General features: G+C 65.9%; 49 protein-coding genes (1 of these 49 running past the window's edge). 24 read left to right on the plus strand and 25 right to left on the minus strand.

The annotated features are described in order from the left end of the window. The 3 genes from LDO27_RS23515 to LDO27_RS23525 all read right to left on the minus strand — a co-directional run. Positions 1-136, minus strand: the 5' end (the start) of a protein-coding gene (locus LDO27_RS23515; protein ID WP_224044259.1) for a restriction endonuclease subunit S. It extends 1,145 nt beyond the left edge of the window; 136 of the gene's 1,281 nt are visible here — the first part of the coding sequence; the start codon lies at positions 134-136; the stop codon falls past the left edge of the window. 23 nt (positions 137-159) lie between these two features. After that, positions 160-2,211, minus strand: coding sequence for a type I restriction-modification system subunit M (locus tag LDO27_RS23520; protein ID WP_253074091.1), 2,052 nt, complete (start codon positions 2,209-2,211; stop codon positions 160-162). A 777-nt stretch (positions 2,212-2,988) separates the two neighbouring features. After that, entirely contained in the window at positions 2,989-3,594 is a 606-nt protein-coding gene (locus tag LDO27_RS23525; RefSeq protein WP_224044261.1) for a DarT ssDNA thymidine ADP-ribosyltransferase family protein, read from the minus strand. Between the two features lie 215 nt (positions 3,595-3,809). Here LDO27_RS23525 and LDO27_RS23530 point away from each other — a divergent pair, with 215 nt between their 5' ends. The 6 genes from LDO27_RS23530 (at position 3,810) to LDO27_RS23555 (ending at position 14,538) form a co-directional block, all read left to right on the plus strand. Next, the gene (locus tag LDO27_RS23530) at positions 3,810-3,989 is read left to right on the plus strand and encodes a hypothetical protein (protein ID WP_224044263.1); all 180 of its coding nucleotides are present in this window, start codon (positions 3,810-3,812) and stop codon (positions 3,987-3,989) included. 865 nt (positions 3,990-4,854) lie between these two features. Then, positions 4,855-7,368, plus strand: a complete 2,514-nt coding sequence (gene mzaA, locus LDO27_RS23535; protein ID WP_224044265.1) for an MZA anti-phage system associated sigma-70 family RNA polymerase sigma factor MzaA — start codon at positions 4,855-4,857, stop codon at positions 7,366-7,368. A gap of 106 nt (positions 7,369-7,474) precedes the next feature. Then, positions 7,475-8,914 (plus strand): MZA anti-phage system associated ATPase MzaB, encoded by a 1,440-nt coding sequence (gene mzaB, locus LDO27_RS23540; protein ID WP_224044266.1) that lies wholly within the window; start codon positions 7,475-7,477, stop codon positions 8,912-8,914. 21 nt (positions 8,915-8,935) lie between these two features. Then, positions 8,936-11,761 (plus strand): Z1 domain-containing protein, encoded by a 2,826-nt coding sequence (locus LDO27_RS23545; protein ID WP_224044268.1) that lies wholly within the window; start codon positions 8,936-8,938, stop codon positions 11,759-11,761. Next, a complete protein-coding gene (locus tag LDO27_RS23550) occupies positions 11,745-12,752 on the plus strand; it encodes a PD-(D/E)XK motif protein (RefSeq protein ID WP_224044269.1) in 1,008 nt (335 codons plus the stop codon). The genes LDO27_RS23545 and LDO27_RS23550 overlap by 17 nt, the downstream gene beginning before the upstream one ends. A 1-nt stretch (position 12,753) precedes the next feature. Beyond that, on the plus strand, positions 12,754-14,538 hold the full coding sequence (locus LDO27_RS23555; protein ID WP_224044271.1) for an AIPR family protein: 1,785 nt from the start codon (positions 12,754-12,756) through the stop codon (positions 14,536-14,538). A gap of 112 nt (positions 14,539-14,650) precedes the next feature. On the opposite strand, the gene LDO27_RS23560 is transcribed toward LDO27_RS23555, so the two are convergent. Continuing rightward, on the minus strand, positions 14,651-16,093 hold the full coding sequence (locus tag LDO27_RS23560) for a DNA cytosine methyltransferase (RefSeq protein ID WP_224044273.1): 1,443 nt from the start codon (positions 16,091-16,093) through the stop codon (positions 14,651-14,653). Between the two features lie 288 nt (positions 16,094-16,381). On the opposite strand from LDO27_RS23560, the gene LDO27_RS23565 reads away from it, so the two are divergent. Further along, positions 16,382-16,834, plus strand: a complete 453-nt coding sequence (locus LDO27_RS23565) for a very short patch repair endonuclease (RefSeq protein ID WP_224044344.1) — start codon at positions 16,382-16,384, stop codon at positions 16,832-16,834. A 363-nt stretch (positions 16,835-17,197) separates the two neighbouring features. Here LDO27_RS23565 and LDO27_RS23570 read toward each other — a convergent pair whose 3' ends face one another. Next, entirely contained in the window at positions 17,198-17,710 is a 513-nt protein-coding gene (locus tag LDO27_RS23570; protein WP_224044354.1) for a M48 metallopeptidase family protein, read from the minus strand. A 107-nt stretch (positions 17,711-17,817) separates the two neighbouring features. Next, on the minus strand, positions 17,818-18,042 hold the full coding sequence (locus tag LDO27_RS23575; RefSeq protein ID WP_224044275.1) for a hypothetical protein: 225 nt from the start codon (positions 18,040-18,042) through the stop codon (positions 17,818-17,820). 163 nt (positions 18,043-18,205) lie between these two features. Between LDO27_RS23575 and ettA the strand changes: the two genes are divergently transcribed. Beyond that, positions 18,206-19,873 carry an energy-dependent translational throttle protein EttA gene (gene ettA / locus LDO27_RS23580; RefSeq protein ID WP_222209519.1) on the plus strand — a complete coding sequence of 556 codons (1,668 nt, stop codon included), beginning with the start codon at positions 18,206-18,208 and terminating at the stop codon, positions 19,871-19,873. Between the two features lie 61 nt (positions 19,874-19,934). Here the strand turns inward: ettA and LDO27_RS23585 are convergent, their stop codons facing one another. The 3 genes from LDO27_RS23585 to LDO27_RS23595 all read right to left on the minus strand — a co-directional run bounded on the left by LDO27_RS23585 (position 19,935) and on the right by LDO27_RS23595 (position 23,180). After that, a complete protein-coding gene (locus tag LDO27_RS23585; RefSeq protein ID WP_224044276.1) occupies positions 19,935-21,074 on the minus strand; it encodes a metallophosphoesterase in 1,140 nt (379 codons plus the stop codon). 122 nt (positions 21,075-21,196) lie between these two features. Then, positions 21,197-22,678: an MATE family efflux transporter gene (locus LDO27_RS23590; protein ID WP_224044278.1), complete on the minus strand. Its 1,482-nt coding sequence runs from the start codon at positions 22,676-22,678 to the stop codon at positions 21,197-21,199. Beyond that, complete coding sequence (locus LDO27_RS23595) at positions 22,671-23,180, minus strand: winged helix-turn-helix transcriptional regulator (RefSeq protein ID WP_222209515.1); 510 nt, start codon at positions 23,178-23,180, stop codon at positions 22,671-22,673. The genes LDO27_RS23590 and LDO27_RS23595 overlap by 8 nt, the downstream gene beginning before the upstream one ends. A gap of 201 nt (positions 23,181-23,381) precedes the next feature. On the opposite strand from LDO27_RS23595, the gene LDO27_RS23600 reads away from it, so the two are divergent. From LDO27_RS23600 to LDO27_RS23615, 4 genes are all read left to right on the plus strand, one after another. Then, positions 23,382-24,890 carry an acyl-CoA synthetase gene (locus LDO27_RS23600; protein WP_224044280.1) on the plus strand — a complete coding sequence of 503 codons (1,509 nt, stop codon included), beginning with the start codon at positions 23,382-23,384 and terminating at the stop codon, positions 24,888-24,890. 77 nt (positions 24,891-24,967) lie between these two features. Further along, entirely contained in the window at positions 24,968-25,945 is a 978-nt protein-coding gene (locus LDO27_RS23605; RefSeq protein ID WP_222209510.1) for a Bug family tripartite tricarboxylate transporter substrate binding protein, read from the plus strand. Positions 25,946-26,136: 191 nt separating this feature from the next. Next, positions 26,137-27,705, plus strand: a complete 1,569-nt coding sequence (locus tag LDO27_RS23610; protein WP_224044281.1) for a chloride channel protein — start codon at positions 26,137-26,139, stop codon at positions 27,703-27,705. 91 nt (positions 27,706-27,796) lie between these two features. Next, positions 27,797-28,561, plus strand: a complete 765-nt coding sequence (locus LDO27_RS23615) for a hypothetical protein (RefSeq protein ID WP_224044283.1) — start codon at positions 27,797-27,799, stop codon at positions 28,559-28,561. Positions 28,562-28,597: 36 nt separating this feature from the next. On the opposite strand, the gene dapB is transcribed toward LDO27_RS23615, so the two are convergent. Both dapB and LDO27_RS23625 read right to left on the minus strand, forming a co-directional pair. Next, positions 28,598-29,407 carry a 4-hydroxy-tetrahydrodipicolinate reductase gene (dapB, locus tag LDO27_RS23620; protein WP_224044285.1) on the minus strand — a complete coding sequence of 270 codons (810 nt, stop codon included), beginning with the start codon at positions 29,405-29,407 and terminating at the stop codon, positions 28,598-28,600. A gap of 26 nt (positions 29,408-29,433) precedes the next feature. After that, on the minus strand, positions 29,434-29,883 hold the full coding sequence (locus LDO27_RS23625) for an Lrp/AsnC family transcriptional regulator (protein WP_222209502.1): 450 nt from the start codon (positions 29,881-29,883) through the stop codon (positions 29,434-29,436). Between the two features lie 144 nt (positions 29,884-30,027). On the opposite strand from LDO27_RS23625, the gene LDO27_RS23630 reads away from it, so the two are divergent. Then, a complete protein-coding gene (locus LDO27_RS23630; RefSeq protein ID WP_224044286.1) occupies positions 30,028-31,197 on the plus strand; it encodes a saccharopine dehydrogenase family protein in 1,170 nt (389 codons plus the stop codon). A gap of 47 nt (positions 31,198-31,244) precedes the next feature. Continuing rightward, positions 31,245-32,729 carry an L-piperidine-6-carboxylate dehydrogenase gene (amaB, locus tag LDO27_RS23635; protein ID WP_224044356.1) on the plus strand — a complete coding sequence of 495 codons (1,485 nt, stop codon included), beginning with the start codon at positions 31,245-31,247 and terminating at the stop codon, positions 32,727-32,729. Between the two features lie 420 nt (positions 32,730-33,149). Here the strand turns inward: amaB and LDO27_RS23640 are convergent, their stop codons facing one another. The 6 genes from LDO27_RS23640 to hemA form a co-directional block, all read right to left on the minus strand. Beyond that, positions 33,150-33,749 carry a UbiX family flavin prenyltransferase gene (locus tag LDO27_RS23640; RefSeq protein WP_222209496.1) on the minus strand — a complete coding sequence of 200 codons (600 nt, stop codon included), beginning with the start codon at positions 33,747-33,749 and terminating at the stop codon, positions 33,150-33,152. Between the two features lie 8 nt (positions 33,750-33,757). After that, a complete protein-coding gene (grxD, locus tag LDO27_RS23645) occupies positions 33,758-34,069 on the minus strand; it encodes a Grx4 family monothiol glutaredoxin (protein ID WP_222209494.1) in 312 nt (103 codons plus the stop codon). A gap of 123 nt (positions 34,070-34,192) precedes the next feature. Then, positions 34,193-35,065, minus strand: a complete 873-nt coding sequence (gene prmC / locus LDO27_RS23650; protein WP_224044288.1) for a peptide chain release factor N(5)-glutamine methyltransferase — start codon at positions 35,063-35,065, stop codon at positions 34,193-34,195. 137 nt (positions 35,066-35,202) lie between these two features. Then, complete coding sequence (locus LDO27_RS23655; RefSeq protein ID WP_222209490.1) at positions 35,203-35,526, minus strand: hypothetical protein; 324 nt, start codon at positions 35,524-35,526, stop codon at positions 35,203-35,205. 179 nt (positions 35,527-35,705) lie between these two features. Beyond that, complete coding sequence (gene prfA / locus LDO27_RS23660; protein WP_224044290.1) at positions 35,706-36,788, minus strand: peptide chain release factor 1; 1,083 nt, start codon at positions 36,786-36,788, stop codon at positions 35,706-35,708. A gap of 116 nt (positions 36,789-36,904) precedes the next feature. Further along, a complete protein-coding gene (gene hemA / locus LDO27_RS23665; protein ID WP_222209485.1) occupies positions 36,905-38,209 on the minus strand; it encodes a glutamyl-tRNA reductase in 1,305 nt (434 codons plus the stop codon). Positions 38,210-38,444: 235 nt separating this feature from the next. On the opposite strand from hemA, the gene LDO27_RS23670 reads away from it, so the two are divergent. Beyond that, the gene (locus tag LDO27_RS23670; RefSeq protein ID WP_224044292.1) at positions 38,445-38,690 is read left to right on the plus strand and encodes a hypothetical protein; all 246 of its coding nucleotides are present in this window, start codon (positions 38,445-38,447) and stop codon (positions 38,688-38,690) included. Between the two features lie 9 nt (positions 38,691-38,699). On the opposite strand, the gene LDO27_RS23675 is transcribed toward LDO27_RS23670, so the two are convergent. Continuing rightward, positions 38,700-39,467 (minus strand): 5'-methylthioadenosine/adenosylhomocysteine nucleosidase, encoded by a 768-nt coding sequence (locus LDO27_RS23675; RefSeq protein WP_224044357.1) that lies wholly within the window; start codon positions 39,465-39,467, stop codon positions 38,700-38,702. A gap of 113 nt (positions 39,468-39,580) precedes the next feature. On the opposite strand from LDO27_RS23675, the gene LDO27_RS23680 reads away from it, so the two are divergent. Genes LDO27_RS23680 through LDO27_RS23690 form a run of 3 tightly spaced genes read left to right on the plus strand, consistent with a single transcriptional unit; the run spans position 39,581 to position 42,230 of the window. Continuing rightward, positions 39,581-40,606 carry a DUF2157 domain-containing protein gene (locus LDO27_RS23680; RefSeq protein WP_224044294.1) on the plus strand — a complete coding sequence of 342 codons (1,026 nt, stop codon included), beginning with the start codon at positions 39,581-39,583 and terminating at the stop codon, positions 40,604-40,606. Further along, the gene (locus LDO27_RS23685) at positions 40,603-41,727 is read left to right on the plus strand and encodes a DUF4401 domain-containing protein (protein ID WP_224044296.1); all 1,125 of its coding nucleotides are present in this window, start codon (positions 40,603-40,605) and stop codon (positions 41,725-41,727) included. The genes LDO27_RS23680 and LDO27_RS23685 overlap by 4 nt, the downstream gene beginning before the upstream one ends. Beyond that, positions 41,724-42,230: a GDYXXLXY domain-containing protein gene (locus LDO27_RS23690; protein ID WP_224044297.1), complete on the plus strand. Its 507-nt coding sequence runs from the start codon at positions 41,724-41,726 to the stop codon at positions 42,228-42,230. Before LDO27_RS23685 ends, LDO27_RS23690 begins: the two co-directional genes overlap by 4 nt. Before the next feature lie 66 nt (positions 42,231-42,296). Here LDO27_RS23690 and ychF read toward each other — a convergent pair whose 3' ends face one another. Further along, the gene (gene ychF / locus LDO27_RS23695) at positions 42,297-43,388 is read right to left on the minus strand and encodes a redox-regulated ATPase YchF (protein ID WP_224044303.1); all 1,092 of its coding nucleotides are present in this window, start codon (positions 43,386-43,388) and stop codon (positions 42,297-42,299) included. A gap of 130 nt (positions 43,389-43,518) precedes the next feature. Here ychF and LDO27_RS23700 point away from each other — a divergent pair, with 130 nt between their 5' ends. From LDO27_RS23700 to LDO27_RS23725, 6 genes are all read left to right on the plus strand, one after another. Further along, on the plus strand, positions 43,519-44,799 hold the full coding sequence (locus LDO27_RS23700) for a UbiH/UbiF family hydroxylase (RefSeq protein ID WP_224044305.1): 1,281 nt from the start codon (positions 43,519-43,521) through the stop codon (positions 44,797-44,799). A gap of 97 nt (positions 44,800-44,896) precedes the next feature. Then, positions 44,897-45,646: a DsbC family protein gene (locus LDO27_RS23705; protein ID WP_224044307.1), complete on the plus strand. Its 750-nt coding sequence runs from the start codon at positions 44,897-44,899 to the stop codon at positions 45,644-45,646. A 76-nt stretch (positions 45,647-45,722) separates the two neighbouring features. Continuing rightward, on the plus strand, positions 45,723-46,712 hold the full coding sequence (gene acuI / locus LDO27_RS23710; RefSeq protein ID WP_224044308.1) for an acrylyl-CoA reductase (NADPH): 990 nt from the start codon (positions 45,723-45,725) through the stop codon (positions 46,710-46,712). 65 nt (positions 46,713-46,777) lie between these two features. Beyond that, on the plus strand, positions 46,778-48,592 hold the full coding sequence (locus LDO27_RS23715; RefSeq protein ID WP_224044310.1) for a M61 family metallopeptidase: 1,815 nt from the start codon (positions 46,778-46,780) through the stop codon (positions 48,590-48,592). A gap of 36 nt (positions 48,593-48,628) precedes the next feature. Beyond that, entirely contained in the window at positions 48,629-50,980 is a 2,352-nt protein-coding gene (locus tag LDO27_RS23720) for an FUSC family protein (protein WP_224044312.1), read from the plus strand. 85 nt (positions 50,981-51,065) lie between these two features. Then, positions 51,066-51,338 carry an acylphosphatase gene (locus LDO27_RS23725; RefSeq protein WP_222209438.1) on the plus strand — a complete coding sequence of 91 codons (273 nt, stop codon included), beginning with the start codon at positions 51,066-51,068 and terminating at the stop codon, positions 51,336-51,338. 25 nt (positions 51,339-51,363) lie between these two features. Here LDO27_RS23725 and LDO27_RS23730 read toward each other — a convergent pair whose 3' ends face one another. The 6 genes from LDO27_RS23730 to trpE all read right to left on the minus strand — a co-directional run bounded on the left by LDO27_RS23730 (position 51,364) and on the right by trpE (position 56,900). Beyond that, on the minus strand, positions 51,364-52,173 hold the full coding sequence (locus tag LDO27_RS23730) for a uracil-DNA glycosylase (protein ID WP_224044314.1): 810 nt from the start codon (positions 52,171-52,173) through the stop codon (positions 51,364-51,366). Then, a complete protein-coding gene (locus LDO27_RS23735) occupies positions 52,173-52,817 on the minus strand; it encodes a CYTH domain-containing protein (RefSeq protein ID WP_224044316.1) in 645 nt (214 codons plus the stop codon). Before LDO27_RS23735 ends, LDO27_RS23730 begins: the two co-directional genes overlap by 1 nt. Positions 52,818-52,841: 24 nt before the next feature. Next, positions 52,842-53,645, minus strand: a complete 804-nt coding sequence (trpC, locus tag LDO27_RS23740; RefSeq protein WP_224044317.1) for an indole-3-glycerol phosphate synthase TrpC — start codon at positions 53,643-53,645, stop codon at positions 52,842-52,844. Positions 53,646-53,665: 20 nt separating this feature from the next. Continuing rightward, a complete protein-coding gene (trpD, locus tag LDO27_RS23745) occupies positions 53,666-54,694 on the minus strand; it encodes an anthranilate phosphoribosyltransferase (protein WP_222209631.1) in 1,029 nt (342 codons plus the stop codon). Between the two features lie 92 nt (positions 54,695-54,786). Beyond that, entirely contained in the window at positions 54,787-55,356 is a 570-nt protein-coding gene (locus LDO27_RS23750; RefSeq protein ID WP_222209430.1) for an aminodeoxychorismate/anthranilate synthase component II, read from the minus strand. 32 nt (positions 55,357-55,388) lie between these two features. Next, on the minus strand, positions 55,389-56,900 hold the full coding sequence (gene trpE, locus LDO27_RS23755; RefSeq protein WP_224044318.1) for an anthranilate synthase component I: 1,512 nt from the start codon (positions 56,898-56,900) through the stop codon (positions 55,389-55,391). Positions 56,901-57,142: the final 242 nt, after the last annotated feature.

Genomic DNA, 57,142 nt, shown 5'->3' on the forward strand with positions numbered 1-57,142 from the left:
CGTAGCTCAACGACAGCAGATTGCGCTCCTTCATGCCGGCATTCGGATGATCGACCTCTTCCGCAAACGAGTAGAAAGGCTGCGTCGACCAGTGAGCGGGAATTTCTCCTACCCACTCAATGCCGGAGTACTTCATAGGATGATTACTTTGCGCTGGTGTCATTTCGCCACCTCATCCAATAGCGCTGCAATTTCCGCTTCTACCGCCTTGAGCTCAGCATCGATCTCGTGGAGGTCGCGTGGCGGCACATACTTGTAGAAGTAGCGGTTGAAATTGATCTCGTAGCCGACCTTGCCGACCTTGCCATCGCGTTCGTCGGTGTAATTGGTATCCACCCAGGCATCCGGAACATGAGGAAGCACTTCGGCCGCCATGTAGGCGTCGATAGCCTGGCCAAGCGGCACGCTCTCGAAGTCCTCCAGCTCCTTGTCCGCCATTTGCTTGCCATCAACTTCCACGATAGGCGCGTCCGGGTCGCGCACGCAGAGTGCATTTTCCAGAGCGGTTGCCAGCGGCTTGGCGACCTTGCCCAGGCCGGCCTTCTTGGCGGCGGCTGGGAGAGAGTCCAGCCAGGTATAGGGGTAACTTTCGCCCAAGTGTTGGCGCAACAGGGCCAGCCAACCCGCCTGCTCCGCTTCATCCAGCTTTGCAAAGGCCTTGGCGGACTGCAAGGCGGTCAAGGTGTCTTCGGTGACGTGGACAGCGAGGCGCAGCGGGCGCTGGACCTTGATGCGGCGGTAGCCGAAATCGCGGTAGTCCACGATGCGGATGTTCTCGCCTGTCTCGAAGTCGGCGTAGAGGCGGGCAATGACTTGGATCTGATCATCGCTGATGAAGCGGCGTTTGTTGCCCTCGGACTTGCGCATCGGGCTGTGGAGGCCAGTGGCGTCGATCAGTTGGACCTTGCCCTTGCGCGCATCCGGCTTCTTGTTGGTCAGCAGCCAAATATAGGTGCCGATACCCGTGCGGAAAAAGATATCGGTGGGCAGGGCGACGATGGCCTCGATGTAGTCGTTCTCGAGTAGCCAGCGGCGGATCTCGCTCTCACCCTGGCCGGCGTTGCCGGTGAACAGCGGCGATCCGGACAGAATAATGGCCGCGCGCCCGCCGCCTTTGGCGGGGCGTTCAAGCTTGTCGACTAGGTGTTGGACGAAGAGCATCGAGCCATCCGACACTCGCGGCGTGCCGGCGCCGAAACGGCCCTCGAAGCCCTTCTCCTTGGCCTCGCGCTCGACAAACGCCTGATCCTTCTCCCACTTCTTGCCGAAAGGTGGATTGGAGAGGCAATAGTGAAAGTGCTTGCCGGAGAAGGCGTCCTGGGAAAGCGTGGACTTGGGACCAGCGATATTGGCTGACAGATCGCGGGAGGGCTCGGTTTCCAGGCGGCGCAGCAGCATATTCGCCAGTGCAACGGCGTGGGTCTCCGGTTCCAACTCTTGGCCGAAAGGAATCAGCACAGGCGGGGCCTTACCTTGGGCACTGAACCCGTCGACGTGGTTCATCGCGTCGGTCAGAAAGCCTCCGGTACCACATGTTGGGTCGTAGAGGGTACGGATCAGGCCAGGGTTGTTGCGGAATAGCTCGTCGTCCGGATCCAGAAGCAGGGTGGTGGCTAGGTGGACGACGTCGCGCGGGGTCATAAAGTCTTCGGCCGCCTCGTTGACCTCGGCACCGAAGCGGCGGATCAGGTGTTCGTAGATGTTGGACATCACCCGGTCCGGAACAACATCCGGATGCAGGTCGGTGTTGGCGAAGTTCTGGCAGATTTTGAACAGGATGTCCGCGCGGGCTAAGCGGGCGATCGTGTCCGAAAAGTTGAACTGCTCGAAGATGACGCGGGCGTTGTCCGAGAAGCCAGCGACATAGGCCTCAAGGTTGGCCTTGGTTTTGGTAGCGCCCAAGGTGTTCAGCGCGTACAGCGACGTGTTGTAGAACGGCAGCTTTGCCGTCTGGCGCAGGATGAGGTCGATATCGAGGCCCTTGTCCTTGAACTTCTCGTGGGCTTGGCGGACCGCGTCGCGAGTGGGCTCGAGTACGCACTCCAGGCGGCGAAGCAGCGTGAACGGAAGGATGATCTTGCCAAAATCAATGTGCTTAAAGTCGCCCCACAAGTCCTCAGCGTTCTTCCAGATGAATGCGGACAGAGTGGTGTCGGAGGCCTTCGTGGTCTCCATGGAGGGGGCTGAGTTGATAGCTTGCTGATCGTTCATGTCGCCTTTTTGATGCGCGGAATTAGTCTTCGCTGAGCGGGATTGGCCAAGTTGGTTCACCTTCTGCAACGGCGTATCCCGATTGAGCAAGGAACTTGCTCAAGGTGCGCCGTTCGGGTAGTGCATTTTAATTCACTTGCAACCTTATTGATGACTCCGCGAAAAGGCGGAATTTTAATGCCTGAGAGACTTACATAGTGGGCCGCAACATAAACACGCACGACGCCAAGCGTTCGGTGAGTCAAGCGCTTGATAGCAGCCGCTCGGTCGCAAGTCTTCTTTGTCCGGTAAGGGTCGGTAGTCGCCTCTGACGCAGGCAAGTCTCCCGCGCAGACGATCCGAGGACCGAGACCGACTAGAAGCGGTCGGCCGACACGGTCCCTAAGTGGAGGCAGAGTCGTTCCTCTGGGGTGGGGGCCGGACACCTGCTTCAGAGGTTTCCCCTTCGGTGACGCTGTGGGGGTGCGCAAGCATCCGGTGTTCGATCCTGGGGTGCCAGATACGCTTATTTCCATTGGCGTTGAGCAATGACGTAGAAGCCTTACGGAAGTAGTAGTCTTCCCCAGTAACCCGAATCAGTTCTACGTAAGGCTTGAAATACGGCGCAACGGTAACGATGGTGTCGTCCGGAGAAATCATTGCCTTTGTGCGTTTAAGGGATCGGCTGCGTGGGGAACCACGCCTCCTATGGCGCACGGCGGCACTGCCGATCGAGATGCCCGCGATACCACCGAGATTTTCGCGGTGCTGCGAATGGCGGAAGGTGTCAGGAAGAGGCTAATCGAACGGGTGTACTTCAACCGTCCGCTGCGGGCCGGGTATCGCGTTGAGAAGATCCTGAACGGGCTCAACCCACTTCTGACCGCCGACAATGGCCGAGACAATGTAGGTTGGCGCGATGCTTTCCAGCACCTGAACCTCGGCTTCCGGATCCGTGGGCCAGCTTGCGGCCATGCCACCTCTCTCTGCGTCGCTTCCTGCAAACATCTCACCAAATGCCCAAGGACCGCCGCGAAACCCGCGGCAATCCTTGATCTCTTTGGTGGCGGCATTCGTCCAGCAAAACAGGCAGTCGCGTTCCCACAGGATCGCCGATGACAGAACCAGGACCACCCAGTCCGAGTGTCCACTCGCGTGACGCTTCAGTCTGAAAAGCGCCTCGCTCACCCGGGACACAGAAACAGAGATCGCGCCGTACTTTTCGTCAAGCCGATCTTCCGCGCTTACGTAAGCGGCGTGCTGATCAGCCACTAGTTGCAACCTGGATTTGAGTCCGTGGTTGACGATCCCAGGAAGGTTTGTAAGCTGCGTGAAGTGACCGAGATACTGCACTCCGCGCTCGAGCGCGATGGCTCTAATTCTGTTCCGGTAGTTTGTTGCCACAAACGCATTCCTTGCTTTCTTAAAGCCGAAGATGGGCGCGTGGGAACACCCTGCCGTAGGCATTCAACTCGATACCGAATGTCCGGGGTCGACGTGCAAATTCGCGCCTGCACGGTGCTTCTTTGACCCTACGGGCGATTACACACAACTCGCGCGCCGTCTACAACCCGCCGAACGGGTGGACCTTCAGCGTAGAGGGGAAGCCTGATTCAGGCGTGACGGTACAGAAGAGCTTGGCTTGCAAGAATGGAAGCGACGGCGACGGCGACGGCGACGGCGACGGCGACGGCGACGGCGACGGCGACGGCGACGACGACGGCGACGACGACGACGACGACGATCGCGGTGACTCTATGGGGCGGAAGCGACAACGAAACGCATCAGTCCACCACTGATCGCGGCACGGTCGCTTCGGGTCGGGAAGAGACGATTGAGAAGCGGCAAACCAAGCTCTGGTGCGCACTGCGCCTTGCTGCACCCATAGGGGCCGGCGAAAACAAGGCCTCGCGGGAAGCCCGCTACCCCTTCCGGTTCGATCCACTGGAAGCTCTGGACCCGCGGATCGTGCTTCCCAGCTCGGCGCTCAATACCGATCATGTAATACGATGAACCAGGTCCGGCTAGTCCCGCCGTCTCGGTATCGCAATCTCATCGGCAGCGAGCTCCACTAATTCATTTCCCGACACCAAAGATGGCCGTGGCAAGCGGCCCTGGGACGATCACGCGTTGCCGAAGGGAAGCGTAGCCGGCCCGATCCGAGCTGGTCTGTCGGAGGATCTTCGGTACGCTTGCGGTACACCGATGCGTTTTTTCTGCTTACATTCAATTACGCTAAGTTATTGAAGTTAAAGTGTTTTGTATTGCGGAACGTTATTGCCAATTTCCTTTGCGTATCAGTAACTTAGTGATTTACAAGGGAATTTGTAATCATCAGGTGGCGGGTTCGAGTCCTGCAGCCGGCACCAGATTCCCTTCCAACGCTTCCGAGCGTTGCCTAGAAAACCCCGCGCAGCCTTGCTCCGCGGGGTTTTTGTTTGCAACGTAGCCAAGCCATGTCGCATCGCACAAAGTCACCAAGCGCAGAAGTGGGTGATTTCCCAAGTTGTAACTTATCGTAACTTGTGATGGAATCGAAAGATCGCTCTTCTGTCGGCCCTTGAGCAGCAACGGTCAGGGGCGGAATAGCGCCGGTAGGGGACAGTGTTCTGTCGAATAGCGGTAACCCGTCCGCCGGGACGTCATAGATTATGTAGAAGACAGATGAGCACTTGGGAGCCGGCAAAGCTGCATCCAATGCTGAAGCTTGCGCTGAAAAGCGGCGTGACAGCCGCCGTGGCGTTCCAGCTTCGCAGGTCCGATTGCGCTAACGCGCGTGACGCAAATGGTGACACGCCGCTAATGATCGCCGCAGCCAACGGCCATCTGGATGTCTGCAAGCTGCTTGTCGAAAACGGTGCGGATCCGTTAGCCACCGACCAGATGGGCGCGACCGCCTACTCCAAAGCGCTAGCTTCCAAGAAATTGGACGTGGTCGAGTTACTCGCATCCATCGTGCAACAGTCGACGCCCGTGCCGGCACCCATGATCGTTCGCGGGGCGGAAAACCTATCCTGCGTTTCCGATTTCCCAAAAATTCCCTCGGCCGGGTATGTCGATATCCGTCCCAGTCTCGCTACGGAAGCCATCGCTCAGAGCATTGACGAGGGGGCAACGCAAGTTGGTTCGGCCACTTCCAACTTGATTGCTGATGAAGGGGAATTGTTCGGATGGGCCCCCGAGGAAATCTCTGCGATCCCTTCAAACGACGCTGTTTGTCGAGCGGTAGCGGAAGAGGAGCAGAAAGCGATCAGCCGGCATAAGCCGCAAGATAGCGATGCGGATTGGACGGACGTGTCCTTTGACTTGCCCGAAGGGCAGGGTGTCTTCGTCCCCCAATCGGGCGATCTGTCACTCATCGCTGACCTCATCCATGAAGGTTTGGCCGTCGGGAGGTTGTCTTCTTCTTCAATCGCTGCTGCGTGCGATTCGCAATTTGGAGATGCAGGGAAAGATGTTGTTCCCCTGCTTATCGCCATCCTGCTTGATCTGCCCATCATCATTGACGCGGAAGACCTTTCGCCGAGACACGGAACTCCTGAGCCAAATGCTTTTGATGCAGACCTCGCCGCGGCCGCGCTTGCACGCCTGCAGGAGAGACTCAATAGCACCGCGGACCGCGTCGGTGCGTTGTACTTCCGTGATATCGGTGCGGTCGATCTGCTAACGCGCCAAGAGGAAGTTGCGACAGCTAAACGCATCGAAGCGGGGCTCAGGGACACAGTCCTTGCCTTATGTGATTGTCCATCGATCATTGCAGATTTACTAGCCGCAGCCGAACGCGTCGCCAATGACGAAGCTCGCATCGATGAGCTCATTGATGGCCTGATCGATCTGGATGTCGGCGATGAGATATCTATTAGCGATGAGAATTACTTTCCGTCGGGCGTAACGCGCGCAATTGACGACGAACGTGTCGATGAAGACGACGACTCCGCCGATGACTCTTCGTCGCAAGAACTCGTGGTGCTCAAGCAGAACGCGTTGGAAATATTTCGTGCAATCGCGCCGCACTTCGAAGCAATGGAACAGGCGCTGGAGAACGATGGATATGGATCCGCTCCATACGACCGCGCGCGCGACGCCATTCGCACGGAGTTGGGCAAGATTCGCATTGCGAATCGCGCCGTGGCGCAACTGTGCGACACGTTGCATGGATGTGTCGTCCGGTGCAGCGAGCTGGAAAGCGAGATCCGTCGCATTGCAGTGGATAAATGCGGCATCCCAGCCGCCGTCTTCGAGATGCATTTTGTCGGGAACGAGATCGGTCTCGACTGGTTTTCGAAGGCCAGTGCTGCGGGCGTACCGGACCAGCAACTGCTCAAGCGCCAAGCCCCTGCTTTGCTGGAACTACGGCAACAACTTGTTGCTTTGCAGTCCAAGGTGAGACTGCCACTAAGGGAGCTCAAGAACGTTCACGCCAGGGTGCAGGCGAGCGAATCGCGCACGCTACGAGCAAAGCATGAGATGACAAACGCCAACTTGCGGCTTGTCGTCTCGATTGCAAAGAAGTATTCGACCTCCGGCCTCGATTTCCTTGATGTTGTTCAGGAGGGGAATATTGGTTTGATGAAAGCCGTGGACAAGTTCGAGTATCGACGCGGCTTCAAGTTCTCTACTTACGCCACCTGGTGGATCCGGCAAGCAATCACGCGCGCAATTTCGGATCAGGCTCGGACGATTCGCGTTCCAGTGCACATGATGGAGTCGATCAACCGCTTGAATCGCATCTCCCGACAGATCGAGCAGCGTACGGGTTCCTTGCCCAATGTGACGACTCTTGCCAGAGAGCTGGATGCTTCCGAGGATAAGGTCCAGCAGTACCTCCGGATTGCTGGGGGGGAGCCTACGTCTCTGGACATTAGTTCGGATGGCGCAATTGAGGAGAGCATTGGCGATGGCTTGATGGACCCTTCTCCCACTCCCGAACAATCCCTGTTCAAAGCCCAGATGGCTCAAGCGATCGACTACGCCCTCTCCAACCTGCCGCCGCGATCGGCGAAAGTCTTGAAGCTGCGATTCGGACTCGAGACGAAGACCGATTTCACCTTGGAGGAGGTTGGGAGATTGTTCGATGTCACGCGCGAGCGCATTCGGCAGATAGAGAGCAAGGCGCTACGCACATTGAAGCATCCCAATCGGTCCACCGCCTTAGCCGCTTTTCTGGACGCAGATTGAGTGCGGCGTCTTGATAGATAGAAAGAGCCAACACTAAAAGATGGAAACATCGACGAAGTCTGCCCCGCCTCCGTTCTCCCGCCATGCTCCACCGAAGGCGGCGGCCATGATTGAAGCGCTCCGCGGGTTAGGTTACAGCACGGCAACTGCTTTGGCGGATATCGTCGATAACAGCATTGCCGCCGATGCGACTCACGTCGCAATCCGGTTCGAATGGGCCGGCGGCGAAAGTCGGGTTTCCATTCAGGACGACGGTAGCGGTATGAATGCCGAGGCGATCGACAAGGCCATGCGCCTAGGAGAGCGCAATCCGCTTGAGGAGCGTGCGGCGGCTGATCTCGGCCGATTCGGGCTTGGCCTGAAAACCGCATCGTTCTCCCAATGCCGACGGCTGACCGTCGCATCTTGTGGACAGGATGGTTTTCACTGTCTGCGGTGGGATCTCGATGTGTTGGCAAAATCCACTGGCGACGGATGGTACTTGCTTGAGGGGCCATCACCAGGATCGGAGCCTTGGTTAGAGCCTGTCAAAGAAGCACGGCACGGCACACTCGTGCTATGGGAAAGTCTCGATCGAATCGTGACGGACGGCTTCAAAGAACAGGACTTCCTCGAACTCATCGATCGCGTAGAGCTGCACCTGTCGATGGTTTTCCATCGCTACCTCGAAGGCACGCGTCCATCTCTGAAAATCACTATCAACGGCAAGCGACTGGTGCCTTGGGACCCGTTCCTCGCTGGCCATCCTGCCAAAGCATGGGAATCGCCCCTTTCGCGCTCACCACACGGGAACGGCGTCGAGGCGAAGTGCCATGTGCTGCCGCACAAGGACAGGCTGAGTCCCAAGGAATATGAAGATGCGCAGGGACCCGATGGCTGGACGTCGCAGCAGGGCTTCTACGTCTATCGGAATCGGCGCCTGTTGGTGGCCGGGAGCTGGCTCGGACTTGGCCAGGGGCGCTCATGGACGAAGGATGAAGCGCATCGACTTGCCCGTATCCGGCTGGACATTCCGAACTCTGCTGATGCAGATTGGAAGATCGATATCCGCAAGTCAACGGCTCGCCCACCCGTGGCGCTGCGGGCTTGGTTGATCCAACTCGCCGAGAACACACGCTCGCGTGCGCGTCGGGCCTTCGTGCATCGGGGTATGGGGCCTCGTACCGCAGACAACAAGCCTGTGGAACAAGCCTGGCGCGCTGAACACTTCGCCGGCGGAATGCGATATCGGATCGATCTCGACCACGCGGCTGTGCGCGGAGTCCTCGACGAAGCAGGAGGCTTGCTGCCCCAAGTGAAAGCGATGCTGAGGGTCATCGAGGAGACCATCCCCGTTCAGCGTATCTGGCTAGATACGGCCGAGAACCGGGAAAGTCCGCGGACCGGGTTTGGCGGCTCGCCTCCAGAAGAAGTTGCAGACGTTTTGCGAGTGCTATTCCGCACCATGGTTCAGCACAAGGGGATGTCTGTCGAGATGGCGCGCGAGCGGCTCCTGCATACAGATCCCTTCTGTAACTACCCGCAACTGATATCGACCCTGTCGTAGCGACGGGTTGGAAGGCATCCAATGCTCAACGAAGCGAACAGCCTGAATGTACTGAAAGTCGTCCAGATGCTCTTGCAGGAAGAGCAGGACAAGTCCTGCATCACGCCGGCAGTGATCGAGCAGAAGATTTCGCTCGCCTTGATGCTCAACCGCGGCTGGGTGGAGGGTCTGGATCGCGAATGGGTCGTGGAAGAGCTGATTCGCCGGTTCAGTGTCTGGATTGGCAAGGATACGTCGCTCGTCGATAACGTTGGTCACAAGCCATGGCTGACTCCCGAGCGGAAGAATAACTGGCGCTATTGGCAACGCTATCGTGAATGGCAGGAGGCGAAGCTGCCTTGGTCGGCCATTGACGGCCTTGATGCTTCGACCGACGATGTACTGGGTTCGCTCGAGGATCCTCTTCGTCCCGGAAGCTGGGACCGTCGTGGCTTGGTAGTCGGGCACGTGCAGTCGGGGAAGACCGGAAACTACACGGGTCTGATCAGCAAGGCTGCGGATGCAGGCTACAAGATCATCGTGGTCCTCGCCGGCATGCATAACAACCTGCGGTCGCAAACGCAGATGCGACTCGACGAAGGCTTCCTTGGTTATGCCACCAGCGCCTTCCAGGATGGAGCACTTAACGTCATCGGAGTGGGGGTGATTGACGGCGACCCTGCAATTCGGCCGAACTACGCGACCAATCGATCGGATAACGGGGATTTCAGCGCAAAGGTTGCCAAGAATTTGGGCATCACACCCGAGCAGCGCCCCTGGCTCTTCGTCATCAAGAAGAACAAGTCGGTCTTGCAGCGACTGCTGCATTGGATCACCAGTCATGTTGCGAATGCATCGGATCCAGATACGGGGCGCCGCATCGTTACGAACCTTCCCCTGCTCGTCATCGACGATGAGGCGGATCACGCGTCTGTGGATACGGGCGAGCAGCTGATTGGCGAGGATGGCGTCCCTGATCCCGAGCATCAGCCTACAGCAATCAACAGCCTGATACGCAGGATCCTGCATGCCTTCACAAGAAAGGCGTACGTGGGCTACACGGCCACTCCTTTTGCCAACATCTTCATTCACGAGCGTGGTGCTACGCATGACGAGGGCCGGGACCTGTTTCCGTCGAGCTTCATTGTGAATCTCGGAGCCCCGTCCAACTACATTGGTCCGACGAAGGTATTCGGGCTTGCAGGGCCAGATGGGCGGGAGGGCGGCTTGCCGCTGGTGCGAGTGGTTTCCGATCACTGCTCCGAGGATGGCAAGTCAGGTTGGATGCCGGTTTCTCACAAGGCAACCTATCGTCCGCATGACCCCTCAACCGAGTCGGGCTTGCCCGAGTCTCTCGCCGAGGCGATCGATGCGTTCATCCTCACCTGTGCGATTCGCCAACTGAGAGGTCAAGGAGGGGAGCACTCCTCCATGCTCGTACACGTGACGAGATTCAATGCCGTGCAACAGGTGGTCCATCAATGCATCGACAGCTATGTGCGCCACATGCGCCAGCGCGTGTTGCGACAGATTGGGAGTGAACCCATCCTGGCGCGGTTGAAAGACCTCTGGCGGAACGACTTCGTGCCGACCACAGAGGCAATGGCTGCATCGTCTCTGTCAGCCACCGGTACGAGCGAGACCTGGGAACACATCGTAGAAGCTCTGCCCGTTGTCCTGGAAGCTATCAGTGTTCGGATGATCAATGGCACGGCCAAGGATGCGCTCGATTACGCAGATAGTGCGACCGGGCTGAAAGTGATTGCCGTGGGCGGGGACAAGCTTGCGCGCGGGCTTACTCTCGAAGGCCTTTGCACCAGCTATTTCCTCCGGGCGTCTCGCATGTATGACACGCTGATGCAGATGGGGCGCTGGTTCGGGTACCGCCCTGGCTACCTGGATGTGTGCCGGCTCTATACGACTAGTGAGCTGGTGGAGTGGTTCGAACACATCGCAGATGCTGCGGAGGAGTTGAGGGAAGAGTTCGACGAGATGGTGGCTAGCGGTGGAAAGCCGATTGATTTCGGCCTAAAGGTCAAGTCCCATCCGGTGCTCATGGTGACCTCTCGCTTGAAAATGCGCTCGGCCAAATCGCTTTACCTATCGTTTAGCGGGAGCGTCGTGGAAACCGTGACTCTCTTCCGAGATCCCGTAAAGCATAAAAGCAATCTGGACGCGTTCCGTCGTCTATCCGCGACGCTAGGCCCGTCGCGAGGGAAGCCCTCTCAGAAGCGAAATGGCACGACGGAGTCTTGGGCTGCGGCCATGTGGAAAGACGTGTCCTGGGAGGCTGTGGTCGCCTTCCTGCAGGACTACGAGACTCATCCTGAAGCCCTTAAAGTAAACTCGCGAGTGATTGCAGAGTTCGTCGCCGCGATGGCAAGAGCGGGTGAGTTGACGTCTTGGACGGTTGCAGTGATCGGAGGTAGTGTGAACGAGCGAGTGGAGGAGGTTGGAGGACAACCTGTCCCGCGAATGGTGCGTACGGCGAAACCAAAGCACGACGATCGCTATTCAATCGGCCGCCTGCTGTCACCGAGGGACGAAGGTCTCGATATCGAAGAGACCGCTTGGCTTTCGGCTTTGAATGCTACTCGCAAAAAGTGGCACAAGGATCCCGGAAGAAACTCCAGCACCGAAGCACCGACTGTGCCAAGCGGCATATCGCTGCGAGCTGCGCGTCGTCCTGAAACGGCACTATTGCTACTTTATCTGCTAGACCCGGAAGAATCGAAGGTCGATTCATTGAAGGGCAAGGGGCCGGTGATTGCGTTCGGCATCAGCTTCCCTGGCAGCGAATCTGGCACCAAGGTGGAATACAAGGTGAACAATGTCCTCTGGGAGCAGCAGTATGGCGCTTCAGAGTAAGTCTGAGATTGCTCTTGCCTGGCGCGCGTTGTCCGATACGGGGCAGCAATCCGGCTGGCGGTGCATCCCCATTTCGACGGCCGGCACCGTCGGCGCCCTTGCGGGCCGACACTTTCCAGATAACGCGGAGGCGATCCTCGTTGGATTTCGTACGCTGAGCCAAGCAAACAGTGCAGCGTTTCCCAAGGGCAATGGGTTTCGTGTGGAGCGCGCAGAGCTAGAAGCTGATGGAAAGACCTGGGTCGCGTTGATTCGCGAAGCGTCGGCCTCGCTCGATATGTTCACGTTGATGGCGGAGGACGTATCGTCCGTGCTCGCCTCTCGCGGAGCGGCTCACGATGGTGCTCTCTTTCAAGCTTTCTTGGGCCGCATTCGCGCGTGGCAATCGTTCATGAAGAACGGTGATCTGGCGCTAGGTCCGGAAGCGGAACTTGGGTTGGCAGGTGAACTCACTTGCCTCAATCAACTGTTGGCGAACGGTGTTCCAGCGCAAATTGCTTTGAACGCTTGGGTGGGTCCCTTGGACGGGCTTCAAGACTTCGAACTTGGCTCGGGTGCAATCGAGGTGAAGAGCACGCTAGCAATCGCCGGTTTCCCGGCGAAGATCCTCTCGCTTGAGCAACTCGACGACTCTGTTCGGCAACCGCTTTACGTGTGCGCATGTCGATTCCGGCCATGCGAAGAAGGTATGACATTGCCGATGCTGGTGAAGACGCTTGAAGACGCACTGGCCGAGGCCGGTGCATCTGTGGCGGATCTCCGTGTCGCGCTGCTTCATGCAGGATACCTTGATTCGCAGGCCGACCGATATGTACGCAAGCTCGCCAACGTATCGTGCGATTTCCGACTGGTGACCGACGGGTTTCCTCGGCTCACGCCTGGTACGGTGCCCCCAGGCGTACGCGCCGCTCGTTACGACATTGACCTGGACCAAGTGGTAGGGGACACGACTCCGATCACCCAGATGCTTTCAATCCTTATGGGGCGGTGAGATGGAACTGCTGGAATTCCTTCATCAGACACAAGAACAAATTCGCGCAGAGATTGCCGACAGGACCGGTCCGGGGATCGACATGCCTTTTGGCGAGCTGGTCTTCACGGAAGTGGTGGCGAAACACATGGCGGATTCAGGTATGACGTGCGGAGACCCGGTGGCATGCCATTACACAGCGAAGGTCGGTAACTCCCCAGTCCGTTTGAGCGGGTATGCGGTTTCTGATGATGGCGATCAGCTCGATCTTTTCGTCAACCTTTATCAGGGCGCTACTGAGCTCGCGACCATCTCGGATCCGGAAGTCGCGAAGGCAGCGGAGCATTGCTCGCGCTTCCTCTCCGCATGCGTGGAAGGAAAGCTCGGAACGAAGATGGACGAGTCCAATGACGCATATCCGATGGTCCTCACCATCGAGAAAGTCTATAGCGATCTCGATCAGATAAGAATCTATGTGCTAACCGACGCGCAAGTGAAAACTCGCGTGTTCCGTCCACGAGAAATTGCCGGAAAGACCGTCAAGCTCGAAGTGATGGATATCGTTCGCCTCTACAACCATTGGCAAGAAGGCAAGCCTCGCGACGAGCTTGTTGTGAACTTCGAGGAAGTGTGTGGTCAAGCGCTGCCTTGCGTCTGGGTGCCAGGGGAGAACGGGGAGTACGACTACGCAATGACCGTGGTCCCTGGCGAGGCCCTGCGTTTTATCTACGAGAAATTTGGCACGCGGGTACTGGAAGCCAACGTGCGATCTTTTCTGAGCCCGAGCAAGGAAGTCAACAAAGGAATCAGTAACACCCTGCGAGAATCCCCCGGACGTTTCATGGCTTTCAACAACGGAATCGTCATCGTTGCCGACGAAGCCCGTATCGGCCGTGTTGAAGGCGGTGCAGGTATATCGTGGCTGAAGGGCATGCAGATCGTGAATGGTGGACAGACGACGGCCTCCATGTTCTTCACGAAAAAGAAGTATCCATCGACCGATCTCGGGCCGGTTCGTGTCCCCGCGAAAATCATTGTCTTGGGTGAACTTGACCAGTCGCGTGAGGAAGAACTGATCGCCGATATATCCAAGTACGCAAATTCACAGAACAAAGTGAACGCGTCGGATCTTTCGGCCAACAAGCCCTTCCACGTCGCAATCGAGAAGCTCGCATTGACGACATATTGCCCCGATGGATACGGACGCTGGTTCTACGAGCGCGCCGCGGGCAGTTACAAGGTCATGCTTGAGCGAGAGGGGAAAACAGCGGCAGGCATCAAGCGCCTGCAGGAATCAATGCCACCTGCGCGCAAGATCACGAAAACCGATCTTGCAAAGTATGTTTGTGCATGGAAGCGCCGTCCAGATCTTGTAAGCTTGGGGGGACAAAAGAACTTCAAGGCATTCATGGAAGAGATGGTGGACGCTCCCGGCGACGGAGAAGAGTCAATTCCGGATGCGGCCGAGTACAAGAAGATGATCGCCTGTGCCATTGTCTTCAAGGCTGCGGAGAAGGCGATACGGGTGAGCAAGGAGTTTCCGGCCTTCCAAGCGAACATCACAGCGTATACCGTTGCTATGCTGTCTGTGCTGAGAGGCGAAGCGATTGACCTTGGCATCATCTGGCAAAAGCAAGATATCAGCCACGATCTGTCACGCGAGATCTTGGCGTTGGCGACGGAAGTGAGTGCGTGTCTGCATCAGACTTCCGGCGGCCGAATGATCTCCGAGTGGGCTAAAAGGGCAGAGTGCTGGCATAGCGTTTCAACTGCCACGTTTGGTACACGTTTGACTTCCACTTACTAGCCGTGGTGGGCTGGCAATGCTGTCGCGCAATCCCGATGCCGATCCCAGTCTGAAAACCCGGGCCCCCGCCGAAGCTCTCTTGGCGGGCTCATCTCTATAGCATGGATCTCTGCTATTCGCCAACTCGAGCGAGTAATGTCAGTTCCGAGTCGAGCTCCATTGCAGCTATCACCTTCGCAATTTTGTACGCCAGCAGTGGAGGGACGGCATTGCCAACTTGGTGGAACTGTTCGGTGCGGTTCCCCTGAAAAAAATAGTTGTCGGGGAACGTCTGTAATCGTGCGGCCTCCCGTACCGTAAGACTTCGGCACTGGCTGGGATCAGGATGGATGAAGTAGTGCCCATCCTTCGCGATATGACTGGTGATCGTGGTGGACGGACGGTCGTACGCTTGCACCCTGAACCGGTCGGCAAACTTGCCAGACTCCCAGTTGCGATGCTCGGGGCGAAGTCCGCTCAGTAACGAGAAGTCTTCGTGCCCCTTGGGCGAACGTTCGAAGGCTTTAGCGAACGCAGCCGAAAAGGCATATCGCCTGAGGTCGCTGCTCATATGGCCCCTCGTTTCTGAATTTAGCCAGACGCGAAGGTTGTCGTCGTGGTACCACTTCTGCAACGGTGTGCAGGGTGTGAAATCGAACTTCGTTCGCGGCAGTCGAACGTCTCCGGTGCCAAGATCGTCCGAGAGGCCGCTAATCGCTTCCTTCAACTCCACCCGCAGCCGTTTTAGATCAGCACGGCCCTTGGTTTCGTTCAACAGCTCGGTGAGATGTTGTTTCACGATTTGATCCCAAGGGGCCACCTGCTCGGAACGCCGACTCAAGTCGCTTCGTAGTCTTGGCAATCCATACAAGGCCTCTTCGAGATGCGCTTCTTCAGCACGCTGAAGCTGTGCCGGAGTTGCTTCTATGTCTTTGCGAACTCCCAGCAGGATTACGCGATGGCGTGCCTGCGGTACACCGTAGTCCTCGGCTCGAACGACGAATTCGCGAGCATCAATGTCATCCGGAGACATGTCGCCATGGAAAGCCGTTTGCGACGCCAGCGAGTGAATCGCATATTCGTGCTTTGCTTGCTTCCCCAGTGCGGAGTCGGGGGAGGCGAGATCGGCGAGGATATCGTGGAAGATTCTCTGTTCGCCTACTCGCGAAGTCAGAATACCCTTGACGTTCTCCATAACGAAGACGGCAGGCTTGTATTTCTGAATGATTTGGAGATATTCGCGATAGAGAAAATGCCGGTAATCTTCCTCGGGCTTGTAGCTGGCTTTACCGCGATTACGCGAACGGCCGACCAGCGAATATGCCTGGCAGGGTGGCCCCCCAATGAGAACCCAAGGCTTGTCCGGACCTAGGCCGGCGTCCCGGATGGCACGCTCCAGCTCAGCATTGCCTTCCGGCGTCCCAAGTGTGATCCGGCGCGCTTCCTGTTCCGCTTCCTCCCATGCAGCCAGCGTCGCCATGTCCCATGGCGTGTCGCTTCGCCCATTGCAGAACTGGTAGTATGATTTCAGGGCGGCGGGACCTTCCCGCTTGAGCAGGCGGTAGAATGCGCGCAATCGGAGCGTCTCGTGCGCAGGCTCGCTCATCTCCGCAGAAACGATGATGCGAAATGCCCTGCCATCATCGAGAGCCGAGAAACCTTCGCCTAGGCCCCCAGGGCCCGCAAACAAGTCGACGACGGGTATTGGTGGTGTTGACCTACGCATCTGTTACCACGGAAAGAGCTTGGAAGAGCGGCACCTTACCAGGAACGGAGCTTGCAGTCGAGTATGGGCGATCAGGAGTTCCCCCGCTTGGCCATATTGCAGCAGGTCCGAGCGACTTCACTATTGCAGTCATCGCTCATGGTGGATGTAGTTTCGGCCGAAACGCGGTCCCGCATGATGTCCGGTATCCGAGGCAAGAACACTCGCCCGGAGATGCGCTTACGGAGCTTTCTTCATAAGGCAGGCTTTCGATATCGGCTGCACGATCGCTCTCTTCCGGGCAGTCCAGATCTGGTACTGCCAAGGTACCGCACTGTCATATTGGTTCACGGCTGCTTTTGGCATCGGCATTTAAATTGCCGGCTTGCAACAACACCCGGCACCAATGTTGAGTTTTGGCAGCGCAAGTTCTCCTCCAACGTCGAACGAGATTCCCTTGCGGTCCAAAAGCTACTCTCGGAAGAGTGGCGCGTAATCGTAGTCTGGGAGTGTGGCCTTAAATCAGCGGCCGCTGAGCAGTCGCTCGATTGGCTTCCGGGCTATATCAGGGATAGCTTCGAGCCGTATTTGGAATGGCCGGCCACGACGTAAGTGCGAGATCGTTAGCGCCTCTCTCCGCGCCCACCAGCGCAAGAACTCCCTCTTTGTGACGCCTCGTGCGCATGGGTGTGGGCTTTCAATCACCTCACCCTTCTAGAGCCCGCCGCCAGTTCGGCCGCGGCTTTCCGCTAGCCCGGCCGCGCCATGGTTGCCTCGGCTTAGCGATTGCGGTCGCCGTCATGTTGCTCAGTGAGGTCGTGGTCTTTGACGCCGTGATGAAGCTGGGCGTGAGCGTCGCTGTGGACATCCGGGTGGGCGCCTCGCCAGAAAGATTGCCATCAAGGACGAGGGCAGTGTGCTCGACAAAGACAGGAGTTTGGCGTCATCGCGCTGATGCCCGCGGCCAATCGCGTCTCAGGCCTCGCCGCTGGAAGCCGGGGCGCACGCCTTCAAATCCCGCCAGATCAAAAACAACCGCGCATCGAACTCCAGCTGGTGATACGACGGCTCCATGTACTCGCACAGTCGATAGAACGCCTTGCCATGCTCGCTCTCCTTCAGATGCGCCAGCTCGTGCACGACGATCATCCGCAGGAATTCCGGCGGCGCCTCCTTGAACAGCGACGCCACGCGAATTTCCTTCTTGGCCTTCAGCTTGCCGCCCTGCACGCGCGAGATCGCGGTGTGCAGGCCGAGCGCGAGATGGACGACGTCGAGCTTGGGGTCGTAGCCGACCTTGTGCAGCGGCGGGGCGCTGCGCAGGAATTCCTGTTTCAGCGCGGCGGTGTAGTCGTACAGCGCGCGGTCGGTCTGGATGGTATGGCGGTCCGGGTATCTGCTGGCGAGATGTTCGCCGAGGCGATCGGCGGCGATCAGCTTGCGGACCTGATCGATGACGTGATCGGGATAGCCGCCAAGGTAGCGCAACGGGTCGCCGGGCGCGGGCCGCCAGGAAGGCGCGCTCGGTGGCACGAAGGAGCCGGCGGACGGCGGTGTGTTCATGGCCGGTCCTCGATCACCGAGTTGGGCTCAGCTTAGTGATGATGGTGATGGTGGGTCCAGTTGGCATCCACAGAATTCACATACGAGGCGACGGCGTTCTCATCGCCGGTGGCATGACGCATCAGCTCGCCGCACTTGCACCAGCCCTGGTACGGGGTGATATGCGAGCAGGCCGACACCTTTTGCAGGAACAGGGTGACGGGCTTTGCGCATTTCTTGCACTTGAAGGTGAGGGTGCGGGTGGGTTTGGGGCTCATGACGTATCTCGAAGCGGCAGGGCGCCGACAAAAGCGCCCTCGGGCAAAGGCGGAATGATACCGCGCACGGCGTTTTGCCGCGGCGTCGAGGCCGTTCGCGGGCCTTTGCGGGCAGGGGGTTTGCTACACTGCCGCCATTCCCAATCACACACCGGTGCGCCGCATGGCACAGTACGTTTTCACGATGAATCGCGTGGGCAAGATCGTTCCGCCCAAGCGTCAGATCCTCAAGGACATTTCCCTGTCCTTCTTTCCCGGTGCCAAGATCGGCGTGCTCGGTCTCAACGGCTCCGGCAAATCCACGCTGCTGAAAATCATGTCGGGCCTCGACAAGGACATCGAGGGCGAAGCCACGCCGATGCCGAACCTGAACATCGGCTATCTGCAGCAGGAGCCGCAGCTCGATCCCGAGCAGACGGTGCGCGAGGCGGTCGAAGGTGGCCTCGGCGAGGTGATGGAGGCGCGCAAGAAGCTGGACGAGATCTATGCCGCCTACGCCGAGCCGGATGCGGACTTCGATGCGCTGGCCGCCGATCAGGCCAAGTACGAGGCAATCCTGGCGGCGAGCGACGGCAACAATGCCGAGCAGCAGCTGGAGATCGCCGCCGACGCGCTGCGTCTGCCGCCCTGGGATGCCAAGGTGGGCCATCTGTCCGGCGGCGAGAAGCGCCGCGTGGCGCTGTGCCGGCTGCTGCTGTCGCGCCCCGACATGCTGCTGCTGGATGAGCCGACCAACCACCTGGACGCCGAATCGGTGGACTGGCTGGAGCAGTTCCTGACCCGCTTCCCGGGCACGGTCGTCGCGGTGACCCACGATCGCTACTTCCTCGACAACGCAGCCGAGTGGATTCTCGAACTGGACCGCGGCCATGGCATTCCGTGGAAGGGCAACTACAGCTCGTGGCTGGACCAGAAGGAAGCGCGCCTGAAGCAGGAAGAGGCGACCGAGTCCGCCCGCCAGAAGGCGCTGAACAAGGAACTGGAGTGGGTGCGCCAGAACCCCAAGGGCCGGCAGGCCAAGTCGAAGGCGCGTCTGGCGCGTTTCGACGAGCTGAACAGCCAGGACTACCAGAAGCGCAACGAGACCCAGGAGATCTTTATCCCGGTGGGCGAGCGCCTGGGCAACGAGGTGATCGAGTTCAACAACGTCAGCAAAGCCTACGGCGACCGCCTGCTGATCGACAATCTGAGCTTCAAGGTGCCGCCGGGCGCCATCGTCGGCATCATCGGTCCGAACGGCGCCGGCAAGTCGACGCTGTTCCGCATGCTGACCGGCAAGGAGCAGCCGGACAGCGGCGAGATCAAGATCGGGCCGACCGTGAAGCTGGCCTATGTCGACCAGAGCCGCGACGCGCTCGATGGCAGCAAGACGGTGTTCGAGGAAATCTCCGGCGGCGCCGATGTGCTGACCGTGGGCCGCTACGAAACGCCCTCGCGCGCTTATATCGGCCGTTTCAACTTCAAGGGCGGCGACCAGCAGAAGCATGTGGGCACGCTGTCGGGCGGTGAACGCGGGCGCCTGCATCTGGCCAAGACGCTGATCGCCGGCGGCAATGTGCTGCTGCTCGATGAGCCGTCGAACGACCTGGATGTGGAAACGCTGCGCGCGCTGGAGGATGCGCTGCTGGAATTCGCCGGCTGCGTGATGGTGATCTCGCACGACCGCTGGTTCCTGGACCGTATCGCGACCCACATCCTGGCTTTCGAGGGCGACTCGCACGTCGAGTTCTTCCCGGGCAACTACCAGGAATACGAGGCGGACAAGAAGAAGCGCCTGGGCGAGGAAGCGGCCAAGCCCAAGCGCATCCGCTACAAGCCGATCGCGCGCTGAGCCAGGCGGCGGGCGGTAAGAACGAGGCAGCGGTCCGCACGGGGCCGCTGCCTCGTTTGCTTTACGGGGCCGCTTTGACCAGCCGGACCAGCGTGATCTCGGACGGTGCGCCGAAGCGCTTGGGCGGGCCCCAGTAGCCGGTGCCGCGGCTCACATAGACCTGCATCGTTTCATGGCGGTTCAGGCCCGCGACGAAGGGCTGCTGCATCGGCACGAACAGGTTCCACGGCCAGAACTGGCCGCCGTGGGTGTGGCCCGACAGCTGCAGGTCGAAGCCGGCCGGCGCCGCGGCGAACGCGCTGCGGGGCTGGTGGGCCAGCAGGATGCGCAGCGCCGCGTGGGCCGGCGCGCCGGCGATGGCGCGCTCCGGGTCGCTGCGATGCGCGGGGTCGAACTGCCCGGCCGAATAATCGGTGACGCCGGCGAGCACCAGCGCCGCGCTGCCCCGCTCGATCACCACATGCTCGTTCATCAGCACGCGTAGGCCGAGCCGGCGCAGTTCGGCGATCCAGGCCGGCGCGCCCGAGTAGTACTCGTGATTGCCGGTGACGACGTAGACGCCATCCGGTGCCGACAGCTGCCCCAGCGGCGCGGTATGCGCGGCGAGCTCGCGCACGGTCCCGTCGACCAGGTCGCCGGTCACCGCGATGGCATCCGGCCGCAGGCCATTGACGCGTTCGACGATGCGCTCCAGGTAGGGCCGCTTGATGGTGGGCCCGACATGGATATCGCTGATCTGCGCGATGGTGAAGCCGTGCAGCGCGTCGGGCAGGCTGGCGATCGGCACGTCGACCGTCTTGACCCGCGCCAAGCGGCGGGCGTTGAAGAATCCGGCCAGCGTCACCAGCAGCGCCAGCGCCAGCGTGGCCGCGGCGCTCATCCATGTCAGCGCGGGCGGATGCCAGCCGGCCAGCGCGCAGATCGCCAGCACCAGGTCGCGCGCGACGGTCAGGATCAGCAGCGACGAGAACAAGCCCATCGCCAGCATGCCCGCCCATGACAGCCGGTCCGACCACGGTTGGCTGACGCGCCGCGCCATCAAGGCGGCCGGCAGCAGAACGCTGGAAACCACCAGCCACAGTGCGCCGAGGATTTTGACCGCCAGCGGGATGGGCAAGGGCGGCAACAGGCGCAGGCCGATATACGCGTGCAGCAGGGCGACGATGACGGCGGCGAAGCGGATCGTGATGCGGGGGGCCATGATGCCTTCGGGAAGGAGGGCCGCCTTCGGTGCGAGGGCGGCGGGGGTAACGTCCCGAGTGTAGCTGAGGGCATACGCGCCCCGCTTCAAGACTCACCCCGCGCCGCAGATGCCGCGCTTGGCTATCGCACCGACCACACCGCGCGCCGCACTCCCATGGCGGTAAAGGCGCCATACGCGGTGATGCCCAGCGCCACGCCGAGGAAATGGCCGTCGAGCCCCATGCCGGCCACGTGGGCGAGCACCCAGCCGCCGCCCGCCGCCAGCGCGATGCGCGCAAGCCCGGCCGCGATGGGATAGCCCATGCGGCCCGCGCCCATCGAGGCGAAGTACAGCGCCATGCCCAGGCCGAAGCCGCCAAAGGCCGGGGCGACCCACGACAGCGCGCGCGCCGCGATCGCGGCCACTTCGGCGTCGCTGGTGAACCACCTCGCGAACGTCATGGGCGCGAGCCCGACCGCCGCGCCGATGCTGCCGGCGATGGCCAGGGCCACCAGCGCGCCGACCCAGGCGATGCGGCGCGCGCTGTCCCAGTCGCCCGCGCCCACCGCGCGGCCCACCAGCGCGGTCAGCGCCGAGCCCACGCCGAAGGCCAGCGGGATCATCAGGAATTCCAGCCGCGCGGAAATGCCGTAGGCGGCCACCGCCGCGGTGCCGTAGTCGCGCAGCTGCGCGGTCACCAGGATCGTGGACAGGTTGGCCACCGCGGCGAGCGCGCAGGCCACCAGCCCGACCGACAGGATGCGCCAGAACAGCGCGCGCGAGGGCCGCAGCCGCAGCACCGGCACGAAACCCGCCCCGCCGCGCAGCACCACCACGGACATGGCGATGGCCGCGGCCCACGATACCAGCGCAAGCGACGCCCCGATGCCGGCCAGCCCCATGCCGGCGGGCTCGGCCAGCGCCCATGCCAGCACCGGAAAGACGATCCACATCGACGCCAGTACGCGCGCGGCCAGCGCATGGCGCCCACCGCCGCGCAGCACCGAGGCGAGCGTGTTGGCGAGCCAGGCCGGCACCGCGCCCGCGCCGAACAGCCAGATCGCGTAGGTGGCGGCGGCCTGGGCCGCGGTTTCGCCGCCGACGGCGCCGAGGATGGCATGCGGGAAGCCGGCCAGCGCGATGGCGAAGGCCAGCCCGGCCGCCACGGCGATCAGGATGGCGTGCAGCACCAGCGACGAGGCGTCCTCGCGCTTGCCCGCGCCCAGCGCGCGGGCGATGGCGGCCACCACGCCGCCGCCCATCGCGCCGGTCGACATCTGCTGCAGCAGCAGGGCGAAGGGCAGCACGACGGCCCAGCCGGCCAGCGCGGCGGTGCCCTGGCGCGCCGCGAGCCAGGTTTCGACCAGCTGGCCGGCGGCCTGCAGCAGCGCAATCAGGCTGGTGGGCGCGGCCAGGCTGGCGATACGGCGTAGCACGTCGCCAAAAGGGGCGGTGGAGGCGGGCAGCGGCGCGGCAGCGGCAGCCGGGGACCGGGACGGGGACGGGGACGGGGCGGGCGGCGCGATGGCCTTGGGCAGCGGGTCGGCGATGGCCTCGCGCACCGGCGGCGCGGCCGGATCGGCAACCAGCGCGGCGGCCCCGGTTTGGCTGGCGTCAGTCATGGCTGCCCTCCAGTTCGGCGGATTCGGCCTCGGCGAAGCGCTGCCGCAGATGGCGGCCGGCGCCCGGGCCGGGCACGACGCGCAGATCGTCCAGCGACAGCGCCGAGCCATCGTCGCGCGCCAGCGTCGGCGCGGTGATCTCGCGGCCGGTCTGCCGGTCCTGCAGCACCGTCATCGCGCCGCGCTCATCGGTCATCCAGCGGTCGGCCCACGCTTTCAGCGCGACGAAGGCCGGAAAGAAGTCGCGTGCCTTGTCGGTGAGCACGTAGCGGTGCCGGGCGCCGCCATCGGCCGGCACGCGCTCGAACATGCCGTGCGCGACCAGTGTGCGCAGGCGGGCACTGAGGATATTCGGCGCGATGCCCAGATGCCGCTGGAATTCCTCGAATCGCGTGCTGCCGTAGTACGCCTCGCGCAGCAGCAGGATCGCCCAGCGCTCGCCCAGTACCGCCATCGAGCGCGCGATCGGGCACGCCATGCTGGCAAAGTCGGTATGTCCCATGCCTGTGTCTCTCCTCCAACTTTCAATTTGCAAGCAGTGTAGCTTGCAAATTGAAAGTTGGGAAAGGAATCGATGGGCGGCGCGGCCGGCGTCTCGGGCTAAGCGCGCATTGACCCGCTTGTCGGGTCGTCGTTACAGTGGCCCGGAGCAGCGCCGACACGACAAGAACGCGACAGGAACGCACAAGACAGGAGACATGCGATGGCAGCCGACCTCTGGTTCGAGAACCTTCACCGCACCGGCGACGTCCTGCTGGATCGCGGCAGCCGCCTGGCCGGAGGCCTGCGCCGGCTCGGCGTGGCCGAAGGCGACGTGGTCGCCGTGCTGCTGCGCAACGACCCCGTCTTCGCGGACGTGGTCCATGCCTGCCGCACGGCCGGCTGCTATTACTGCCCCATCAACTGGCACTTCACCGCGGAGGAGATCCGCTTCCTGCTGGCGGACAGCGGCGCAAAGGTGCTGATCGCGCACGACGATCTGCTGCCGGCGCTGGAGGGCGTGATTCCCGCCAAGGTTTCCGTGCTCACCGTGCGCGCGGGCGAGACTGCCGCGCCGCTCGGCAAGGCGCTGGACTACGAGACGTGGCTGGCGGACCAGCGCGCCTACGACGGGCCGCGGGTCGCTCCGCGCGGCCACATGGCCTACACGTCGGGCACCACCGGACGGCCCAAGGGCGTGCTGCGCGCCGCGGTGCCGCTGGACCAGCTGGACGCGCAGCTGGCGCGCATGCGCTCGGTGGTGGCCCAGACCATGGGTGTCGTCGAGGGGTGCCGCGCGCTGATGTCGGCGCCGCTGTACCACAGCGCGCCGGGCGTATTCATCCAGAACGTGCTCCAGATCGGCGAGCGGCTGGTGGTGACGCCGCGCTTCGATCCCGAGCAGGTGCTGTCCCTGGTGCAGCAGCACCGCATCGACGTGCTGTACCTGGTGCCGATCATGTACGTGCGCATGCTCAAGCTCGCGCCCGAGGTGCGCGCGCGCTACGACCTGTCGTCGCTGCGCTTCGTCGCCTCCACCGGCGCGCCGTGCGCGCCGGAGGTCAAGCGCGCGATGCTCGACTGGCTCGGGCCCGTGATCCACGAGACGTACGCGTCCAGCGAGGCCGGCATGATCACGGTCGCCACGCCGGCCGACGCCGCGGCCAGACCCGGCACGGCTGGCCGGACCGTCGACGAGGCCCGCGTGAAGATCCTCGACGAGAGCGGCCGCGAATGCGCGGTGGGAGAGGTTGGCCTGATCTACGTGCGCCAGCCCGCTTATCCCGACTTCACCTACCGCAACAACGACGCGGCGCGCCGCGCCATCGAGCGCGACGGCCTGGTTAGCCTCGGCGACATGGGCTACCTCGATGCCGAGGGCTATCTCTTCGTGTGCGACCGCGCCTCGGACATGGTGATCTCCGGCGGCGTCAATATCTACCCGGCCGAAATCGAGCACGAGCTGGTGCGCTATCCCGGCGTGGCGGACTGCGTGGTGTTCGGCGTGCCCGACGACGAATATGGCGAGCGCCTGCTGGCCATGGTGGAGCCGATGCCCGGCGAACACATCACGCAGGACGACGTGATCGCCTTCCTGCGGGAGCGGCTGTCCGGCTTCAAGGTGCCGCGCACCGTGGTGATCGCCGACAAGCTGCCGCGCGACGAAACCGGCAAGCTGGCCAAGCGGCGCCTGCGCGACCAGTACTGGCAGGGGCGCGAACGGCGCGTGTGAGCCGCGTCTCCGATCCCGTTTTTCGTTTCACCGCAGTGCAGACTGACGATACAGAAAGACAACGACAAGGAGACGCTATGAAACGCTGGATATCAGGATGGCGCGCCGGCCTCGGCGCGGCGGCGCTGGCCTGCGCGCAACTCGCGGGCGCGGCTTACCCCGACCGGCCCATCAAGCTCGTCGTGCCCTACACGCCGGGCGGCTCGACCGACCAGTTCGGGCGGGCGCTGGCCGAAGGCATGAGCCGGGAGCTCAAGCAGACCGTGGTGGTGGAGAACAAGCCCGGCGGCGCCACGCAGGTGGGCACCAACCTCGTCGCCAAGGCGCCGGCCGACGGCTACACCATCGTGTTCGCCACCAACGGCAGCATGGTGCTCAACCCGATGCTGTACAAGAAGATCGCCTACGACCCGCCGCGCGACTTCAAGATCTTCAGCATCGGCGCGGAGGCGCCACTGGTGGTAGTGACCAATACGCAGGTGCCGGCCAGCACCATTCGCGACTTCGCCGCCTACGCGAAGTCGGCCGACGGCAAGCTGAACTACTCCTCCGTGGGTTTGGGCAACGCGCTGCAGCTTGCCACGGAGATGCTCAAGTCGGACCTGGGCATCAAGGTCACGCACGTGCCCTACAACGGCAGCGCGCCGGCGCTCGCGGCGCTGCTCGCCAACGACGTGCAACTGATGGTGGATGTGGTCAGCACCTCGCTGCCGCATATCAAGGCGGGCAAGCTCAAGCCGCTGGCGGTGACCTCGCGCAACCGCCTCGAAGTCCTGCCCAATGTGCCGACCGTGGCGGAAAGCGGCTACCCCGACTTCCACGCGGCCACGTGGTTCGGCCTCGCCGCGCCGGCGGACACGCCGCCCGAGGTGATCGCCCGCCTGCGCGCCGCCGCGGATAGCGCGGTGCGCGATCCCAAGTTCCGCGCCACGTTCGACGGGCTCGGGCTGGTGGTGCAGCAGCCGCGCAGCCAGGCCGAGATCGATCGCTATATCGAGGCCGATCGCGCGCACTGGGGCAAGGTGATCCGCGCCAACAATATCAGCCTGGATTGAGCTCGCGCCGGGCGGCGGCGCCGAACGACGACGGGCCGCCGCCTTGGGGACCGGGCGGGCGATGCGGGTATAGTTGGGGGCACCCTGCTATGGGCGGCATCGGCTGCACAGGCCGAACGCCGCCGTAGCGCACGCGGCGCGCGGGCCCAAGGCGCCGCCGCCGCCATGCCGCCACACGCCCCGCTGCATCGATGACAGACTCGACTCCCGACCCGCGCGGAGACGCCGGCAAACCGGCGCCGCCGTCCTCTGCCGCCTCCGCCTCCGCCGACTCGCCGCAACACCCGTCCGCCCCGGATTCGCCCGACGCCGGACCCGTCCCCGAAGTCCCCGCCGTCTCTCCCGCCGTCTCCCCGGCCGAAGCCGCCGCCAGTCCCGCCGACCCCGGCCGCCTGCGTGCGCTGCGCCACCGCGCGCGCCGGGCGGCCTGGCGCAAGTCGCGCCAGGCGGGGCGCATTTCGCGCACGACGCTGCGCTATGCGGTGTTCATGTGCGGCGCCGGCCTGGTCGCGCTGTTCTCCCTGCTGTTCGCGTGGATCGCCGAGCTGGCGCTCGAATGGAACCGCCACCTGACCGCGTCCACGCCTTGGCTGGCCTTCGTGATGCTGCCGTTCGGCCTGCCCGCGCTGCGCTGGCTGACGATCCGCGTCGCGCCCCAGGCCCGCGGCAGCGGCATTCCGCAGGTGATCGCGGCGGTCACATTGCCGCCGGGCGGCGCCGCCCAGACGGTGCTGGTGTCGTTGCGGCAATCGATGTGGAAGGTGCTGCTGACTACCGGCGGGCTGCTGGCCGGCGCTTCGATCGGCCGCGAAGGTCCGTCCGTGCAGGTGGGCGCCGCCGCCATGCTGGCGTGGGGACGCTGGTGCCATCAGCGGTTGCGCTTTCGCATCGGCTTCCATCCCAACGCGCTGATCGCCGCGGGGGCCGCGGGCGGGCTCGCCGCCGCCTTCAACACTCCGCTCGCGGGCGTGGTCTTCGCGATCGAGGAACTGGGCCGGGGCACCGCGGTGCGGTGGGACCGGCTGGTGCTGTCCGGCGTGCTGACGGCGGGTTTTCTGTCGCTCGCGCTGTTGGGCAACAATCCGTATTTCCGTGTCGACACGCCGATCCTGGCGCTGCAGGAGGCCTGGGGTCCTGTGCTGCTGTCCGCCCTCGTCAACGGCGTGCTGGGCGGGCTGTTCGCGCGCGCGCTGATCGGCGGCGTGCCGGGCCTGCTGCCCGCGCCCTGGCGCGCCTGGCCGGGCGAGCATCCCATCGCGGTGGCGTTCCTGTGCGGGCTGGTGGCGGCGGCCATCGGCTGGGCCACCGGCGGCGCCACCTTCGGGACCGGCTACGAGCAGGCGTCGGGGCTGATCAACGGCGAGGCGCACACCACCTTGTGGTTCGGGGTCGCGAAGCTGGTCAGCACGGTGGTGTCATACTTCGCCGGGGTGCCGGGCGGCATCTTCACGCCCGCGCTGGCGATCGGCGCGGGGCTGGGCGACAACGCCGCCCATCTGGCGAGCGGGCTGGTCGAGCCGCGGGTACTGGCGCTGGTGTCGATGGCGGCATTTCTCGCCGCGGCCACGCAGGCGCCGATCACCGCCAGCGTGATCGTGATGGAAATGACGCGTTCGCAGGACCTGACGCTGTTCCTGCTGGCGGCGTCGCTGCTGGCGTCGTTCGTGTCGCGGCAGTTCTGTCCGCATCCGTTCTATCACCGCGTTGGCCACGCCTTCCGGCGCGAGGCCCTCGCGCTCGAGCGCAACAGTCTCCATTGAGCGCCGCACCCGCCGCCCGGGGCGGCGGTGCCTGCGCGGGCGGAACATAACCGGCCCGGCAGGCTCCAACGGAGCGTTTTCAGGAGTTTGAATGAGATTGACATTTGTCGGGCCTGGCATCGCCGGCCTTATGCTGGCGGCTTCCCTGGCCCATGCGGCACCCGGCGGCAATACCGCCGGCGCCGCGAATGGCACTGGCGCCACCAAGTCCACGGCCAGCGCCACCGTTGCCCCGGCCGGGCCGGCCGCTCCCACCGCCGGCGACGCGCTGGCCCCCATGCTCAAGATGCTGGAAATCGGCAACCCGTTGCCGCGCCTGCCGGACTGCGCGGACAGCCGCACGCCGGACGGGCGCGAAGTCACCGCGTTCTGCGTGGAGCTGCGCGGCGACGGCGTGATGCGCCAGGTCGGCGTGCCGCGCGACAAGCGCCCGGCCTTCATGGATGGCCCGCATGCGCTGGCGCTGGTGGACCGCAACGCGCTGGTCGGGCTGATCGTGCCCACCGATGGCGTGCGTTCCGAACAGGCCGCGCTGCAGGCGCTGAACGCCCGCTACGGCCAGCCCTTCCGGCAGGAACAGGTCAGCCTCGCGGACAAGGCCGGCAAGGCCGTCAACACGGTGCATGCGGGCTGGATGCCAAAGCCGCTGACCGTCGAGCTGTACGCCATCCCGGACGATCCCAACACCGGCACCATCGAACTGCTGCTGCCGCGCGCCCGCGCGCTGATGGCCGAGCAGGACGCCGCGGTGGAAAAGCAGCTCAATCCGCAGGCCGCGTCCGCGCCCAAGGCGACGGCGAAGGCCGCGCCAGCGGCCAAGGAGCCGCCGAAGAAGGGCCCGCCGGGAAGCTGGTAAGGGCTTGCCGGCCCCGGCGAGGATGGTGATGGCGGGCTACAGGCCCTCCATCACCTTGTCCAGCCCGCGCACCACGCCGCGCACGGTATGCACCTTCCGGATCGCGAGCAGCGCACCGGCCACATAGGGTTTGGCGCCGTCGCCGGCTTCGTGCCGCAGATGCAGCCGCTGGCCGTCGGCGCCGAAGATCACCTCGACGCCGAGCTGGTAGCCGGGCAGGCGCACCGCGTGGACCTGCGTGCCGGACATCGTCGCGCCGCGCGTTTGCACCGGGCCGTTGACCTTGTCGATGGGCACCACCTGGCTGGCCTGCTTGATCTGCCCCAGGCGATAGGCCAGTTCCCGCACCGTGCCCGACGGCACGTCGACCTTGCCGGCCTTGGCGTAGTCGATGATTTCCCAATGCTCCAGATGGCGCGCGGCCATCTCGGCGAATTTCTGCAGCAGCACCACCGTGATCGCGAAGTTGCCGCAGGCGAGCACGCCGCGGTCGGCCTCGCGCGCGGCGGCATCGATCTGCGCATAGTCGTCGTCCGACAGGCCCGAGGTGCCGACCACCACGTGCGCTCCTTGCCGCAGCGCGGTCAGGATGTTGCGCTTGGCCACGTCCGGCTTCGTGTATTCGACATAGACGTCGTATGGCGTGCCCGCCAGATCGTCCAGGCTCGCCACTGCCTTGCCCGGGGTGCCGGCATGCCCGGTCAGCTGCGCCAGCGTCTGGCCCGCCGCGCCGCGCGACAGGCCGGCCACCAGTTCCATATCGTCGGCGTGCGCCACGCCGCGGGCCAGCTCGCCGCCCGCCCAACCCGTGACGCCGCCCACCGCGACGCGAATGCGATTGCTCATGGATACGTTCTCCCTGTTGAAGTCGTTCAGCCGGCCGCCCGCCGCCGGTCGATCTTGCGCGCCAGTACGATCGACGTGCTGGTGTGGTTGACGCCGTCGAGCGCGCCGATCTCGTCCAGCAGCTGATCCAGCCGCGCGTGGGTATCGCAGCGGATCACGGCCAGATAGTCGACCGCGCCGCTGACGGAATTGAGCTCCACCACTTCGGGCAGCCGCTGCAGGGCGCGCAGCAGCGCGGGCGCGGCCTTGGGCAGCACCGACAGGCCGCAGAAGGCGAGGATCGCATGGTCTTCCATTTCCTTGCCGAGCCGCACGCCGTAGCCGGCGATCACGCCCTCGCGCTCGAGCCGGGCGATGCGGGCGACCACCGTGGTCCGGGCGATGCCCAGCTTGCGGGCAAGGTTCGCTGCGCTCTCGCGCGCATTGGCCTGCAGTAGCGAGAGCAGGTGGCGGTCGGTGGTGTCGAGGTCGGTCATGGATCGGGCCTTTTGACGATCCGTCAAATTGGTTCGTCGGATCGACCAATTATGTAGGCTTTTCGTCGACTTTGCCGCTTCATTCCGACTGTCACGCAAACCATACTGCTTGCAGAACCTACCTGGACACAAGGAGAAGAAGCCATGCTGCAAGCCGTCGCCCCTTCGCATCTGGCGCCCCTCGGGGCGCCGCCCGGTCCACGCGCCGTCGTCGTGCTCGGCGCCGGCAAGATCGGCCGCACCATCGCACGCATGCTGCACGGCACCGGCGACTATGCGGTCACGGTGGTCGACCGCGACGCGCCGCAGCTTGCCGGCATGCCCGCCGGCATCGCGGTCCGCCAGGCCGATCCGACCGCCGCGGGCGCGTGTATCGCGCTGCTCGATGGCGCCTGGGCCGTGCTCAACGCGCTGCCCTTCCATGCCGCCACGGCGGTTGCCACTGCCGCGGCCGAACTTGGCGTGCACTATTTCGACCTTACCGAGGACGTGGCGGCCACGCACGCTATCCGCCAGCTCGCGCCGGGCGCGCGCTCGGTGCTGATGCCGCAGTGCGGCCTGGCCCCCGGCTTTATCGGGGTGGTGGGGCACGACCTGGCGCGACGCTTCCTGCGCGACGGCGGCGAACTGCTGTCCCTGCGCATGCGCGTGGGCGCGCTGCCGCGCTATCCCAGCAACGCGCTGAAGTACAACCTGACCTGGAGCACCGAAGGGTTGATCAACGAGTATTGCAACCCGTGCGAGGCCATCGTCGGCGGGCGGCGCGTCGAGGTGCCGGCGCTGGAGGGGCTTGAGAGCTTCGCACTGGACGGCATCGAATACGAGGCGTTCAATACCTCGGGAGGACTCGGCACGCTGCCGGAAACGCTGGCCGGACGGGCGCGCGACGTGGACTACAAGTCGATCCGCTACCCGGGCCACTGCGCGGCGATGAAACTGTTGCTGGACGACCTGCGGCTGCGCGAGCGGCGCGACTGGCTGCGGGACATCTTCGACAGCGCGATCCCGCAGACCGAGCAGGACGTCGTGGTGATCTTCGCCACCGCCACCGGGCGCACGCGGGCGGGGCAGGGCCCGCTCGTGCAGGCCTCGTTCTCGGCGCGCATCGGCGGCACGGAGACGGACGCCGGCCATGTCAATGCGATCCAGCTCACCACCGCTGCGGGCATCTGCACGGCGCTGGATCTGGTGGCCACGGGCGTGCTGCCGCAGAGCGGCTTCGTGCGGCAGGAGGCGATGCCGCTGGATGCCTTCCTGGCCAACCGCTTTGGCCGGCAATACACCTGCCACCCACTGGAGGAGACCGCAGCATGAGCGAACAGATCAGCACGGAACAGCAATTCGCGGCCTGTTTCGACGAGATGGAACTGGCCGTGCCGTGGCGGCCAGGGCCCCCCGGGGCGGGCGCTTTGCCGGCCCGCTCGCCGATCGACGGCAGGGTGTTCGGCCATGTGCCGGCCTGTTCCTCGGCGCAGGCGGATGCGCGCATCGCGCAGGCGCGGGCAGCGCAAGGGACGTGGGCGCTGCTGCCCGCGCCGGCCCGCGGCGAACTGGTGCGGCGCTATGGCGAGGCGCTGCGCCGGCATCGCACGGCGCTGGGGCGGCTGGTGACGCTGGAGACCGGCAAGATCCTGCAGGAGGGGCTGGGCGAGGTGCAGGAGATGATCGATATCTGCGACTTTGCGGTAGGCCTGTCGCGCCAGCTGCATGGCCTGACCATCGCGTCCGAACGACCGGACCATGCCATGCGGGAGACCTGGCATCCGTATGGTGTGTGCGGCGTGATCTCGGCGTTTAATTTCCCGGTGGCGGTGTGGGCCTGGAACGCGGCGCTGGCGCTGGTGTGCGGCAACGGCGTGGTGTGGAAGCCCTCGGAAAAGGCCTCCCTGTGCGCGCTCGCCGCGCAGGGTCTGCTGGACGGGGTGCTGGCCTCGCACGCGCCCGACCATGCCGGCATCGCGACGGTCCTGCCCGGCGGACGCGCCCTGGGCATGCAACTGGTCGAACATCCGCACGTGCGATTGGTGAGCGCCACCGGGTCGACGCGCATGGGGCGGGAGGTGGGCGTGGCGTGCGCGGCGGCGTTCAAGCGCAGCATCCTGGAGTTGGGCGGCAACAACGCCGCCATCGTGGCGCCGTCGGCCGATGTCGAACTGGCGGTGCGGGCGATGACCTTCGCGGCCGCCGGCACGGCCGGGCAGCGCTGCACCACGCTGCGCCGCGCCTTCGTCCATGTGGATCTGATCGAGACGGTGACGCAGTGGCTGGCGCAGGTGTTCGGCCGGCTGCCGGTCGGCAACCCGCTGGAGACAGGCACGCTGGTAGGACCGCTGATCGATGAGGCATCGGCCAACGCGATGGCCGATGCGCTGGCTACCTGCCGCGCGCAGGGCAATACCGTGCATGGCGGCGATCGGGTGCTGGCCGAGCGCCATCCCGAAGCCCGCTATATGCGCCCGGCGCTGGTGCGCACGGACGAGCAGCACGACACCATGCTGACGGAGACCTTCGCGCCGATCCTCTACGTGATGCCCTACACCACGCTCGACGAGGCCATCGCGCTGAACAACGCGGCGGCGCACGGGCTGTCGTCGTGCATCTTCACCGAGTCCCTGCGCGAGGCCGAGCGCTTCCTGTCGGCCGCGGGCAGCGACTGCGGCATCGCCAACGTGAACATCGGCACCAGCGGCGCCGAGATCGGCGGCGCTTTCGGGGGCGAAAAGGCGACCGGCGGCGGACGGGAGTCGGGTTCCGATGCGTGGAAGGGCTATATGCGCCGGGCCACCAACACCATCAACTACGGCGATGCGCTGCCGCTGGCGCAGGGCATCCGTTTCGACGTGTAAGGCTGGGCCGGGCGGCGGCCGTGTATTTATTCGTAACTCGGGTTACAGAGGGATGACCCCGTATTACCGCTGCGCCCCGTATAACCTCGGCATGAACACCAGTCAGAGGTAAGGCGATGAAAGCCGCGTGGAAGGGGTTGGTTGCAGTGGGAGCGACGGCGCTGCTCGGCGGCTGTGCCGTGTATCCCGCGCCGTATGACGTGGGATACGGCCCCGGCTACGATCCGGGCTATGCCGTCGCGCCGGCGCCGGTCTACGTGCAGCCGGCCCCTGTCGTGGTCGCGCCGCGGCCGTACTTCTACGGTGGGTGGGGATACTACAGGGGAGGGGGCGGCCACGGCCATCATCATGGCCACCACCGAGGTCATCGGGGCCACGGGCGCGGGCACCACCGCTAGGCGCTGCCCGCGGCAGCCTGCCTCAGGCCTGGCCGTTCAGTCCGTCCCAGCTCGGGGCGAGCGTTTGCGGAATATCGATCAAGTCGAGCACGCGGCCCACGGTGTGATCGACCAGTTCGGCGATGCTGCCGGGCTTCTGGTAGAACCCCGGCACGGGCGGAAAGACAATGCCGCCCATTTCCGTGACCGCGGTCATGTTGCGCAGGTGCGCCAGGTTCAGCGGCGTCTCGCGCACCATCAGCACCAGGCGGCGCCGCTCCTTCAGCGTGACGTCCGCCGCGCGCGTGATCAGATTGTCGGACAGGCCATGCGCGACCGCCGCCAGCGTGCGCATCGAGCACGGCGCCACCACCATCGCATGCGCGCGGAACGAGCCGCTGGCAATGGTGGCGCCGATATCGCGCACGTTGTGCACGACGTGCGCCAGCGCCTCGACCTCGGCCTTGCCGATGTCCATTTCGTGCTGCAGGTTCATCACGCCCGCCGGCGAGACCAGCAGGTGGGTCTCGACGTCTGGCGCGGCGCGCAGCACCTGCGCCAGCCGCACGCCATAGACGGCACCGGTGGCGCCGGTGATGGCGACGATTACCCGCCGCGGGGTCGCGCCGCCGGCTGCGGACATGGCGCCGCTCAGCCCTTGAGCAGTGTTTGCAGTTCGCCGTTCTGGTACATCTCCATCATGATGTCCGAGCCGCCGACGAATTCGCCGTTGACGTAGAGCTGGGGAATTGTCGGCCAGTTGGCGTATTCCTTGATGCCCTGGCGGATGCCGTCGTCGTCCAGCACGTTGACGGTGGTGGGAGCGTCCACGCCGCAGGCCTTCAGGATCTGGATGGCGCGGCCCGAGAAGCCGCACATCGGGAACTGAGCCGTTCCCTTCATGAACAGCACGACGGGATGGCCTTTCACGATCTGGTCGATCTGTTGTTGCACTTCGCTCATGATTTCGCTTGTCAGTGTGGCGCGAGTGGATGGCCGAAAAGGCCGGTCGCGCCTTGGGGATCAGATGCGCACCTTGCCGGCGCGCGTGGAATGAGGCGATTTTACCGGATTCGGCAAGCCGCTTCAGGCGCCATCATCGCCCGCAGCGGGCCGGCGGCCGGCGGTGCAGCGCTCGTTGCCGCCGAGGTCGCGCAGGGTGGCCACATCGGCGAAGCCCGCTTGCGCGAACAGCCCGCGCACGGCCTCGCCTTGGTCGTAGCCGTGTTCCACCAGCAGCCAGCCGTCCGCCTCCAGCCTTTCCCCAGCGCCGGCGGCGATGATCGCCACGTCGCCCAGGCCATCGCCGTGGTCGGTCAGCGCGTCCAGCGGTTCGAAGCGCAGGTCGCCCTGGCCCAGATGGGGATCGCCCGCGGCGATATAGGGCGGGTTGCTCACGATCAGCGCAAAACGCCGGGCCGGCACCGCGCCATACCAGTCCGACAGCAGAAATCGCACATTGGCCGCGCCCAGCGCGTCGGCGTTCCGTTGCGCCACGGCCAGTGCCGCTGGCGAGATATCGGTGGCCCAGACGCGCGCATCGGGCCGTTCGCACGCGATCGTGACCGCCAGGATGCCCGATCCCGTGCCCAGGTCCAGCACGGCCGGCGAGTCCTTGCCGGCGAGGCGGACGAGCGCCGCTTCGACGGCCACCTCGGTATCCGGGCGGGGTATCAGCACGTCGGGCGTGACGATGAACTGCCGGCCGAAGAATTCGCGGTTGCCCACCAGGTGCGCCATGGGCTCGCCAGCCAGCCGCCGCCCCACCAGCGCGGCCAGCGCGTCGCTCGCGGCGGTGTCCAGCACCTCGGTGTCCCGGGTGATCAGTTGGGTGCGCGTCAGGCCCGTAACATGGGTCAGCAGCATCCGCGCTTCCAGCGCCGGCAGGCCGGCGCGCAGGGCGGACGCCAGCGCCTCGCGGACGGACTGGCCAGATGGTTGCGCGGGAAGGGAAGGCATCAGGGAACGGAAAGGAAAGCGAAGGTCAGGCGGTGGCGCAGACGTTGGTGCGCCCTTTTACATGAAAACGCCCCGCCGGTGTGAACCGGCGGGGCGGGGCGCATGCCGAGGACTCGCCAGTCCGGCGACGGCCCGGCTTACTTGTTGACGGCGTCGCGCGTCTTGTCCGCGGTGGTGTTCGCAGCGTCCTTCGCGGCATCGCGGGCGTTCGCCATGGCGGCGCCGGCTTCGTCCTTGGCCTTCTCGGCCGCGGCCGAGACATCGGAGGCGGCGTTGCTGGCGGCGGCCTTGGCCGCATCGGCGGCCGATTCGGCGGCCGCGGCGGCATTGCTCGCCGCAGCCTTGGCGGACTCCGCGGCATTCTGCATCGCGGTGTCGGCGCTCGTCGCGGGAGCGTCTTCCTTCTTGCTACAGGCGGTCAGTGCGGCGGTCAGCATCAACAACGCAAGCAGTTTCTTCATCATGTCGTCCTTTTTGTCCGTTTCGAGAGAGACGCCGGCCTTGTCTCGGCGGGTATTCGGTCTCGATTATAGCCAGCGAGACTGCGCCGGCCATCGCTGTTTCATGGACTTACAAGAAATAAGCCGCATTTGTCAGATAAACGCGGACAGATGTCGCCCGAATCGCCGGTGAGCGGACCTTAGCCGTCCTCGCCGAGCGCGGCCAGCTGGTCGGCCTGGTGCTCGGCGGCAAGCGTCGACAGCAGTTCGTCCATGTCGCCGTCCATGATCATGTCGATCTTGTACAGCGTCAGGTTGATGCGATGGTCCGTCACGCGGCCCTGGGGGAAGTTGTACGTGCGGATGCGGTCGCTGCGATCGCCGGAGCCAATCAAGTTGCGGCGCGTGCTCGCTTCCTTGGCCTGCGCCGCGCGCAGCTGCGCGTCCTTCAGGCGCGCGGCCAGCACCTTCATCGCCTTGTCCTTGTTGCGGTGCTGGCTGCGGTCGTCCTGGCATTCCACCACGATGCCGGTCGGCAGGTGGGTCAGGCGCACCGCGGAATCGGTCTTGTTGATGTGCTGCCCGCCGGCGCCCGAGGCGCGGAAGGTATCGACGCGCAGGTCCGACGGATTGATCTCGATCTCGGTCAGTTCGTCGGCCTCCGGCATGACCACCACCGTGCAGGCCGAGGTATGGATGCGGCCCTGCGCCTCGGTGGCCGGCACGCGCTGCACGCGGTGTCCGCCGGATTCGAACTTCAGACGCGAGAAGGCCGCGTCGCCGGCGATCCGCACGATCACTTCCTTGTAGCCGCCCAGGTCCGACGGCGACTCGCTCATGATCTCGACCTGCCAGCGCTGGCGCTCAGCGTAGCGCGTGTACATGCGCAGCAGGTCGGCCGCGAACAGCGCGCTCTCCTCGCCGCCCGTGCCGGCGCGGATCTCCAGCAGCAGATTGCGGTCGTCGTTCGGGTCCTTGGGCAGCAGCAGCTTCTGCAGGCTGTCTTCCAGCGTCTCCAGGCCGGCGCGGGCGCTGGCGATCTCGTCGGCGGCGAACTCCTTCATCTCCGGATCGTCCAGCAGCGCCTGCGCGGTGGCGAGGTCCTCCTGGGCCTGGCGGTAGCGCCCGAACTGCTCCGCGACCGGCGTCAGCTCGGCATGCTCGCGCGTGAGCTTGCGGTACTGGTCCATATTGGCCGTGGCGCCTTCGTGCGACAGCAGCGCGTTGACCTCGTCGAGTCGCTCGACCAATTGCTCGAGCTTGGCTTGCATGCTGGGTTTCATGGGATTCACGGATCGGGTTCGTGCGGCGGGAGGAAGGACCGCCAGCTGGAAAGGCGTGCCACCGGGTGCGCCCGGCGGAGAGGGGGCGCGCGCAGGTGCGCGCGGCGCGAGCGCGGCTAGCGCTCGGAGTGGCTGCTCTGGCGGAACAGGCCAGGCATCAGGCGCAGCAGCGCCTCGCGGTCTTCGCCCTGGGTGTGGTTCAGCGCGTGGGTCGGGCCGTGCAGGAACTTGCGGGTCAGCGCGCCGGACAGCGCTTCGAGCACCGCTTCGGGATCGTCGCCGCGTGCCAGCATGCGGCGGGCGCGGTCGAGCTCGGCCTGGCGCAGCGCCTCGCCCTGGCTCTGCAGGTCGCGGATCACCGGCACCACGCTGCGCGTTTCCAGCCAGTGCATGAAGTTCTGCACGCGCGATTCGATGATGGCCTCCGCCTGTGCCACCGCGGCTTGGCGCAGCGCGTTGCCCTCGCGCACGATGGCGCCGAGGTCGTCCACGGTATAGAGGAAGACGTCGTCCAGCCGCGCCACCTCGGGCTCCACGTCGCGCGGCACAGCGAGGTCGACCATCATGATCGGGCGGTGCTTGCGCAGCTTGACCGCCCGCTCCACGGCGCCCAGGCCGAGGATGGGCAGCGAGCTGGCGGTGCAGGAGACGACGATATCGAACTCGTGCAGGCGGCTGCCCAGTTCGGACAGGCGGATCGCCTCGGTATTCAGGCCCTGGCCGGCCAGCTGCTCGGCCAGCTTCTCGCCGCGCTCGACGGTACGGTTGGCGACCACGATCTGGCGCGGCGTCTGCGCGGCGAAGTGCGTGGCGCACAGTTCGATCATCTCGCCCGCGCCGATGAACAGCACGCGTTGGCTGGCGATGCTCTCGAAGATCCGCTGGCCCAGCCGCACGGCCGCCGCCGCCATCGACACCGAGTGCGCGCCGATCTCGGTCTGGCCGCGCACTTCCTTGGCCACCGCGAAGGTGCGCTGGAACAGCTGGTTCAGGTAGGTGCCCAACGCGCCGGCCTCGCCGGCGGTGCGCACGGCATCCTTCAGTTGCCCGAGGATCTGGGTTTCGCCGAGCACCATCGAGTCCAGCCCGCTGGCGACGCGGAAGGCATGGCGCACCGCTTCGGACTGCGGCAACGCATACAGGTGCGGCGCGAGTTCGCCGGCCGGCACGTTGTGGTGCTGGGCCAGCCAGCGCAGGGTGTCCTCGAAACCGTCCGAGCCCGACACCAGCAGTTCGGTGGCGCAGTAGATCTCGGTGCGGTTGCAGGTGGAGAGGATGGCGGCTTCGGTGCCGTTGCGGCCGGCGAAGTGCGTGCGCAGGGCACCCAGGGCCGGCTTGATCTGCTCGAGCGGAAACGCCACGCGCTCGCGGAGCGAGACGGGTGCCGTGGTGTGATTGATTCCGACTGCGAGCAGTTGCATTGTGGGGATTTGATATGGGGTCCCGGCTCCAGACGCGCCTTGGGGGCGCTGTGCGTGGGCACTGGGAAGCGCAATGCGCCGCCGGACCGGCTTGCATTATACCTTCGGGCGTGGCAGTTTGCCCGGGCCCGGTGTGGCGCGCATACCGCATTCCGGGGCCTTTTCGGGTAATGTCGGGGCGCATTGCGGCAGGTCAATACGCGTCTCGTGCGGGCGCAATCAGGGAGACAGAGTCATGCTGGGCACGTTTGTCGTCGGGATGGTGGTGGGCTTGGTCGGGCGCCTGTGGCACCCCGCCGGCCGCGTCCTGTCGATTCCCATGGCGCTGCTGCTGGGCGGCGTCGGCGCGCTCGCGGCGTTCTACGGCGGGCGGGCGCTGCGCCTGTTCATCGACGGACAGCTGATCGGCTGGGCCGTCGCGATCCTTGGCGCGGCCCTGCTGGTGGGAGTCTGGGGCGCCTTCGCCCGCGGCTTGCGCTAGGTTCCCGGGCTAGGCCCGCGCGGCCAGGAAGCGCCGCAGGATGCCGGCCGAATAGTGGCTGGCGACTTCGCCCAGGAACGCGGGGAAATCGAGATGGGCGCTGTCGTCCGCCCGGTCGGACACCGTGCGCATCAGCGCATGGCGCACGCCGTACTCGTGGCAGACCTGCGCCACCGCGGCGCCTTCCATCTCCACCGCGAGCAACCCCGGCAGCCGCGCGGGCAATTCCGCCGCGATTGCCGGCGCGTTGATGAACTGGTCGCCGCTGGCGATCATGCCGCGGTGCAGGGCGGGCGCGCTGACGCCGAAGCGGGCGCGGACGGCCGCCGGCACCGCCGTTGCCAGATCGTCGCGCAGAAAGCCCGCCGCGGCGTCGTACAGCGCGTCGGTCAGCGCCGGATCGGCCGCGAATTCGGCGCGTCCCAGCAGCGGCACCTCATGGCGGGGAAACAGCGGCCGGGCATCCATGTCGTGCTGCACGGTGCGATCCGCGATCACGACATCGCCCACACGCGTGTGCGGCCCGACTCCGCCCGCGAGGCCCGTGAACACCAGTTCCCGCACGCCGAACTGATGGACCAGCGTCACCGTCGTCGCGGCCGCGGCGACCTTGCCGATCCGCGCCAGCACCAGCACGCAGCGCTGGCCGAACAGTTCGCCGACATGGTAGTCGCGCATGCCGATGTGATGGACGGTGGCGCGGGCGTCCTCGTGCCGCATCGCGGCGACCAGGTCGTCGACTTCGTCGTGCATGGCGGCGAGGATGCCGAGGGTCATGGCGGTGAGGGCGGCAATGGCCGCGAACGGGAAAGGCGACAGCATACCGTCCCGGGTCCGCCATGCGTCACTCTTTGCTAGAGTGCGCACACATCGTTCCGACAGGAAGGACCATGGCCCACACCGAGCTGCAAGGTTTTGACGCGCGCCGCGCCCTCCGGCAGGCGCTGTGCGCATGGCGCGAGCGCGGCGCCATCGGTGCGCCGCGTGCGATGCAGGCGTGGCGCGCGACGGAGCCCACCGCGGCCAGCTGGGCGGCGTGGCTGGACCGCGCCTTGCTCATCCTTGGCGCCGCGTTGCTGTGCGCGGGCGTCGTCGTATTCTTCGCCTTCAACTGGCAGGCGCTGCACAAGTTCGCCCGCTTCGGCGTGCTGGCCGCCCTGGTGACCGCGCTGGCCGGCTTCGCCGCGCTGCGGCCTCCGAACGATGCGCTCGGACGGGCGGCGCTGTTCGGCGCGTCCGTCAGCACCGGCGTACTGCTGGCGGTGATCGGCCAGGTCTACCAGACCGGGGCCGACGCCTGGCAGCTGTTCGCGCTATGGGCGGCGCTGTCGATACCGTGGGCGCTGGCCGCAAGGGCCGCGCCGCACTGGTGGCTGGTTATCGTGCTGGCCAATGTCGCGCTGCTGCGCTGGTTCAGCCTGCGGCCCGGCGTGTCCGGCATGTTCGAGCTGATGTTCGGCAGCGCCGACAAGCTCGCGCCCTTGCTGCTGACGGCCGGTGCGATGGCACAGCTCGCGCTGTGGTTCGCGCTCTGCCGCTGGGCGCCGGGACTGGGCTTTCGCGGCAGGGCAGGCGCGCGCATTCTCGCGGCGCTGGCATGCGGGTACGCGGGCGCGTTGGGCATGGGCGCGGTCGTTGTTCGCGAATTCGATATCGGCTTGTTCATCGCCGCCCTGCTGATCCTCGGCCTGCTGACATGGTGGTTCCGCGCGCGGACCTTCGATGTGCTCGTGCTGAGTCTTGCGGCATTCGCCGGCATCGCGGTCACGGTGGCCGCCATCGGGCGGCTGGTCTTCGAGGGGCGCTCGGAGACCGGCGGTTTCCTGGTGCTCGGCATGGTGACCATCGGCTTGTCGGCCGCCGCCGCGACCTGGCTTACCCGCGCCTACCGGCGCAGCGTCGCGGAGGCATCGTGAGCGGCGGCGAGCGCGCGGTGCGGGCACTTTGGGATCAGCTCGTCGCGGAGGGACACGCCAGCGGCGGCTTCGCCGGACAAGCGGTCGCGCCCTGGCCGATCCGGCTGCTGATGGGCCTCGCCGGCTGGCTCGGCGCGCTGTTCTTTCAGGTCTTCGTGCTGGCCTCGGTGTTCCTGTCGGCGCGGGAGAACGGCGCCATCGTGGCGGCTTGCGGCGCGGCGCTGCTCGCGCTGGCCGCGCTGCTGTACCGGCGCCGTGCCGGACATACCGCCTCCGAACAGTTCGCCCTCGCCAGCAGTCTCACCGGCCAGGCGCTGGCCTTGTACGGCGCGGCGCAGATGCTGGGCGGCGAGGCGGCATTGCAGTGGCCGGGGTTCTGGGCCGCTATCGCGGCGCTGCAGGTCGCGCTGTATCTGCTGATGGGCAACCGGCTGCACCGCTTCGTCGTCGCGCTGTTTGCGCTCGTGGCGGTTGCGGCCTGCGTCAGCGTCGCCATGGCGCCGCTGGAATATTTCGCGTGGAGCGCCGCGCTGGTCGTCGCGCTGTCGTGGCTCGCCCCGGCGGTGGCGCTGCTGGTCACGGCGTTCGTGCTGGCGGAGCCGGCGCTGTGCGCCGCCGGTAGACAGGGCCGGCTCGAACCCGCGGCCGACGGCGGGCTCTGCTTTGCGCTGTCGGCCGCGTTGCTGCTGACGGGCGCCGGCCATCCGCTGGCGATGGTCTGGTCGCCCGGCGAAGGCGCGGCGGGTACGGGCCACTGGATCGCCGGCGCGTTGTTCGGCGCGGTATTGGTTGCTTTTGCCGCCGCCGAGGCCCGGCGGCTGCGGTTGCCGGCGGCATGGATGATTGCGTCGCCGCTGGGCGCGGCGGTACTCGCCAGCCTGCTGGCCGGCGCCCCCGCCGTCGTGGCGGGACTGCTCGCACTCGGTCTGGCACTGCGCCGTGGCTCACTGCCCTGGCTCGGGCTGGCGATCGCCACCATCGGCATCGGCTTCATCTGGTACTACAGCGCGCTGCACTGGACGCTGCTGATCAAATCCGCCACGCTGGTCGCGGCGGGCGCCGCCGTCCTGGCCATGCGGCTATGGCTGCTGCGTTCGACCGCCCGGGAGCAAAGATCATGAAGCGATGGATCGTGGTGGCATGGGCGCTCACCATCGGCGTGGCGCTTGCCGGCATCCTCGGCAAGGAACGCCTGCTGGCGCAGGGCAACGTGATCTTCCTCAAGCTCGCGCCGGTGGACCCGCGCTCGCTGATGCAGGGCGACTACATGGCCCTGCATTTCGCCGTGGCCGACGCCATCGCCCGCGCCCGCGAGGACGAAGTCAAGGCCGGCACGGCGGCGCAAGATGGCGTCGCGGTGATCCATGTCGACGCCCGCGGCGAAGCCACCTTCGTGCGCCTGCACCGCGGCGAGCCGCTCGCGGCCGGCGAAGCGCTGCTGCGCTTCCAGCAACGCACCGCGCGCTGGGGGAGGGCGCAAACGCAGATTTCGACGGATGCGTACTTCTTCGAGGAGGGGCAGGCCAAGCGCTACGAGGCGGCGCAGTTCGGGGAGTTCCGCGTCGGGGCGGATGGTCAGGCCGTGCTGGTCGGACTGCGGGGCCGGGATCTCGCGCCCCTGTGAGTGCGCAAACAAAAAGGCCCGCGCATCTGTGTCGATGCGCGGGCCCTTTTTTAGTCAGGGACGACGTCAGACGTTGAACAGGAAGTTCAACACATCCCCATCCTTGACCACATACTCCTTGCCTTCCGCCCGCATCTTGCCGGCTTCCTTCGCGCCCTGTTCGCCCTTGTACGCGATGTAGTCCTCGTAGGCGATGGTCTGCGCGCGGATGAAGCCGCGTTCGAAGTCGGTGTGGATCACGCCGGCCGCCTTGGGGGCGGTGTCGCCGACGTGGATGGTCCAGGCGCGCACTTCCTTGACGCCCGCGGTGAAGTAGGTTTGCAGGCCGAGCAGCTTGAAGCCGGCGCGGATCACGCGGTCCAGGCCCGGTTCTTCCATGCCGAGGTCGGCGAGGAACACGGCCTTGTCCTCGTCGTCGAGGTCGGCGATCTCGGCTTCGATCGCGGCGCACACGGCGACCACCGGCGACTTGGTCTGCTCGGCGTAGCCGCGCACGGCGTCCAGGTGCGGGTTGTTCTCGAAGCCGTCCTCGCGCACGTTGGCCACGTACATCGTCGGCTTGGCGGTGATCAGGCAGAACGGCTTGATGGCGTCCCATTCCTCGGGGGCGAGGTCCAGGGTGCGCACGGCCTTGGCCTGGTCGAGCACGGCCTGGGCTTTTTCCAGCACGGCGACCAGGCGCTGGGCTTCCTTGTCGCCGGCGCGGGCCGGCTTGACGTAGCGGGCGATGGCCTTTTCGACGGTGGCCAGGTCGGCCAGCGCCAGTTCGGTATTGATGACCTCGATGTCCGACAGCGGATCGACCTTGCCCGCGACGTGAATCACGTTGGGGTCTTCGAAGCAGCGCACCACGTGCGTGATGGCGTCGGTCTCGCGGATATTGGCGAGGAACTGGTTCCCCAGGCCTTCGCCTTTGGAGGCGCCGGCGACCAGGCCGGCGATGTCGACGAACTCGACCGTGGCCGGGAGGATGCGCTCAGGCTTGACGATCTCGGCCAGCGCCTGGAGCCTCGGATCCGGCACTTCCACCACGCCCACATTGGGTTCGATGGTGCAGAACGGATAGTTTTCGGCGGCGATGCCGGCCTTGGTAAGGGCATTGAACAACGTCGACTTGCCGACGTTGGGCAGGCCGACGATGCCGCATTTGAGGCTCATGGTATCTGGCGGTAAATAGCAAAGCCGATATTCTAGCGGATGGGCGCTTCCCGGCCGTTCCCGGCGACGCGCGCGCCGGGCCGCGCCGGCCGTGCCCGGGAGCGCGGGCACGCGTGGCTATAATCGCCCCATGACTCGACCCAGCGCCTCCATGCGGACCTCTCCTTCCGGTTTCCAGATTGCCGTGGTCGGCGGCGGCATCGTCGGCAAGACGTGCGCGCTGCTGCTGGCGCAGCAGGGCATGCAGGTGGCGCTGATCGCGCCGCGCCCCGCGGGGGCGGCCCAGCCCCCGGGCGAAGGCCAGTGGGACAGCCGCGTCTACGCGTTCTCCTCCAGTTCGCAGGCTCTGCTGGAGCGGCTGCGCGTGTGGGAGGCGCTGGATCCCTCGCGCGTGCAGCCCGTCCGCGACATGCGCGTGTTCGGCGACGACAGCGCGAACCGGCCCGATGCGGGCCACGACGGCGACCTGCATTTCTCCGCCTACGCGGCGGCGGTGCCGCAGCTGGCCTGGATCGTCGAATCGGGCCATGTCGAGCGCGTGCTCGATACCGCGCTGCGCTTCCAGCACCAGCTGCAGTGGTTCGACCAAACCGCGACGGCGTTCGTGCGCGACGAGACCGGCGCGACGCTCACCCTGGAAGACGGCACGCGTGTGCGCGCCGCCTGTGTGGTGGGCGCGGACGGGGCCCGCTCGTGGCTGCGTACCCAGTGCCATATTCCGGTCATCACGCGCCGCTACCGGCAACTGGGCGTGGTGGCCAATTTCCAGTGCGAACTGCCGCACGACGAGACCGCCTGGCAGTGGTTCCTCGGCACGCCACCCAAGCTGATGGCGGACGAAGAGCCCGCCAACGGCGAGATCCTGGCGATGCTGCCTCTGCCCGGCCAATACTTGTCGATGGTCTGGTCCGCGGACGAGGCGCATGCGCGGGACCTGCTGGCGCTCTCGCCCGAGGCGCTGGCGGCAACCGTGATGGAAGCGGCCAGCGGCGCGGTCGGCCGGCGCTTCGGCGCGCTGCGCTGCGTGACGCCGGCGCAGGGCTTCCCGCTGGTGCTGCAGCGCGCCGAGCAGTTCGTGCAGCCGCACGTGGCGCTGGTGGGCGACGCGGCCCATGTCGTGCATCCGCTCGCCGGCCAGGGCATGAACCTGGGCCTGCGCGATGTCGCGGAACTCGGCCGCGTGATGGCCGACAAAGAGTCGTTCCGCGGCGAGGGCGACCTGCGCCTGCTGCGGCGCTACGAGCGCGCGCGGGCCACCGACCTGCTGTCGCTGACCGCCGCCACCGATGGCCTGCACCGCCTGTTCTCGCTGCCCGGCGGCGTGGCGCGCTCGGTGCGCAATACCGGCATGCGCGTGGTGGGCGGCCAGTCGCTGCTCAAGCGCTTCCTGGTGGGCCGGGCGCTCGGCTAGCGAGACGGCGAGCGGGGCTGCCCCGCCGCCTCGCACCCGCAGCGCGACGCATTTTCGACGGCCTGGGGCCGTACCTCTCAACGCATTCGGAGACAACATGCTTGAACTCATCCGGCGCCGCGCCCTGATGCCCGCCATGGTCGCCTGCGGCATCGTGGCGGCCGGCCTGGCGCTGCACGCCGCGGCGGCCGCCGACCCCACTACCGAGCGCATCAAGGCCTCGGTACAGAAGATGCTGGGCGGCCGTGCCGAGGTGAAGAGCGTCGAGAAGACGCCCATTGCCGGCCTGTTCGAAGTCAATATCGGCGGCCAGCTGGTCTATACGGACGCCTCGGGCCGCTACATCCTCAACGGCGAGATGGTCGACACGCGCACCGGCACCAACCTGACCGAGGATCGCGTGGCCGAGCTGAACCGCATCAAGTGGTCCGACCTGCCGCTCACCCGCGCCATCAAATGGACCAAGGGCGACGGCAGCCGGCAGATGGCGGTGTTCTCGGACCCCAACTGCGGCTACTGCAAGCGCATCGAGCAGACCTTCCAGCAGATGGACAACATCACCGTCTACACCTTCCTGTACCCGGTGCTGTCGCCGGACTCGGAGGTCAAGTCCAAACAGGTCTGGTGCGCCGCCGACCGTACCAAGGCGTGGCGCGACTGGATGCTGGGCAAGGGCACGCCGTCGGGCGCTGGCAACTGCAAGACCCCGCTGGAGGAGAACCTGGCGCTTGGCCACAGCCTGAATATCACCGGCACGCCGGCGGTGTTCTTCACCGACGGCACGCGCATCCCCGGCGCGGCCGATGTCGCCACGCTGGAGCGCAAGCTCTCCAGCCTCAAGAAGTAAGCGAACGCCGGCCCCAGTTGCCGGCGTTTTGCTGTCCCCATCCGCATCCATCGATAGAAGAGCAAAGGAGACGACGATGACTTTCCAGGCCTTGCTGCTGACCCAGGCCGACGGCGCCACGCAAGCAGAAATCGCCGCGCTGGACGAGGCGCAGTTGCCGGCAGACGGCGACGTGCTGGTCGCGCTGGACTATTCGACCATCAACTTCAAGGACGGGCTTGCGATCACCGGCCGCTCGCCGGTGGTGCGCAAGTGGCCGATGGTGGCGGGCATCGACGGCGCCGGCACCGTGCTGGAGTCTTCGCACCCGCGCTGGAAGGCCGGCGACAAGGTGGTGCTCAACGGCTATGGCGTGGGCGAGACGCACTGGGGCTGCCTCGCGCAGCGCGCGCGGCTCAAGGGCGACTGGCTGGTGGCGCTGCCGGACGCCTTCACCACGCGGCAGGCCATGGCGATCGGCACCGCCGGCTATACCGCGATGCTGTCGGTGCTGGCGCTGGAGCGCGCGGGAGTGAAGCCCGGCGATGGCGAGGTGCTGGTCACCGGCGCCTCGGGCGGCGTCGGCTCGGTGGCCATCGCGGTGCTGGGCAAGCTCGGCTACCAGGTCGTCGCCTCCACCGGCAAGACCGGCGAGGCCGATTTCTTGAAGGCGCTCGGGGCAGCGGAGGTGATCGACCGCGCGCAGTTGAGCGCGCCCGGCAAGCCGATGCAGAAGGAGCGCTTCGCGGCGGTGGTCGACTCGGTCGGCTCCCACACGCTGGTCAACGCCTGCGCGCAGGTGCGCTACGGTGGCGCGGTGACCGCGTGCGGGCTGGCGCAGGGGCTGGACTTCCCGGCATCGGTCGCGCCGTTCATCCTGCGCGGCATCACGCTGTACGGCATCGACAGCGTGATGGCGCCGATGGCGCGGCGCGAAGAGGCGTGGGCGCGCCTCGCGCGGGATCTGGCGCCGGACCGGCTGGCCGCGATCACGCAAGAGATCGGGCTGGCCGAGGCCATCGACGCGGGCCGTCGAATCGTCGAAGGCGGCATGCGCGGGCGTGTGGTGGTCGACGTCAACGGCTGAGTCCGCGGCCGGCACGCCGCGGCCGCATCGCGGTGCGCCGAGGATGTGACGCTACAATCTCGGCCATGAAGCCGATCCGATACGCCATTGCCCCGCTTCAGCCCGAAGCGCACCTGTTCGCCGTCACCGTCACGGTCGACGTTCCCGATCCCGCCGGCCAGCGCTTCTTCCTGCCGGCGTGGATTCCCGGCAGCTACATGATCCGCGAGTTCGCCCGCAATATCGTGCGCATCCGCGCCGATGCGGGCGGCGAGCCGGTCGTGCTCACCAAGCTCGACAAGCAGAGCTGGCAGGCCGCGCCGGTCGATCCCGCGCTCGGTCCGCTGACGCTCAGCTACGAGGTCTATGCGTGGGACCTGTCGGTACGCGCGGCGCATCTGGACACGACCCACGGCTTCTTCAACGGCAGTTCGGTCTTTCTCTGCGTGGACGGCCAGGCCGACGCGCCCTGCACCGTCGACATCCATCCGCCGGCCGGCGAGGCCTACCGCGGCTGGCGCGTGGCCACCGCGATGCGCGAGGCGCCCGGCCGCGAGGGCGCCAAGCGCTACGGCTTCGGACGCTACCAGGTCGCCGACTACGACGAACTGGTGGATCACCCGGTGGAGATGGGCGAGTTCGCGCTGGCGACCTTCAAGGCCTGCGGCGCGCAGCATGACGTGGTCTTCACCGGCCGCGTGCCCAACCTGGACCTGGACCGCGTCTGCCGCGACCTCAAGAAGATCTGCGAGGAGCAGATCCGCTTCTTCGAGCCGCGCACGGCGCAGGCGCCGTTCCTCGACAGCAACCGCCGCTACGTGTTCATGACCATGGTCACCAGCGACGGCTACGGCGGCCTTGAGCATCGTGCGAGCACCGCGCTGATGTGCGCGCGCGGCGATCTGCCGGTGCGCGGCAACGACGAGGCCGGCGAGGGCTATCGCACGTTTCTCGGACTGTGCAGCCACGAGTATTTCCATACCTGGAACGTCAAGCGGATCAAGCCGGCCGCGTTCGTGCCGTACCGGCTCGAGCGCGAAACCTACACGCCCCTGCTGTGGCTGTTCGAGGGCTTTACCAGCTACTACGACGACCTGATGCTGGTGCGCAGCGGCTGCATCACCGAGGCGCAGTACGTCGAACTGCTGGCCAAGACCTGGAACGGCGTGCTGCGCGGCAGCGGCCGCACCAAGCAAAGCGTGGCCGACAGCTCGTTCGACGCCTGGACCAAGTACTACCGCCAGGACGAAAACGCCCCCAATGCGGTGGTCAGTTACTACACCAAGGGCTCGCTGGTGGCGCTGGCGCTGGACCTGACGATCCGCACCCGCACCGGCGGCAAGCGATCGCTGGACGACGTGATGCGCGCGCTGTGGCGCCGCTACGGCCGCGGCTTCTACGCCCCCGGCGCGGTGCAGCGCGGCGTCACCGAGGCCGACGTGCTGGCGCTGATCGACGAGGTATCGGGACTGCGGCTGGGCACGCTGGTGCGCGCGCTGACCGAAGGCACCGGCGAGATCCAGCTGGCCGCGATGTTCAAGCCGATGGGCATCGCCGCCGAAGTGCAGAAGGCCGACCGCCAGGCGGCGCTCGGCATCAAGACCCGGACCGACGACGGCTGGGTGCGCATCACCCATGTGCTGGACGGCGGCGCGGGGCAGGCGGCGGGCCTGTCGGCGCAGGACCTGTTGGTCGCGGTCGATGGCCTGCGGGTCGCGCCCGGACAACTGGACAAGCTGCTCGGCCGCTACCGCGCCGGCGACAGCGTGCCGCTGCACGTCTTCCGGCGCGACGAATTGCACGTGCTGCCGGTCACGTTCGCGCGCGAGCCGGCGACGCAGTACCGGGTCACGCTGGAGCCGGGGCGCCACGCGATGCGGGCGCGCTGGCTGGGACAGTAAGCGGGGCCCTCGCTCCCGCCGCCACCGCCGGCCCGCATGCAATACGCCCACGATCCACGGACCTTCGTCTTCTCCCACTACGTCTATCGCGGGCTGCGCTCCGCCACGGGCGTGATCGGCGCCACGCTGATCGCGCTGCATTTCTCCGACCTGCCCACCGCGATGGTGGTGTCGATGGGCGCGCTGTGCGTGAGCCTGATGGACCTGCCCAGCCCGCTGAACCACAAGTTCAACGAGATGCTGGCCGCCGTGCTGCTGTCCACGGCGGTGACGTTGGTGGTGGCGCTGGCCACGCCGTTTCCGCGGCTGCTGCCGGTGGTGCTGGTGGTGGTCACGTTCCTGGCCGGCATGATGACGGTCTACGGCAACAAGACCATGCCGCTGCAGTTCTCGGCGCTGTTCGTGATGACGCTCACGATCAACGAGGACTTCGTGGTGCGCCGCGCGTTCGAGCATGCGCTGCTGTTCGGCGCCGGCGCGAGCGCCTATCTGCTCTATGCGATGCCGGTGAGCTGGCTGCTGGAGCGGCGCACCAAGCAGCAGGTGCTGGCCGAATCGCTGTACGAGCTGGCCGGTTATCTGGAGATCAAGGCCGGCTTCTACGACGCGGGCAACGACTACGACGAACAGTTCAATGCGCTGGTGCGCCAGCAGATCGTGGTGGCCGAACGGCAGCAGGCCGCGCGCGACCTCGTGCTGCGCGCCAACCGCACCACCCGCGACGGGCTGCTGGTGCAGGTGCATCTGCGCATGCTGGACCTGTACGAGTACATCCTGTCGACCAATACCGACTACCCGCAGTTGCGCGACACCTTCGGCGGCACGCCGGTGCTCGATCATCTGCGGCGCCTGGTGCTGCTGATGTGCGAGGACGTCGAGGCCATCGCGTTCGACATCACGCGCGGGCGGCCGTCCTATGCCGAGGTGGACTACCGGCAGCCGCTGCGCGACGTGGCGGCCGAGATCGCCGCGCTCAAGCGCCACCATATCCCGCCGGCCGCGATGACGGCGCTGGACGAAACCCTGGACGTGATCCGCGGCGCCATCGCGCTGATGGCGCAGCTGCACGAGGCCTCGCGCACGCCGGTGGAGCCCGGCAAGGTCATGCCGGGCCCGGACATGGCGCCGTTCCTGACGCGCCAGAAGTACGAGTGGAGCGCGATGCGGCAGAACCTGAACTGGCGCTCGCCGGCGTTCCGCTTCTCGCTGCGGATCACACTGGCGGTGGCGGCGGGGCTGTGGCTCACCCACGTGCTGCCCTATGCCTCGCACGGCTACTGGATCCTGCTGACGATCATCGTCATCCTGAAGCCCAACTTCAGCATGACCAAGCAGCGCTACAACGACCGCCTGATCGGCACGCTGATCGGCTGCATCATCTCGGTGGTGGTGCTGCGCGTGGTGCACGAGCCGCTGGTGCTGCTGGGCGTGCTGTTCGTCGCGCTGGTGGCAAGCGCGGCCTTCGTGACCATCAAGTACCGCTATACGGCGATCGCGGCCTGCGTGCAGGTGCTGATCCAGATCAACCTGCTGATGCCGGGCAGCCAGACGGTGGTGGAAGAGCGGCTGATCGATACGGTGATCGGCGGCATCATCGCCTCGATCTTCAGCTTCGTTTTGCCCAGCTGGGAGTACCGCGCCATCCCCAAGCTGGTGGAGAACGTGCTGGAGGCCAACCGGCGCTACATCGCGGCCACGCGCGACCTGCTGCTGCGCCGCACGGACGACGACTTCGTCTACCGCGTCGAGCGCAAGCGCTTCATGGACGGCCTGTCGGCGCTGATCTCGTCGTTCCAGCGCATGCTGGACGAACCTCGCAGCCGCCACCGGGCGGTGGACAACCTGAACCGCTTCATCGTGCAGAACTACCTGGTGGCCGCCCATGTGGCCGCGGCGCGCATCCAGGTGCGCCAGCACTATGACGAGCTGGATCTGCCCGCCGCCGAGGCGGCCATCGTGGAAGCCACCGATGCCGCCACGCGCAGCCTGCTGCAGGCCAGCGAACGCCTGAAGGAAGACGAGGACCGCGAGCTGCGGGGGGTGGGCTTCGTGCGCGAGGTCGCGGTCGAGCCGCTGACCGGCACGCCGGTGCCGGTGCCCGAAGCAGCCGGGGCGACCACGGAAGCGGCTGCCGGGGGGGCGGCGGAGGCCGCGGCGGAAGATGACGCCAGCGAGCGCCGCGTGCGCCTGGCGGACTCCGCGGACCGCTGGCAGACCGAATCGCTGGTCCAGCAGGCCCAGGCGCCGGAACCTGGCCCCGCGGCCAGTTCCACCGGACGCGCGGCCAACGCGGTGCTGGAGCGCCGCCTGCGCGCGCTGCGCGCCGACGCTGCCAAGATCGCGCTGCGCACGGGCGCCATCGGGCGCGCCATCCGGCAGCGGGCGTAGCACCGGCCGTGGCGGCCGGGACCGTGCTGGCGGCCGCCGCCACATCGGCCTACCTTGAAGTCAGGAGCAGCCGCGGGAGAGGCAAATGGAAACTTGGCACATCACCGTCAGAGGCAGGGTGCAGGGCGTGGGCTATCGCGCGGCGTGCGAAGGGCACGCGATCCGCCTGGGCCTGGGCGGCTGGGTACGCAACCGCTCGGACGGCTCGGTGGAGGTGATGGCCTACGGGTCGCCGGAGCGCCTGGAGCGCCTGCGCGAATGGATGCTGGCCGGACCGCCGGCCGCGCGGGTCGACGAACTTCAGGTCGCGCCCGGCAAGGGCAAGTTCGCGGACTTCGAGATGCGGCCCACGCTGTAAGCGGTGGATGCCGGACGCCGGCCCTTCAGTGGTCGAGCCAGTCGATCGCCGCGCGCCCGTGCGCCTGCAGCCAGTCGTTGGCGAGCCGGAAGTGGCCGCAGCCCAGAAAGCCGCGGTGGGCGGACAGCGGGGAAGGGTGGGGCGCCTCCAGCACGCAGTGCGCGCCTTCGATCAGCGCCTTCTTGGCCTGCGCATGGCTGCCCCACAGCAGGAACACCAGGTTCGGCCGGCTGGCGGCCAGCGACGAGATCAGGCAGTCGGTGACCGCTTCCCAGCCGCGCTTGGCATGGCTCGCGGCCTGGCCCTGTTCCACGGTCAGCACCGTGTTCAGCAGCAGCACGCCCTGGCGCGCCCAGCCTTCCAGGTTGCCCGACACCGACGTGCGGGCGGCATTGGCATCGCCGTATTCCGCGGCGATCTCCTTGAACATGTTGCGCAGGCTCGGCGGCACCCGCACGCCGTTCGGCACCGAGAAGGCCAGGCCGTGCGCCTGCGGGATTTCCTCGCCGGCGACCACGCCGGTGCCGTGGTAGGGATCCTGGCCCAGGATCACCACCTTGACCGCATCGGGCGGCGTCAGGTGCAGCGCGTGGAAGACACGATGCGGGAAAACCGGCTTGCCGGCCGCGCGTTCGCCGTCGACGAAGCCCGCGAGGTTGCGCCAGGCCGGGGTCGCCAGGCACGGCACGAGCAGTTCGCGCCAGGCCGCGGGCAGGGCGGCCGCCTGGGTGTCCAGCGGTTCGGCCAGCACGGCGGGGGCGCCGGCCGGCGGTGCGGCCACGGCGTCCAGGCCGAACAGATCGGCTTGCGCCACGTCGGGCGTTCGCTTGCGCATCAGGGTTGTCCGTGGTCGTTGCCGTCCGTGCCGATGCCGGCAAGGCGGTAGCCGCGCGCGGCCTTGCTCGCGTCCGCGGGGGTCAGCGGTGCGATCGCGCGAAGCCGCTCGCCCAGCGCCTGCAGCGCCTGCGCGGCGCGGCCGGCATCGCCGGACAGCCATTCGAGTTCGAGCTCCTGGATCGGTTCGCTGGCGCCCGGCCGCGCGGGCACGCTGATGGTGCCCTGGTCCAGCGCCGCCTCGATCTCGCCGTCTTCCGTGCGGATCAGCCACGTGCGGCGACGAAAGTCGGTGCGGAACACCGGCGCCAGCCGTGCGGCCAGTGGCGCGAGCAGCGTGCGCGCGTCGGCCGGCAGTCGCGACAGGTCGATGGCCTCGCCCTCGACCGGCATCTCCCACTCGTTGCGCACTGCCAGTCCGCCCGCGCTGCTGCCGGCGGTCTTGAGCGTCTGCAGCCACTGCGCGCCCTTGCGGCGCAGCCGCAGCGCGGCGCGCGAGCGCGCCAGCGCGTGGTCGGGCGTGTCCAGGTAGATGTTGAGCAGTTCGAATTCGCCGCGCGGCAGCGCGTTCGCGTCCAGCCAGCCGGCCAGCGGAGCGAGCGCGCCATCGGGCACGGCGAGCTTCAGTTCGATTTCGCGTGCCATCGCCGCCTCGCTCCGTGGTGCTGGTCAGCCAAACAGCCGCGTCAGTTCCACGCCGGGCTCGGGCGCGCGCATGAACGCCTCGCCCACCAGGAACGCATGCACGTTGGCCTGGCGCATCTGCTGCACGTCGGCCGGCGACAGGATGCCGGACTCGGTGACCACCAGCCGGTCGGACGGCATCGACGGCAGCAGGTTCAGCGTGTTTTCCAGCGACACGTCGAACGTGCGCAGGCTGCGGTTGTTCACGCCCACCAGCGGCGTGGCCAGGCGCAGCGCCGAGTTCAGCTCGACCGCGTCGTGCACTTCCACCAGCACGTCCATGCCCAGCTCGTGCGCGCACGCTTCCAGGTCGGCCATCAACCCGGTATCGAGCGCGGCGACGATCAGCAGGATCGCGTCGGCGCCCCAGGTGCGGGCCTCGTAGACCTGGTACAGGTCCACCACGAAGTCCTTGCGCAACACCGGCAGCGGGCACGCGCCGCGCGCCCGCTTCAGGTAGTCGGCATGGCCCTGGAAGAAGTTGACGTCGGTCAGCACCGAGAGGCAGGCCGCCCCGTGCTTGGCATAGCTTTCGGCGATCTCCTCGGGCACGAACGGCTCGCGCAGCACGCCCTTGGAGGGTGAGGCCTTCTTGACCTCGGCGATGACACCGGCATTGCCGTTGCCGATCTTGGTGCGCAGCGCGTCGATGAAGCCGCGCGGCGCGAGGCCCGCTTCGTTGCGCAGGCTCTCCGCTTCGTTGCGCAGGCTGGCGAGATCGCGTTTCTTCTGCGCGGCGTTGACTTCGTCGACTTTGACCGCGAGGATTTTCTGCAGGATGTCTGACATGCTGGCTCTGGGTACGGGGCTCAATGGAATTGCTGGGTGGCGCGCACGAACTGATCCAGCTTTTCGCGTGCGGCACCGCTGGCAATCGCCTCACGCGCCCGCAGGATTCCGTCTTCGATGGAAGTGGCCACATTCGCCGCATACAACGCGGTGCCGGCGTTCAGCGTGACAATCTCGCGAGGGGTGCCGGGCACATCGGTCAGCGCCTCGAGCAGCATGTCGCGCGATTCCATCGCGTCGGTAACCTTCAGGCCGCGATTGGAGATCATCTGTAGCCCAAAGTCCTCCGGATGAATTTCATATTCGCGCACTTCGCCGTCTTTTAGTTCACCTACGAGGGTCGCGGCACCCAGCGAGACCTCGTCCATGCCGTCCTTGCCGTAGACCACCAGCGCATGGCGCGCGCCCAGCCGCTGCATCACGCGCACCTGGATGCCGACGAGATCGGGGTGGAATACGCCCATCAGGATATTGGGCGCGTCGGCGGGATTGGTCAGCGGACCCAGAATATTGAAGATGGTGCGCACGCCCATTTCCTTGCGGATCGGCGCCACGTTCTTCATGGCCGGATGATGCGTCGGCGCGAACATGAAGCCGATGCCGGTCTGTTCGATGCACTGGCCGACCTGCTCCGGCGTCAGCATGATGTTCACGCCCAGCGCCTCCAGCACGTCCGCGCTGCCCGACTTGGAGCTGACGCCGCGGTTGCCGTGCTTGGCGATGCGCGCGCCCGCGGCGGCGGCCACGAACATCGAAGCCGTGGAGATATTGAAGGTGTGCGAGCCGTCGCCGCCGGTGCCGACGATGTCCACGAAATTCTCGCGGTCGGCCACGGGCACCTTGTTGGCGAACTCGCGCATGACCTGCGCCGCCGCCGAGATCTCGCCGATGGTTTCCTTCTTGACCCGCAGCCCGGTCAGGATCGCCGCGGCCATCACGGGCGAGATCTGCGCCTGCATGATCTGGCGCATCAGATGGAGCATTTCGTCGTGGAAAATCTCGCGGTGTTCGATGCAGCGCGTGAGCGCTTCCTGCGGCGTGATGGACATGGCGGAGTCCTGGTGAGAGCGGTCGGATTCGGGAATGGCGGGCGAGGCGGTCGATACAGTCGATACGGTCGAGAGCGGTGCGTCAAGGCGTCTCATCGCGGCGCCTTGATGAAGTTTGCCAGCAGCGCATGGCCGTGCTCGGACAGGATCGACTCCGGATGGAACTGCACGCCCTCGACCGCCAGCGTCTTGTGCCGCACGCCCATGATCTCGCCGTCCGGCGTCCACGCCGTCACCTCGAGGCAGTCGGGCAGCGTCTCCCGCTCGATCGCCAGCGAATGATAGCGGGTCACGTCGAACTGCTTCGGCAAGCCGGCGAACACGCCCTGCTGCGTGGTCTCGATGCGGCTGACCTTGCCGTGCATCACCTGCTGCGCGCGGACGACCTCGCCGCCGAAGGCTTCCCCGATGGCCTGGTGGCCCAGGCACACGCCCAGCAGCGGCACCTTGCCGGCGAAGTGCTGCAGCACCGCGACCGAGATGCCGGCCTCCTTGGGGCTGCACGGACCGGGCGAGACGCAGATATGGTCAGGCTTGAGCGCCTCGATCTCTTCCAGCGTGATTTCGTCGTTGCGATAGGTGCGCACGTCGGCGCCAAGTTCGCCGAAGTACTGGACGAGGTTGTAAGTAAACGAATCGTAGTTGTCGATCATCAGCAGCATGGCCGTTCCTCGCTTGTCTTGACTGGTCCGGATCAGAAGTCGGAGTCCAGGCCGTCCTGGACCTGTTCCGCCGCGCGGATCACCGCGCGCGCCTTGGCTTCGGTCTCCCTCCATTCCGCCTCGGGGTCCGAGTCGGCGACGATGCCGGCGGCCGCCTGCACGTAGAGATTGCCGTCCTTGACGATGCCGGTGCGGATGGCGATGGCCAGATCCATCTCGCCGCCGAAGGACAGATAGCCGACCGCGCCGCCGTAGATGCCGCGCTTGCGCGGCTCCAGTTCGTCGATGATCTCCATCGCGCGCACCTTCGGCGCGCCCGACAGCGTGCCGGCCGGGAAGGTGGCGCGCAGCACGTCAAGGTTGCTCATGCCGTCCTTGAGCGTGCCTTCCACGGAGCTGACGATGTGCTGCACGTGCGAGTATTTCTCGATCACCATCTTGTCGGTGACCTTGACCGTGCCGGTCTGGGCGATGCGCCCGATATCGTTGCGCGCCAGGTCGATCAGCATCACGTGCTCGGCGATCTCCTTGGGGTCGTTCAGCAGCTCGGTGGCAAGCTGGGCGTCGCGCTCGGGCGTGTTGCCGCGCGGGCGGGTGCCGGCCAGGGGACGGATGGTGACGATGTGGTCTTCGCGCGCTTCCGCCGCGGTGCGCCGCGTTTCCTGCCGCACCAGGATCTCCGGCGAGGCGCCCACGATCTGGAAGTCGCCGAAGTTGTAGAAGTACATATAGGGCGACGGGTTCAGCGAGCGCAGCGCGCGGTACAGCGACAGCGGGGCGTCGCGGTAGGGCTTCATCAGGCGCTGGCCGATCTGCACCTGCATCATGTCCCCGGCCACGATGTATTCCTTGGCCTTGTGCACGGCCGCCAGATAGTCGGCCTTGTCGAATTCCCGATAGACCTCCGTCTGCACCGAGGGGCTCGTCACCGGCACGTCCACCGGCTGGCGCAGCTTCATGCGCAGCTCGCGCAGGCGCTGGCGGGCGCGCGCATACGCCTCGGGCGTGGTCGGGTCGGCGTAGACGATCAGATAGAGCTTGCCGGACAGGTTGTCGATGACGGCCAGCTCCTCGCACAGCAGCAGCTGGATGTCGGGCAGGCCCAGGTCGTCGGGCTTCTGCGTGCCGGCGAGCTTCTTCTCGATATAGCGCACCGCGTCGTAGCCGAAGTAGCCCGCCAGGCCGCCGCAGAAGCGCGGCAGGCCCGGCCGCAGTGCGACCTTGAAGCGCTTCTCGAAGGCGGCGATGAAGTCCAGCGCATTGCCTTCGTGGGTCTCGACGACCTTGCCGTCGGTCACCACCTCGGTGCGCTCGCCGTAGGCGCGCAGCAGCGTGCGCGCATGCAGCCCGATAAAGGAATAGCGGCCGAAGCGCTCGCCGCCCACCACCGATTCGAGCAGGAAGGTGTTGACGCCGCGCGTCTGCGACTGCGCCAGCTTCAGATAGAGCGAGAGCGGCGTTTCGAGGTCCGCGAGGGCCTCCGCGATCAGGGGGATGCGGTTGTAGCCCTGGTCCGCCAGCGATTTGAATTCCAGTTCGGTCATGTCGATCCTCTTGAGCCGCGTCGCAAGCGCCGCGGCAATGTCGGCAAAGGGGCTGGAAGGTCTGTGACCCGCCCCGCAGGTGGCCGTGGCGCGGACATCCGCGCGCGGCCGTTGGGGGCGTAGAAGTACGTCGTGGGCGCCGGCAGGGCGCGCCGTTCGCTCGGGCCGGACGCCGACGCTGTGGTTGGCACGGCCGCGGGCTGGCGCCTTGCGGACTGGTATGCGAACTGCGGAAGAGGGCG

This window comes from Cupriavidus respiraculi (genome assembly GCF_914271545.1).
Classification (GTDB): Bacteria; Pseudomonadota; Gammaproteobacteria; order Burkholderiales; family Burkholderiaceae; genus Cupriavidus; species Cupriavidus respiraculi.

Excerpts from the sequence above, each read along its gene's own strand:
- LDO27_RS23720 (WP_224044312.1), top strand. The coding sequence starts at position 48,629 with ATGCAATACGCCCACGATCCACGGACCTTCGTCTTCTCCCACTACGTC.
- LDO27_RS23615 (WP_224044283.1), top strand. The coding sequence starts at position 27,797 with ATGAGATTGACATTTGTCGGGCCTGGCATCGCCGGCCTTATGCTGGCG.
- LDO27_RS23705 (WP_224044307.1), top strand. The coding sequence starts at position 44,897 with ATGCTTGAACTCATCCGGCGCCGCGCCCTGATGCCCGCCATGGTCGCC.
- LDO27_RS23750 (WP_222209430.1), bottom strand. The coding sequence starts at position 55,356 with ATGCTGCTGATGATCGACAACTACGATTCGTTTACTTACAACCTCGTC.
- hemA (WP_222209485.1), bottom strand. The coding sequence starts at position 38,209 with ATGCAACTGCTCGCAGTCGGAATCAATCACACCACGGCACCCGTCTCG.
- LDO27_RS23730 (WP_224044314.1), bottom strand. The coding sequence starts at position 52,173 with ATGCGCAAGCGAACGCCCGACGTGGCGCAAGCCGATCTGTTCGGCCTG.
- LDO27_RS23630 (WP_224044286.1), top strand. The coding sequence starts at position 30,028 with ATGCTGCAAGCCGTCGCCCCTTCGCATCTGGCGCCCCTCGGGGCGCCG.
- LDO27_RS23565 (WP_224044344.1), top strand. The coding sequence starts at position 16,382 with ATGGTGGATGTAGTTTCGGCCGAAACGCGGTCCCGCATGATGTCCGGT.
- LDO27_RS23595 (WP_222209515.1), bottom strand. The coding sequence starts at position 23,180 with ATGGGACATACCGACTTTGCCAGCATGGCGTGCCCGATCGCGCGCTCG.
- LDO27_RS23550 (WP_224044269.1), top strand. The coding sequence starts at position 11,745 with ATGGCGCTTCAGAGTAAGTCTGAGATTGCTCTTGCCTGGCGCGCGTTG.
- LDO27_RS23585 (WP_224044276.1), bottom strand. The coding sequence starts at position 21,074 with ATGGCCCCCCGCATCACGATCCGCTTCGCCGCCGTCATCGTCGCCCTG.
- LDO27_RS23700 (WP_224044305.1), top strand. The coding sequence starts at position 43,519 with ATGACTCGACCCAGCGCCTCCATGCGGACCTCTCCTTCCGGTTTCCAG.
- prmC (WP_224044288.1), bottom strand. The coding sequence starts at position 35,065 with ATGCCTTCCCTTCCCGCGCAACCATCTGGCCAGTCCGTCCGCGAGGCG.
- LDO27_RS23640 (WP_222209496.1), bottom strand. The coding sequence starts at position 33,749 with ATGTCCGCAGCCGGCGGCGCGACCCCGCGGCGGGTAATCGTCGCCATC.
- ettA (WP_222209519.1), top strand. The coding sequence starts at position 18,206 with ATGGCACAGTACGTTTTCACGATGAATCGCGTGGGCAAGATCGTTCCG.
- LDO27_RS23555 (WP_224044271.1), top strand. The coding sequence starts at position 12,754 with ATGGAACTGCTGGAATTCCTTCATCAGACACAAGAACAAATTCGCGCA.
- LDO27_RS23715 (WP_224044310.1), top strand. The coding sequence starts at position 46,778 with ATGAAGCCGATCCGATACGCCATTGCCCCGCTTCAGCCCGAAGCGCAC.
- LDO27_RS23690 (WP_224044297.1), top strand. The coding sequence starts at position 41,724 with ATGAAGCGATGGATCGTGGTGGCATGGGCGCTCACCATCGGCGTGGCG.
- LDO27_RS23600 (WP_224044280.1), top strand. The coding sequence starts at position 23,382 with ATGGCAGCCGACCTCTGGTTCGAGAACCTTCACCGCACCGGCGACGTC.
- LDO27_RS23625 (WP_222209502.1), bottom strand. The coding sequence starts at position 29,883 with ATGACCGACCTCGACACCACCGACCGCCACCTGCTCTCGCTACTGCAG.
- trpE (WP_224044318.1), bottom strand. The coding sequence starts at position 56,900 with ATGACCGAACTGGAATTCAAATCGCTGGCGGACCAGGGCTACAACCGC.
- amaB (WP_224044356.1), top strand. The coding sequence starts at position 31,245 with ATGGAACTGGCCGTGCCGTGGCGGCCAGGGCCCCCCGGGGCGGGCGCT.
- LDO27_RS23575 (WP_224044275.1), bottom strand. The coding sequence starts at position 18,042 with ATGAGCCCCAAACCCACCCGCACCCTCACCTTCAAGTGCAAGAAATGC.
- LDO27_RS23520 (WP_253074091.1), bottom strand. The coding sequence starts at position 2,211 with ATGAACGATCAGCAAGCTATCAACTCAGCCCCCTCCATGGAGACCACG.
- ychF (WP_224044303.1), bottom strand. The coding sequence starts at position 43,388 with ATGAGCCTCAAATGCGGCATCGTCGGCCTGCCCAACGTCGGCAAGTCG.
- LDO27_RS23680 (WP_224044294.1), top strand. The coding sequence starts at position 39,581 with ATGGCCCACACCGAGCTGCAAGGTTTTGACGCGCGCCGCGCCCTCCGG.
- grxD (WP_222209494.1), bottom strand. The coding sequence starts at position 34,069 with ATGAGCGAAGTGCAACAACAGATCGACCAGATCGTGAAAGGCCATCCC.
- dapB (WP_224044285.1), bottom strand. The coding sequence starts at position 29,407 with ATGAGCAATCGCATTCGCGTCGCGGTGGGCGGCGTCACGGGTTGGGCG.
- trpD (WP_222209631.1), bottom strand. The coding sequence starts at position 54,694 with ATGTCCATCACGCCGCAGGAAGCGCTCACGCGCTGCATCGAACACCGC.
- LDO27_RS23655 (WP_222209490.1), bottom strand. The coding sequence starts at position 35,526 with ATGAAGAAACTGCTTGCGTTGTTGATGCTGACCGCCGCACTGACCGCC.
- acuI (WP_224044308.1), top strand. The coding sequence starts at position 45,723 with ATGACTTTCCAGGCCTTGCTGCTGACCCAGGCCGACGGCGCCACGCAA.
- prfA (WP_224044290.1), bottom strand. The coding sequence starts at position 36,788 with ATGAAACCCAGCATGCAAGCCAAGCTCGAGCAATTGGTCGAGCGACTC.
- mzaB (WP_224044266.1), top strand. The coding sequence starts at position 7,475 with ATGATTGAAGCGCTCCGCGGGTTAGGTTACAGCACGGCAACTGCTTTG.
- LDO27_RS23590 (WP_224044278.1), bottom strand. The coding sequence starts at position 22,678 with ATGACTGACGCCAGCCAAACCGGGGCCGCCGCGCTGGTTGCCGATCCG.
- LDO27_RS23725 (WP_222209438.1), top strand. The coding sequence starts at position 51,066 with ATGGAAACTTGGCACATCACCGTCAGAGGCAGGGTGCAGGGCGTGGGC.
- LDO27_RS23610 (WP_224044281.1), top strand. The coding sequence starts at position 26,137 with ATGACAGACTCGACTCCCGACCCGCGCGGAGACGCCGGCAAACCGGCG.
- mzaA (WP_224044265.1), top strand. The coding sequence starts at position 4,855 with ATGAGCACTTGGGAGCCGGCAAAGCTGCATCCAATGCTGAAGCTTGCG.
- LDO27_RS23545 (WP_224044268.1), top strand. The coding sequence starts at position 8,936 with ATGCTCAACGAAGCGAACAGCCTGAATGTACTGAAAGTCGTCCAGATG.
- LDO27_RS23605 (WP_222209510.1), top strand. The coding sequence starts at position 24,968 with ATGAAACGCTGGATATCAGGATGGCGCGCCGGCCTCGGCGCGGCGGCG.
- LDO27_RS23735 (WP_224044316.1), bottom strand. The coding sequence starts at position 52,817 with ATGGCACGCGAAATCGAACTGAAGCTCGCCGTGCCCGATGGCGCGCTC.
- LDO27_RS23675 (WP_224044357.1), bottom strand. The coding sequence starts at position 39,467 with ATGACCCTCGGCATCCTCGCCGCCATGCACGACGAAGTCGACGACCTG.
- trpC (WP_224044317.1), bottom strand. The coding sequence starts at position 53,645 with ATGTCAGACATCCTGCAGAAAATCCTCGCGGTCAAAGTCGACGAAGTC.
- LDO27_RS23670 (WP_224044292.1), top strand. The coding sequence starts at position 38,445 with ATGCTGGGCACGTTTGTCGTCGGGATGGTGGTGGGCTTGGTCGGGCGC.